The organism is Actinoplanes awajinensis subsp. mycoplanecinus (assembly GCF_001509495.1).
GTDB classification, from domain to species: Bacteria; Actinomycetota; Actinomycetes; order Mycobacteriales; family Micromonosporaceae; genus Actinoplanes; species Actinoplanes palleronii.
The window spans coordinates 1-56,763 of record NZ_LLZH01000167.1; the positions used below are offsets into that span (position 1 = coordinate 1).

Annotated in this window: 55 protein-coding genes and 1 tRNA gene (1 of these 56 only partly in view); 26 read left to right on the forward strand and 30 right to left on the reverse strand. The window is 71.5% G+C overall.

The genetic code is table 11. From position 1 onward, the window contains the following. Nucleotides 1-161: 161 nt before the first annotated feature. Complete coding sequence (locus ADL15_RS18825) at nt 162-1,856, forward strand: S8 family peptidase (RefSeq protein ID WP_232344211.1); 1,695 nt, start codon at nt 162-164, stop codon at nt 1,854-1,856. 38 nt (nt 1,857-1,894) lie between these two features. Here the strand turns inward: ADL15_RS18825 and ADL15_RS18830 are convergent, their stop codons facing one another. Next, nucleotides 1,895-2,377 (reverse strand): NADPH-dependent FMN reductase, encoded by a 483-nt coding sequence (locus ADL15_RS18830; RefSeq protein WP_067692493.1) that lies wholly within the window; start codon nt 2,375-2,377, stop codon nt 1,895-1,897. A gap of 306 nt (nt 2,378-2,683) precedes the next feature. Between ADL15_RS18830 and ADL15_RS18835 the strand changes: the two genes are divergently transcribed. Together ADL15_RS18835 and ADL15_RS18840 are read left to right on the forward strand one after the other, a co-directional pair. Next, nucleotides 2,684-3,205, forward strand: coding sequence for a winged helix-turn-helix domain-containing protein (locus ADL15_RS18835; protein WP_067692495.1), 522 nt, complete (start codon nt 2,684-2,686; stop codon nt 3,203-3,205). 182 nt (nt 3,206-3,387) lie between these two features. After that, a complete protein-coding gene (locus tag ADL15_RS18840; protein WP_067692497.1) occupies nt 3,388-4,428 on the forward strand; it encodes a S1 family peptidase in 1,041 nt (346 codons plus the stop codon). A 301-nt stretch (nt 4,429-4,729) separates the two neighbouring features. Here the strand turns inward: ADL15_RS18840 and ADL15_RS18845 are convergent, their stop codons facing one another. Beyond that, a complete protein-coding gene (locus ADL15_RS18845; RefSeq protein ID WP_198170884.1) occupies nt 4,730-5,623 on the reverse strand; it encodes a hypothetical protein in 894 nt (297 codons plus the stop codon). A 143-nt stretch (nt 5,624-5,766) separates the two neighbouring features. Here ADL15_RS18845 and ADL15_RS18850 point away from each other — a divergent pair, with 143 nt between their 5' ends. Next, nucleotides 5,767-6,672, forward strand: a complete 906-nt coding sequence (locus tag ADL15_RS18850; protein ID WP_338025550.1) for a serine hydrolase — start codon at nt 5,767-5,769, stop codon at nt 6,670-6,672. Here the strand turns inward: ADL15_RS18850 and ADL15_RS18855 are convergent. The 3 genes from ADL15_RS18855 to ADL15_RS18865 are packed head-to-tail and all read right to left on the reverse strand — an operon-like array spanning nt 6,650 to nt 8,498. Continuing rightward, on the reverse strand, nt 6,650-7,228 hold the full coding sequence (locus tag ADL15_RS18855) for a DedA family protein (protein ID WP_067692501.1): 579 nt from the start codon (nt 7,226-7,228) through the stop codon (nt 6,650-6,652). The two genes, ADL15_RS18850 and ADL15_RS18855, sit on opposite strands and share 23 nt — an antisense overlap. Further along, nucleotides 7,225-8,001, reverse strand: coding sequence for an MBL fold metallo-hydrolase (locus ADL15_RS18860; protein WP_067692503.1), 777 nt, complete (start codon nt 7,999-8,001; stop codon nt 7,225-7,227). The genes ADL15_RS18855 and ADL15_RS18860 overlap by 4 nt, the downstream gene beginning before the upstream one ends. Further along, on the reverse strand, nt 7,998-8,498 hold the full coding sequence (locus ADL15_RS18865) for a DUF1990 family protein (protein ID WP_067692505.1): 501 nt from the start codon (nt 8,496-8,498) through the stop codon (nt 7,998-8,000). Before ADL15_RS18865 ends, ADL15_RS18860 begins: the two co-directional genes overlap by 4 nt. 76 nt (nt 8,499-8,574) lie before the next feature. Between ADL15_RS18865 and ADL15_RS18870 the strand changes: the two genes are divergently transcribed. Genes ADL15_RS18870 through ADL15_RS18885 form a run of 4 tightly spaced genes read left to right on the forward strand, consistent with a single transcriptional unit; the run spans nt 8,575 to nt 12,805 of the window. Next, a complete protein-coding gene (locus ADL15_RS18870) occupies nt 8,575-9,522 on the forward strand; it encodes a diacylglycerol/lipid kinase family protein (RefSeq protein ID WP_067692507.1) in 948 nt (315 codons plus the stop codon). Then, nucleotides 9,519-10,523, forward strand: coding sequence for a YihY/virulence factor BrkB family protein (locus ADL15_RS18875; RefSeq protein ID WP_067692510.1), 1,005 nt, complete (start codon nt 9,519-9,521; stop codon nt 10,521-10,523). The genes ADL15_RS18870 and ADL15_RS18875 overlap by 4 nt, the downstream gene beginning before the upstream one ends. 36 nt (nt 10,524-10,559) lie before the next feature. Then, entirely contained in the window at nt 10,560-12,020 is a 1,461-nt protein-coding gene (locus ADL15_RS18880; RefSeq protein ID WP_067692513.1) for a phosphatase PAP2 family protein, read from the forward strand. 5 nt (nt 12,021-12,025) lie between these two features. Further along, on the forward strand, nt 12,026-12,805 hold the full coding sequence (locus ADL15_RS18885) for an endonuclease/exonuclease/phosphatase family protein (RefSeq protein WP_067693037.1): 780 nt from the start codon (nt 12,026-12,028) through the stop codon (nt 12,803-12,805). Nucleotides 12,806-12,895: 90 nt separating this feature from the next. On the opposite strand, the gene ADL15_RS18890 is transcribed toward ADL15_RS18885, so the two are convergent. Beyond that, entirely contained in the window at nt 12,896-14,137 is a 1,242-nt protein-coding gene (locus ADL15_RS18890) for an ammonium transporter (RefSeq protein WP_067692516.1), read from the reverse strand. Between the two features lie 192 nt (nt 14,138-14,329). Here ADL15_RS18890 and ADL15_RS18895 point away from each other — a divergent pair, with 192 nt between their 5' ends. Then, nucleotides 14,330-14,839, forward strand: coding sequence for a mycothiol transferase (locus tag ADL15_RS18895; RefSeq protein WP_067692519.1), 510 nt, complete (start codon nt 14,330-14,332; stop codon nt 14,837-14,839). A gap of 8 nt (nt 14,840-14,847) precedes the next feature. Here ADL15_RS18895 and ADL15_RS18900 read toward each other — a convergent pair whose 3' ends face one another. Together ADL15_RS18900 and ADL15_RS18905 are read right to left on the reverse strand one after the other, a co-directional pair. Further along, nucleotides 14,848-16,428 (reverse strand): GGDEF domain-containing protein, encoded by a 1,581-nt coding sequence (locus tag ADL15_RS18900; protein WP_067692523.1) that lies wholly within the window; start codon nt 16,426-16,428, stop codon nt 14,848-14,850. A gap of 105 nt (nt 16,429-16,533) precedes the next feature. After that, the gene (locus ADL15_RS18905) at nt 16,534-18,087 is read right to left on the reverse strand and encodes an Ephrin type-A receptor 10 (protein ID WP_067692526.1); all 1,554 of its coding nucleotides are present in this window, start codon (nt 18,085-18,087) and stop codon (nt 16,534-16,536) included. Nucleotides 18,088-18,164: 77 nt separating this feature from the next. Between ADL15_RS18905 and ADL15_RS18910 the strand changes: the two genes are divergently transcribed. Continuing rightward, nucleotides 18,165-19,064: a hypothetical protein gene (locus tag ADL15_RS18910; RefSeq protein ID WP_067692529.1), complete on the forward strand. Its 900-nt coding sequence runs from the start codon at nt 18,165-18,167 to the stop codon at nt 19,062-19,064. Here ADL15_RS18910 and ADL15_RS18915 read toward each other — a convergent pair. The 4 genes from ADL15_RS18915 to ADL15_RS18930 all read right to left on the reverse strand — a co-directional run bounded on the left by ADL15_RS18915 (nt 19,061) and on the right by ADL15_RS18930 (nt 21,401). After that, nucleotides 19,061-19,243 (reverse strand): DUF4236 domain-containing protein, encoded by a 183-nt coding sequence (locus ADL15_RS18915; RefSeq protein ID WP_067692532.1) that lies wholly within the window; start codon nt 19,241-19,243, stop codon nt 19,061-19,063. The two genes, ADL15_RS18910 and ADL15_RS18915, sit on opposite strands and share 4 nt — an antisense overlap. 78 nt (nt 19,244-19,321) lie before the next feature. Beyond that, entirely contained in the window at nt 19,322-19,777 is a 456-nt protein-coding gene (locus ADL15_RS18920) for an RrF2 family transcriptional regulator (RefSeq protein ID WP_067692535.1), read from the reverse strand. Nucleotides 19,778-19,843: 66 nt separating this feature from the next. Further along, on the reverse strand, nt 19,844-20,620 hold the full coding sequence (locus ADL15_RS18925; RefSeq protein ID WP_394326940.1) for an AraC family transcriptional regulator: 777 nt from the start codon (nt 20,618-20,620) through the stop codon (nt 19,844-19,846). Between the two features lie 349 nt (nt 20,621-20,969). Continuing rightward, a complete protein-coding gene (locus ADL15_RS18930) occupies nt 20,970-21,401 on the reverse strand; it encodes an SsgA family sporulation/cell division regulator (protein ID WP_014446635.1) in 432 nt (143 codons plus the stop codon). Between the two features lie 276 nt (nt 21,402-21,677). On the opposite strand from ADL15_RS18930, the gene ADL15_RS18935 reads away from it, so the two are divergent. Next, nucleotides 21,678-22,085, forward strand: a complete 408-nt coding sequence (locus tag ADL15_RS18935) for a TIGR02611 family protein (RefSeq protein ID WP_067692541.1) — start codon at nt 21,678-21,680, stop codon at nt 22,083-22,085. 63 nt (nt 22,086-22,148) lie between these two features. Further along, nucleotides 22,149-22,223 (forward strand) — tRNA-Val (locus tag ADL15_RS18940). Nucleotides 22,224-22,355: 132 nt separating this feature from the next. Here ADL15_RS18940 and ADL15_RS18945 read toward each other — a convergent pair. From ADL15_RS18945 to ADL15_RS19005, 13 genes are all read right to left on the reverse strand, one after another. Next, nucleotides 22,356-23,519 carry an ABC transporter permease gene (locus ADL15_RS18945; protein WP_067692544.1) on the reverse strand — a complete coding sequence of 388 codons (1,164 nt, stop codon included), beginning with the start codon at nt 23,517-23,519 and terminating at the stop codon, nt 22,356-22,358. Then, entirely contained in the window at nt 23,516-24,211 is a 696-nt protein-coding gene (locus tag ADL15_RS18950; RefSeq protein WP_067692547.1) for an ABC transporter ATP-binding protein, read from the reverse strand. The genes ADL15_RS18945 and ADL15_RS18950 overlap by 4 nt, the downstream gene beginning before the upstream one ends. Continuing rightward, nucleotides 24,208-25,359: an HlyD family efflux transporter periplasmic adaptor subunit gene (locus tag ADL15_RS18955; RefSeq protein ID WP_198170886.1), complete on the reverse strand. Its 1,152-nt coding sequence runs from the start codon at nt 25,357-25,359 to the stop codon at nt 24,208-24,210. The genes ADL15_RS18950 and ADL15_RS18955 overlap by 4 nt, the downstream gene beginning before the upstream one ends. 136 nt (nt 25,360-25,495) lie before the next feature. After that, nucleotides 25,496-27,262, reverse strand: a complete 1,767-nt coding sequence (locus tag ADL15_RS18960; protein WP_067692550.1) for a sensor histidine kinase — start codon at nt 27,260-27,262, stop codon at nt 25,496-25,498. Continuing rightward, nucleotides 27,259-27,951, reverse strand: a complete 693-nt coding sequence (locus ADL15_RS18965) for a response regulator transcription factor (protein ID WP_083971466.1) — start codon at nt 27,949-27,951, stop codon at nt 27,259-27,261. Before ADL15_RS18965 ends, ADL15_RS18960 begins: the two co-directional genes overlap by 4 nt. Before the next feature lie 81 nt (nt 27,952-28,032). Then, the gene (locus ADL15_RS18970; RefSeq protein ID WP_157441460.1) at nt 28,033-28,599 is read right to left on the reverse strand and encodes a hypothetical protein; all 567 of its coding nucleotides are present in this window, start codon (nt 28,597-28,599) and stop codon (nt 28,033-28,035) included. A gap of 138 nt (nt 28,600-28,737) precedes the next feature. Continuing rightward, nucleotides 28,738-30,783 carry an Ig-like domain-containing protein gene (locus tag ADL15_RS18975; protein ID WP_067692559.1) on the reverse strand — a complete coding sequence of 682 codons (2,046 nt, stop codon included), beginning with the start codon at nt 30,781-30,783 and terminating at the stop codon, nt 28,738-28,740. A gap of 76 nt (nt 30,784-30,859) precedes the next feature. Then, nucleotides 30,860-31,717 carry a GDSL-type esterase/lipase family protein gene (locus ADL15_RS18980; protein ID WP_067692562.1) on the reverse strand — a complete coding sequence of 286 codons (858 nt, stop codon included), beginning with the start codon at nt 31,715-31,717 and terminating at the stop codon, nt 30,860-30,862. Nucleotides 31,718-31,746: 29 nt separating this feature from the next. Beyond that, the gene (locus ADL15_RS18985) at nt 31,747-32,754 is read right to left on the reverse strand and encodes an SGNH/GDSL hydrolase family protein (protein WP_067692565.1); all 1,008 of its coding nucleotides are present in this window, start codon (nt 32,752-32,754) and stop codon (nt 31,747-31,749) included. A 159-nt stretch (nt 32,755-32,913) separates the two neighbouring features. After that, on the reverse strand, nt 32,914-33,096 hold the full coding sequence (locus ADL15_RS18990; RefSeq protein WP_067692568.1) for a hypothetical protein: 183 nt from the start codon (nt 33,094-33,096) through the stop codon (nt 32,914-32,916). Nucleotides 33,097-33,333: 237 nt separating this feature from the next. Further along, nucleotides 33,334-34,026, reverse strand: a complete 693-nt coding sequence (locus tag ADL15_RS56470; RefSeq protein ID WP_067692571.1) for a DivIVA domain-containing protein — start codon at nt 34,024-34,026, stop codon at nt 33,334-33,336. 164 nt (nt 34,027-34,190) lie between these two features. Then, complete coding sequence (locus tag ADL15_RS19000; RefSeq protein ID WP_067692574.1) at nt 34,191-34,826, reverse strand: response regulator transcription factor; 636 nt, start codon at nt 34,824-34,826, stop codon at nt 34,191-34,193. Next, nucleotides 34,799-36,064 carry a sensor histidine kinase gene (locus tag ADL15_RS19005; protein ID WP_067692577.1) on the reverse strand — a complete coding sequence of 422 codons (1,266 nt, stop codon included), beginning with the start codon at nt 36,062-36,064 and terminating at the stop codon, nt 34,799-34,801. Before ADL15_RS19005 ends, ADL15_RS19000 begins: the two co-directional genes overlap by 28 nt. Before the next feature lie 116 nt (nt 36,065-36,180). On the opposite strand from ADL15_RS19005, the gene ADL15_RS19010 reads away from it, so the two are divergent. Further along, on the forward strand, nt 36,181-37,218 hold the full coding sequence (locus ADL15_RS19010) for a fatty acid desaturase family protein (RefSeq protein WP_067692580.1): 1,038 nt from the start codon (nt 36,181-36,183) through the stop codon (nt 37,216-37,218). 108 nt (nt 37,219-37,326) lie between these two features. Beyond that, nucleotides 37,327-38,055 (forward strand): ANTAR domain-containing protein, encoded by a 729-nt coding sequence (locus tag ADL15_RS19015; protein ID WP_067692583.1) that lies wholly within the window; start codon nt 37,327-37,329, stop codon nt 38,053-38,055. On the opposite strand, the gene ADL15_RS19020 is transcribed toward ADL15_RS19015, so the two are convergent. The 3 genes from ADL15_RS19020 to ADL15_RS19030 form a co-directional block, all read right to left on the reverse strand. After that, nucleotides 38,046-38,810 (reverse strand): GAF and ANTAR domain-containing protein, encoded by a 765-nt coding sequence (locus ADL15_RS19020; RefSeq protein ID WP_067692586.1) that lies wholly within the window; start codon nt 38,808-38,810, stop codon nt 38,046-38,048. The two genes, ADL15_RS19015 and ADL15_RS19020, sit on opposite strands and share 10 nt — an antisense overlap. Next, complete coding sequence (locus ADL15_RS53055; protein WP_067692589.1) at nt 38,807-39,511, reverse strand: GAF and ANTAR domain-containing protein; 705 nt, start codon at nt 39,509-39,511, stop codon at nt 38,807-38,809. The genes ADL15_RS19020 and ADL15_RS53055 overlap by 4 nt, the downstream gene beginning before the upstream one ends. A gap of 253 nt (nt 39,512-39,764) precedes the next feature. Next, nucleotides 39,765-40,427, reverse strand: coding sequence for a hypothetical protein (locus ADL15_RS19030; RefSeq protein WP_067692592.1), 663 nt, complete (start codon nt 40,425-40,427; stop codon nt 39,765-39,767). Between the two features lie 160 nt (nt 40,428-40,587). Between ADL15_RS19030 and ADL15_RS19035 the strand changes: the two genes are divergently transcribed. The 7 genes from ADL15_RS19035 (at nt 40,588) to ADL15_RS19065 (ending at nt 48,472) form a co-directional block, all read left to right on the forward strand. Continuing rightward, nucleotides 40,588-41,742 (forward strand): HupE/UreJ family protein, encoded by a 1,155-nt coding sequence (locus ADL15_RS19035; protein WP_067692595.1) that lies wholly within the window; start codon nt 40,588-40,590, stop codon nt 41,740-41,742. Nucleotides 41,743-41,878: 136 nt separating this feature from the next. Further along, nucleotides 41,879-43,831 (forward strand): purple acid phosphatase family protein, encoded by a 1,953-nt coding sequence (locus tag ADL15_RS19040; protein ID WP_067692598.1) that lies wholly within the window; start codon nt 41,879-41,881, stop codon nt 43,829-43,831. A 59-nt stretch (nt 43,832-43,890) separates the two neighbouring features. Then, on the forward strand, nt 43,891-44,877 hold the full coding sequence (locus ADL15_RS19045) for a WxL protein peptidoglycan domain-containing protein (RefSeq protein ID WP_067692600.1): 987 nt from the start codon (nt 43,891-43,893) through the stop codon (nt 44,875-44,877). 177 nt (nt 44,878-45,054) lie between these two features. Continuing rightward, nucleotides 45,055-46,257, forward strand: coding sequence for a pyridoxal phosphate-dependent aminotransferase (locus tag ADL15_RS19050; protein WP_067692603.1), 1,203 nt, complete (start codon nt 45,055-45,057; stop codon nt 46,255-46,257). A gap of 54 nt (nt 46,258-46,311) precedes the next feature. Continuing rightward, a complete protein-coding gene (locus tag ADL15_RS19055) occupies nt 46,312-46,650 on the forward strand; it encodes a hypothetical protein (RefSeq protein ID WP_157441461.1) in 339 nt (112 codons plus the stop codon). Nucleotides 46,651-46,886: 236 nt separating this feature from the next. After that, nucleotides 46,887-47,426: a hypothetical protein gene (locus ADL15_RS19060; RefSeq protein ID WP_067692609.1), complete on the forward strand. Its 540-nt coding sequence runs from the start codon at nt 46,887-46,889 to the stop codon at nt 47,424-47,426. Continuing rightward, a complete protein-coding gene (locus tag ADL15_RS19065; RefSeq protein ID WP_067692612.1) occupies nt 47,423-48,472 on the forward strand; it encodes a hypothetical protein in 1,050 nt (349 codons plus the stop codon). The genes ADL15_RS19060 and ADL15_RS19065 overlap by 4 nt, the downstream gene beginning before the upstream one ends. A gap of 172 nt (nt 48,473-48,644) precedes the next feature. Here ADL15_RS19065 and ADL15_RS19070 read toward each other — a convergent pair whose 3' ends face one another. Further along, nucleotides 48,645-49,310, reverse strand: coding sequence for a TetR/AcrR family transcriptional regulator (locus ADL15_RS19070; RefSeq protein WP_232344212.1), 666 nt, complete (start codon nt 49,308-49,310; stop codon nt 48,645-48,647). Nucleotides 49,311-49,399: 89 nt separating this feature from the next. Between ADL15_RS19070 and ADL15_RS19075 the strand changes: the two genes are divergently transcribed. Further along, complete coding sequence (locus ADL15_RS19075; protein ID WP_083971440.1) at nt 49,400-50,920, forward strand: MFS transporter; 1,521 nt, start codon at nt 49,400-49,402, stop codon at nt 50,918-50,920. A gap of 44 nt (nt 50,921-50,964) precedes the next feature. Further along, nucleotides 50,965-52,206 (forward strand): benzoate/H(+) symporter BenE family transporter, encoded by a 1,242-nt coding sequence (locus tag ADL15_RS19080; protein WP_198170887.1) that lies wholly within the window; start codon nt 50,965-50,967, stop codon nt 52,204-52,206. On the opposite strand, the gene ADL15_RS19085 is transcribed toward ADL15_RS19080, so the two are convergent. Then, complete coding sequence (locus ADL15_RS19085; RefSeq protein WP_067692621.1) at nt 52,119-52,820, reverse strand: nicotinamide mononucleotide transporter family protein; 702 nt, start codon at nt 52,818-52,820, stop codon at nt 52,119-52,121. The genes ADL15_RS19080 and ADL15_RS19085 overlap by 88 nt on opposite strands. Before the next feature lie 58 nt (nt 52,821-52,878). Here ADL15_RS19085 and ADL15_RS19090 point away from each other — a divergent pair, with 58 nt between their 5' ends. The 3 genes in view from ADL15_RS19090 to ADL15_RS19100 are tightly spaced (at most 33 nt apart) and all read left to right on the forward strand, a layout consistent with a single transcriptional unit that may run on beyond the window. Continuing rightward, entirely contained in the window at nt 52,879-53,883 is a 1,005-nt protein-coding gene (locus ADL15_RS19090; RefSeq protein ID WP_232344213.1) for a magnesium transporter CorA family protein, read from the forward strand. Nucleotides 53,884-53,916: 33 nt separating this feature from the next. Continuing rightward, nucleotides 53,917-54,570, forward strand: a complete 654-nt coding sequence (locus ADL15_RS19095) for an ABC transporter ATP-binding protein (protein ID WP_067692624.1) — start codon at nt 53,917-53,919, stop codon at nt 54,568-54,570. A gap of 24 nt (nt 54,571-54,594) precedes the next feature. Further along, nucleotides 54,595-56,763: the 5' portion of a hypothetical protein gene (locus ADL15_RS19100; protein ID WP_067693046.1), read on the forward strand. It continues 870 nt past the right edge of the window; the window shows 2,169 of its 3,039 coding nt (coding positions 1-2,169); its start codon is at nt 54,595-54,597; its stop codon lies off the right edge, out of view.

A 56,763-nucleotide genomic window follows, 5' to 3' on the forward strand; every position in this document is an offset into this window, starting at 1 on the left:
GGGGGGGGAAGGGGAATTCGAAATGACCAACCTGGACTGTTTTAAAATCGCGCTCCCCGCCCAAACCGGCCCCCCTCGCGCCAGGCCCCCCGACCCCCCCCAGGTTGCGGGAGGCGAGTCGTTAGGGGGCAGGTCGGTTCAGAGCTCAGCCGGTCCCCACGGTGACCGATCCGCTGGGCATGCGTAAGTGGACTCTCGGTGCCTTCCTCACCTCGGCGGTAGCCGTTTCGGCTGCCCTGGCTGCTCCCTCCCCGGCCCTCGCCGCCGGCTCGGTGATCGGTGCCGGCGCGCCCGGCGTCGTGGCCGGCCGGTACATCGTCACGTTGAAGAGCGGCGCCAAGGGTCCGCGCATGCACAGCCTCGGCGCCGGGAAGCTGCTGCACGCGTTCCGGACGATCCCCGGGTTCGCGGCCGAGATGACCGCCGCCCAGGCCCGCAAGATGGCCGCTGACCCGGCGGTCCGTTCGGTCGAGCAGGACCGGAAGGTCCGGGTGGCCACTACGCAGAAGAACCCGACCTGGGGCCTGGACCGGATCGACCAGCGCGGGGTCAAGCCGTCCAAGACGTACACCCCGACCGATGACGGGTCGTCGGTGCACGCCTACGTGATCGACACCGGTATCCGGATCACGCACGCCGAGTTCGGTGGCCGGGCGTCGTACGGCTGGGACTTCACCGACGACGACGCCACCGCGGCGGACTGCGACGGGCACGGCACCCACGTGGCCGGCACGATCGGTGGCGCCCACTACGGCGTGGCCAAGAAGGTGCAGCTGGTCGCGGTGCGGGTGCTCGACTGCGAGGGTGAGGGTGACCTGTCCGATGTGATCGACGGCATCGACTGGGTCACCGCGAACGCGGTCAAGCCGGCCGTGGCGAACATGAGCGTCGGCGGCTCGTCCAGCCCGTCGCTGGACTACGCGGTCGAGCAGTCGATCGCGTCCGGTGTCACCTACGTGGTGGCGGCCGGCAACGAGAACGACAACGCGGTCTGGAGCAGCCCGGCCGACGTGCCCGCGGCGGTCACCGTGGCGGCCACCGACAGCCGGGACCGCCGGGCGTCGTTCTCCAACTACGGCAGCGTCGTCGACATCTTCGCCCCCGGCGTGAACATCCGGTCGTCCGTGGCGAACAGCAACTCCGCCACCGCCGTCTACAGCGGTACGTCGATGGCCACCCCGCACGTGACCGGCGCGGTCGCGTTGATCCTGGACGCGAGCCCGGGCCTGACCCCCTCGCAGGTGCGCGCGAAGCTGGTCGCGAACGCCACCACCGGCAAGGTCACCGACCGGAAGGGCTCGCCGAACCGGCTGCTCTTCGTCTCGGCGCCGCCCGCCAAGCCGGTGATCGCCACGTCCCGGACGGGTGCCGGGACGGTCGGCATGTCGTACACCGGGAAGTTGACTTTGAAATCCGCGCGGCCCGGAATCTGGCAGGTAACCGGCGGCAGCATGCCGCCCGGTCTGTCGCTCGCGCACTCCGGAGCGATCACCGGCATCCCGACCCGGCCCGGCACCTACACGGTGACCGTGCGTTTCACCGACTACGTGCCGCAGGGGGTCACCCGCACGATCGTGATCCCGGTGGTGGCCGACGTCCCGGTGATCGACGCCGAGCTGCCCGCGGCGCAGGCCGGTGTGGACTACCAGGGCCGGCTGTCGACCGCGGACCAGCGTGACGGCGCCTGGACCCTGGCCGCGGGCGTGCTGCCGGCCGGGCTCGGTCTGGACGCGTCGGGCCTGATCAGCGGGGTGCCGACGGCTGTCGACGGGGAGACCGCGACGTTCACGGTCCGGTTCACCGACAGCTGGGGCAACACGGCAACCAGGCAGTACACGGTCGAGGTAGCAGCCTGAAAAAGGGTTGTCCCCGGCGAATCGCCGGGGACAACCCTTCACCAATCCAGGGCGGCCGCGTATTTCTGCGCGATCGCCGGCGTCTCCGCCAGGTCGGCCTCGACCACCGGCAGTCCCGGGCGCACCACGATCGCTCCGAGCTCGACCAGCAGCTGCCGTAGCACCCCTTCGGCGGCGGCGGCCTGCGGCGCGATCCCGGCGGTGACCACCGGCACCGCGAGTTTCCCGGCCAGCCCCTGGTTCGGCAGCTGGTCGAGGAGCACCTTGAGCAGGCCGGTGTAGCTCCCCTTGTACGTCGGTGTCGCCACCACCAGCAGGTTCGCCCCGGTCAGCGCGTCCACCGCGGCCGCGGTGGCCTCGTCGCCCTTGGTCAGCAGCCCCGCGCCCAGCTCGCCGACCTCGATCACGGTCGGCGGCGGCGAACCGAGCCGGACGGCCAGGGCCTCACCGACCGCGACGGCCAGGGCCGAGGTCCGTGATCCGGCGCGCGGGTTGCCGGACACCACAACGATTCCCGTCATGCGATTCGCGGCGCCCGGACCGGCACGCCGCGCCTCCTCTCCAAGTTCGGGTGAATTGCCCCGTTTCGGCAAACTGCTAACCCAGGCTGGTGTCCACAAACGAGCCGGTCCACTGGTTGAGAACATGTTCACCATCGGCCCGCTGGGGTCCGGGGTCAACAGCAATCCCAAATCCTAGTAAGAACGTGGGGTTTGTGGGATGTGGCGAGTGTGACTACGATGCGGTATGCCTATCTAACAGATAGGAATTATATCCTTGCTGGGTGCCGCCGGATCCGGTGGTCGTAGCCGTCGAAGGAGTCGCACATGTCAGCGCTCGCCATCGCCCATCCGCGTGCCACGCACACCCGCCCGGATCTGCGCCCGGTGCCCGACCTGCCGGCGGAGGCCCCGGTCACCGTCACGATCAGCATCGCCGGCGGGGTCGGCGGACGCGATCGGGTGCTGGCCGCCCTGCGGGAACTCGTCGACGCGGCCGGTCCAGGCGCCGCGATCGAGCTGGAGCCGCCGGCCGTGCCGAGCAGTGGTGAGGGCGAGATCGTGCTGGACCCGCGGGCGCGCACCGCGCTGCGCGGCGGTCAGCGGCTCGACCTCAGCCGCCTGGAGTACGACCTGCTGCTGTTCCTGGCCCAGCACCCGCGTCAGGTGTTCAGCCGGACCCAGTTGCTCACCCATGTCTGGGGCCACCGGCACACCACCAACCGGACCGTCGACGTGCACGTCAGCCGCCTGCGCACCAAGCTGGACGACCCCGAGTTGATCACCACGGTCTACGGCCTGGGCTACCGGCTCGCCGACGAGGCTCCCATCAATGTGATGGAACGCTGATTCATCCCGAAGGGGTCATACCCCCGCACGATGGGACTAAGGTTTCCGCTGCTCAGCGGTGACTTGATCAACAATGTGTCAGATTGACCGGTCCTTGCGGAAAGCATTGAAACATTTGAATACTTGCGAGCACTGGCGTGCCGGACCGGCGTGCCACCTACCCAATCCCCCTGGGAGGAACCGTGCTCAACCCGAAGCTTCGCCGGCCGATCGTCGGCCTGGCAGTCGGCATCCTTGTCGGCAGCGCCTTCATGGCCACGTCGCCCGCCTCGGCTGCCCCGGCCGTGGGCGACGCGTCGTTCGCGCCGTCCGCACTTGCCAGCAAGCTGGACACCCAGCTCGGCTCCCGTGACGCCGGGTCCTACCTGGACGCCTCCGGCAAGCTGGTGGTCAACGTGACCGACGCGGCCACCGCGGCCGAGGTCACGGCGTCCGGCGCCACCCCGCGCTTCGTGGCCCGCAGCGGCGCCGCCCTCGCGGCCGCCGACGCCAGCCTGAAGGTCAACCTGAAGACCCCGGGCACCGCCTTCGCCGTCGACCCGGTCACCAACCAGGTCGTGGTCAGCGTCGACTCGAGCATCACCGGCGCCAAGCTGGCCGCGGTCAAGGCCACGGTCGCCAAGCTCGGTGACAACGCGCGGATCGAGACCATCGCGGGCACGATCAGCACCCGGATCTCCGGTGGCGACGCCATCTACACCGGCGGCTCGCGCTGCTCGCTCGGCTTCAACGTGCGCACCAGCGCCGGCGTCAACTACTTCCTGACCGCGGGCCACTGCACCAACGCCGGTGCCACCTGGACCAACGGTTCCGCCACGCTCGGCACCCGGGCCGGCACCAGCTTCCCCGGCAACGACTACGGCATCGTCCGCTACACCAACACGACGATCACCAAGACGGGTGGCGTCGGTTCGCAGGACATCACGTCGGCCGGCACCCCGGCCGTCGGCGCCACGGTCTACCGCCGCGGCTCCACCACCGGCATCCACTCCGGCCGGGTCACCGCCCTGAACAGCACGGTCAACTACTCCGAGGGTTCGGTCTCCGGCCTGATCCGGACCACCGTCTGCGCCGAGCCGGGCGACAGCGGCGGCTCGCTCTACTCGGGCACCACCGCGCTCGGCCTGACCTCGGGCGGCAGCGGGAACTGCTCCTCGGGCGGCGTCACGTACTTCCAGCCGGTCGTCGAGCCGCTGAGCGTCTACGGCGTCTCGGTCTTCTGATCCACGACGTCGGAGGCTTTCGCCGCACGGCCCGGTAGGAACGTGACTTTGTCGCAAGGTCGCACTCTCCGACGCAGGACCGGGCGCGGCGCGAGATGAATGCGGTGGGGTCGCGGTCCAGCGATCCCACCGCAAACCTATGGGGTACGCATACGGAGCGCGCGTCCGCAGGCTACGAGCCGAGTCCCGCCCGTGAGGCGAACGCGGGACCGCAGCACGCAAGGCCCGGCCGCGCTCCCGGTTCTGGCTGGCTGTCAGGGGTGTCTCCGCTCTGCGGAGACACCCCTGAGGCACAGCTGGGTCAGGGCTTGATCTGGTGGTTCTCGGTGCGCTCCTCGCCGCGGCGGCGCAGCATCTTCAGCCCCGGCAGGCCGGCGATCGCCAGGTGCAGGTCCTCGGTCACCTCGAGCAGCTTGTGCAGGTCCGGCCCGACCTGGTCGAGCTTGCTCAGCAGCGGCATCACATCGTTCACCAGGTGGTCGCGCAGCACCGGGAGCTGGTCGACCATCCGGATCGCGGCGGTCACCTCGTCGGGGGTCAGCTCGTCGATGAACCGGGCGGCCAGCGGCGCGGCCTTGCGCAGCGTCGGGGCATACTCGTCGAGCATCTCGGTGGCGACGATCGACGCCTGATCGGCCCGCGCGACCACCGTCGACGCCTGTGCCGCGACCGTGGCCGCGTCGGTCACCAGGGTGCGCGCCGCCGCGCTGATCGCGCCGGCCTCGGCCACGATGTCGGCCGCCGAGGTGGTCAGCGACCCGGCGTCGATCACGATGGCGCCGGCCGCGTCGACCGTGGCGGAGGCCCGGCGGACCAGGTCACCGGCGGCCGTGGAGATCGCGCCGGCCTCGGTGACGGTCAGCGCGGCCGCCGTGCTGATCGCCCGGACCTCGGCGACCAGGGTGTCGGCCGTGCCGGTGATGGTGCGCACCTCGACGACGGTGTCCTCGGCGGCCGTGGTCACCGCGGTCACCCGCTGGATCAGCTCCTCGGCCTGGCCGATCGCCAGCCCGGCCCGGTTGACCAGCAGCTCCGCCTGGCCGAGCAGGTTCATGGCGCGCACCGGCACACTGACGACCGCGCCGGCGGTCTCGATCACCTGACCGATCGCGGCGCGGGTGAGATCAGCGGCGACGGCCGGCGCGGCAAGCACGACGCGGGACATCTGGACGGCTCGGGACAGCAGTGACGCCATCCCCCCATTCTGCTCTGCCCGGGCGAGCGGGGCCGGTCACCGACCGTGCCGGTGCGCAGGCTCACCGCGAAATTCGGATATTCGTCGGCGATCCACAGGACACCGGGCACGCATCCGGGCCGCCGGCACGGCACTATGCAGGGGTGCGACGTTCCCCGAACTGGATCGTGATGATGGCTGCCGTGGTGCTCCTGGGCGGTGTCGGCCTGCTGGCCAAGGGCCTGTTCAGCGGCGGCGGGGGCGCCGCCGACACGTATCTCGCCGGCAGCGCGACCACGGCGAGCCCGACGCCGGCCGGGCCGAGCCCCGAGGAGCTGGCGACGATCGAGCAGACCAAGCGGGCCAAGGCCCTGGACGCCGCGCTGAAGAAATACGCGGCCACCGTGCCCGAGTTCTCGGTCGCCGTGCTCGACCGGAAGACCGGCGTGACGTATGCCTACCGCGGCGCCGAGACGTACGAGACCGCCAGCGTGGTGAAGGTGCAGGTGCTGGCGTGCCTGCTGCTCACCGCGCAGGACGCCGGCCGCAAGCTCACCACGTCCGAGGACTCCCGGGCCAAGCTGATGATCCGCAACAGCGACAACGACGCCACCACCTCGCTGTTCACCTCACTGGGCAAGCAGGCCGCGATCCAGAAGTGCGACAAGCGGCTGGGGCTGACCGGCACCACGGTGAACAGCGCCTGGGGCCTGACCCGGACCACCGCCACCGACCAGGTGAAGCTGCTCTCCCAGCTGGTCAGCACGACGAGCCCGATCAAGGCCAGGGGCCGGGCGTACGCGTACAGCCTGATGAGCACGGTCAACGCCGAGCAGGACTGGGGTGTCCCGGCGGCGGCGAAGGCCGGGGAGAAGACCACCGTGAAGAACGGCTGGCTGGCCCGGTCGACCGAGAACGGCCGCTGGATCATCAACACGGTCGGCCGGATCACCGGCGACGACGTGGACGTCTCGATCGCGGTGCTGTCGCACGGGCACCAGAGCATGTCCGGTGGCATGGCCGTGGTGGAGAAGGTCGCCAAGCTGACTAGGACGTACCTGAAGTACTGAGCTTGCCGCGCTTGTTCCACCAGGTCAGCGCCTGGTTCACGATCAGGATCAGGATGACCGCGGCGAGCACGCCCTGCCACGGCTGCGGGAAGATCGAGCCACCGGCCAGGCCGATCGCGGCGTAGACCACCGACCACAGCGCACAGGCCGGCAGGTTGGCGACCACGAACGTCCGCCAGGAGATGCCGGCGAACGCGGCGGTCAGCAGCACCGGCACGCGGCCGCCCGGGATCAGCCGGGACACCAGCAGCACCGGCACCTGGCGCTGCTGGAGCCGGTCCTTGACCGCGGACAGGTGCTCCTCGTCGCGCAGCCAGCGCAGCCGCCGGGCGAGTTTCTCCCCGCCGAATCGGCACATCGCGTACATCGCCAGGTCGCCGACGTACGCGCCGGCCGCACCGGCGGCCACCACCAGGACCATGGTCACCGGGTGGCTCTCGTGGAACGCGAGTGTGGCGGCGCCGCTCACCGCCGCGCCGGTGGGCACGATCGGGATGATCGCCCCGAAGCAGACCACCGCGAACAGCCAGCCGAGCGCGCCCAGCGTGGCGATCACGCGGCCGGCCCGACGGTCAGCGTCTCGCCGTGCGCCAGCACCCGCACCCGGGTGTCCGGCGCTGCCCGGGCGGCCTGCTCGGCGAAGCGCTGCCCGGGCCCGTCGAACATGTGCTGCCGCAGCCGGCCCATCCCGACCGGCCAGAACGTGCCGTAGTGCACCGGCACCGCCAGCGACGCCTTCACCCGGCGCAGCGCCTCGGCCGCGTCCACCGGGTCCAGGTGGCCGTGCGCGCCGAGGGTCGGGCCCCAGCCGCCGACCGGGATCAGCGCCAGGTCGAGCGGGCCGAAGTCGTGCATCTGCTCGAACAGGCCGGTGTCACCGGCGTACCAGGTCCGCGAAGCGCCCTCGACCACGAACCCGATGGCCGCGGCCCGCTCCCGGGACCACGGACCGCGCCCGCCGTCGTGGCGGGCCGGCACGGCACGCACCCGGACCGCGCCGACCTCGACCTCGTCACCGGGCGCCAGCTCGACGCACCGGGCGGCGGCGGCCGGGCCGAGCGCCTTCGCGGTGAAGGCGGCGGCGCCGCGCGGCACGATCAGCAGCGGCTCGCCGGGCACCGCCTTCAGCGAGGACACGTGGAAGTGGTCGGCGTGCAGGTGGGAGAGCAGGATCGCGTCCGGCGCGCCGGGCAGCCGCGGCGGTGGGCCGGCCATCCGCCGCAGGTGGGCCAGCCGGTCGGTGAGCACCGGGTCGGTGAGCAGGGTGACGCCCGAGTCGGCGAGCCAGACCGTGCTGTGTCCCCACCAGGTGACCGTCGTCGTGCTCACCGGTTCACGGTACCCAGCCGCCGGAGGACCTGGCCGCACCGGCGTGCGTAAACCTGCTGCACGAGCACCGCGAACGGCCCGGCCAGCTTCATCAGGGTGCTCGCCGGACGGCTGAACGCGGTGACCGAGAACCACACCCTGCCCCGCTCGTCGCGCTCGACCACGAAGGCCTCCTCGCCACTGGCCGGGTGGCCCGGGAGCGTTCCGTACCCAAATCCGATCTTGTCGTCCTCCTGGGCGACCCAGACCACCTCGCACGGGGCGCTGACCGGGCCGAGACCGATGCTGAGCTGCCCGCCGGGTGTCGCCCGCCCGGCATCGGTGCGGACCCGCGCGCCGGTGGCGCGGTGCATCCGGAAGGTCACCACGGCCTCGCCGGCGGCGGCGAACACCGCCTCGCCGGACCCCAGCCGGGTCCGATAGCGCAGATGCCGATAGCCGTCCGGGAGCGCACCGGTGCGGGTCAGGCCGATTTCGGGGTACGTCAAGCGGGTCACCCGAGAAAGTGTGCCCTTCCTGAGGTCGAATGATTCCTGAGTCGCAGCTGTGACGTGACTCCGGCAAACTGGGCCGGTGACTGGACCCCGCTCCGCCGTCGTGGTGAACCCCGCCAAGGTGGCCGATCTCGATCAGCTCCGGCGCACCCTCCGCACCAGCCTCGCCAAGGCCGGCTGGCCGGAGCCCGCGTGGTTCGAGACCACCCCCGAGGACCCGGGCCGTGGCCAGGCCAAGCGCGCCGTGGCCGAGGGCGCCGAGCTGGTCTTCGCGTGCGGTGGCGACGGCACCGTGATGGCTGTGGTGACCGCCCTGAGCGGCACCGGCGTGGCGCTCGCGGTGCTGCCGGCCGGCACCGGCAACCTGCTCGCGGCGAACCTCGGGCTGGGCACCGACCCGGCCGCCGGGCTGCAGGTCGCGCTCGAGGGTGGCCGCCGCCGGATCGACGTCGGTGTGATCGGCGACCAGTGCTTCGTGGTGATGGCCGGGATGGGCTTCGACGCGATGATGCTGCAGGACACCTCGGAGCGGGCGAAGAAGCACATCGGCTGGCCGGCGTATCTCGGCGGTGCGGCCAAGCACCTGCTGGACCGGCCGATGCGGGTGCGGATCCGGCTGGACGGCGGCCCGCCGATGCCGCGCCGCCCGCGTACCGTGATCGTCGGCAACGTGGGCCGGCTGCAGGGCGGGATGCGCCTGCTGAAACGGGCCGTGCCCGACGACGGCAAGTTCAACGTGGCGATCATCAGCCCGAACAACCTGTTCTCCTGGGCCCGGCTGATCGCGGCGGTGGCCAGCCGGCGCGAGCGGGTGCCGAAGATGGAGACGTTCACCGCGTCCCGGGTGGAGATCTACAGCAACCGTTCGCAGCCGAGGCAGCTGGACGGGGACCTGATCGCTCCGGGCAAGGCCATGAAGATTTCCGTACGGCATAAGGCTCTTGTCCTGTGCGTGCCGCAACCCGACGCAGACCCGGACCTGGCCAACGACGCCGCAGCGGTCGTGAAACGAGCGAAACAGCGATGAGCAGCACCGAACCTGTTCCCGAGACCCGCAGCATGGCCGGGGACGAGCTCTCCGCGGATGACGCGTTCCTGGCGCTGCGCCACTACGGCCGCTGGCCGCTGGTCCGCGACGCCTTCATCCGGTTCCGGTACGGCGACGGCTTCAGCCACTCCCGGGCGTTCGCGCTGCAGCTGTGCCTGGCCATCGTCCCGTTCCTGATCGCCCTGTCCGGCCTCGCCACCGACCTGGGTGTCGAGTCCGGCGGCGAGGTGGTCGCGGACACCGTGATCGGCATGACCCCGGGCGCCAGCGAGCCCCTGGTCCGCGAGCTGCTGATGGACGACGAACGCACCGAGGACGCCGGCGAGCTGGCCCTGGTCCTCGGCATGATCACCGGCCTGTTCGCGCTGACCACCGCGATGGCCCAGGTGGAGCGCGGCGCCAACCGGATCTACGGGGTGGAGCGGGACCGCCCGGCGCTGCACAAGTACTTCCGGGCCGTCGTGCTCGCGTTCACCGCCGGCCTGCCCGCGCTCTTCGGCTTCCTGCTGCTGGTCGCCGGGCGGGCCGCCGGGGAGTCCGCCGAGGACCATTTCGACATACCCGGGTGGGTACGGGTGGGCTGGGACGTGGTGCGCTGGCCACTCAGCCTGGCCCTGATCGTCTTCGCGGTCGGCGCGCTGTTCCGGCACTCGCCGCGCCGCAAGCAGCCGGCGCTGTCCTGGCTGCTCTTCGGCGCCGTGGTGGCCACCGTGCTGTGGTGGATCGCCAGTCTGGGGCTCGCCGGGTACATCCGGGTCAGTGGCAGCTTCGGCGCCACCTACGGCCCGCTCACCGCGATCATGGCGCTGCTGCTCTGGGCCAACCTGACCGGGATCGCGTTCTTCCTGGGTCTGGCGTTCGCCGCCCAGCTGGAGGCGCGCCGGGTCGGTGCCAAGCCGGCGCAGCCCGATCAGTGGGAACCGGCGCCGGACGTTCCCGCTCAGCGCACGACCGGTGTACCGGCCGACCCCACGGGGTAAGAACGCGGCACCCCCCGACCTCTTGGGAGAAGTGCCGTGACCGAAGACAACCGAGTGGTGGAACGCGCCGGCTGGGCGCCGGTCCGGCGCTTCGCCGAACGTAGCGTTCTCGGCCTGATCGCGGTCATCGCGGTCGGGCTGGGGTTCGCCGCACTGCTGCTGCTGGTGCGTTTCCACTGGTCGCCGCTGCAGAGCCTGGACCACGCCGTCGCCGATGGACTCAACCATCAGGTGGCCGGCTCGGAGACCAAGGTGAAGGTGCTCCAGCAGATCTCCACGTTCGGCGGGCGTGGCTTCATGATCCCGCTGGTCGCGCTGGTCGTCACGATCCTGCTGATCCGCCGCCGGCCTCGCCCGGCGCTCTACCTGGTGGTCACCGGGATCGGCGCGATGATCTTGGACCCGTCGCTGAAGGTGCTCGTCGGCCGGGTTCGCCCGGTGGTCGAGTCGCCGGTCGCGACCGCGCCGGGCAACAGCTTCCCGAGCGGGCACGCGCTCGGCTCGATGATCGTGTGGGGCATGCTCGCGCTGGTCCTGCTGCCCGCCGTACGGCAGCGCTGGCGGCCGCTGTTCCTCGGCGTGGTCGGCCTGATCGTGGTGCTGATCGGGTTCAGCCGGATCGCGCTCGGCGTGCACTTCCTCTCCGACGTGGTGGCCGGCTGGCTGCTCGGGATCGCCTGGATCAGCGCGTCGGCGTACGCGTTCCGGGTCTGGCGCCGGGAGTCCGGCCACCCGGACGAGAACCCGATCCACGAGGGTCTCGAACCGGAAGCCGCGGCGGACCTGAAGATCGCCGCGAACGAGGAGGCGGTCCTGCCGCACCCGTGGGCCAAGGGCGCGGAGATCCTGGTCGGCTGGGTGCTCACCTTCGGCCTGCTCTACCTGCTCGGCTACTCGGTCACCCGGTGGTCACCGGGCTTCGACGACGCCGTGCCGCGCTGGCTGCAGACGTTCCGCACCCCGGAGCTCGACAAGATCAGCTGGGTGTGGAGCAAGGCCGGCGACACGCACGCCATCCTGATCATCTCGCTGATCTTCTGCCCGCTCGCGCTGGCCCTCTGGCGGCAGTGGCGCCCGGTGCTGTTCCTGGTGCTGACCATGGTCGGCGAGCTCACCCTGTTCCTGACCACTGCGGCCGCGGTCGGCCGGCCCCGCCCGGAAGCCGAGCAGCTGGACGGCGTGATGCCGACCTCGTCGTTCCCGTCCGGGCACATCGCCGCCACCATCTGCATGTGGACCGCGATCGCGATCGTCGTGATGGCCCGGGTCCGCCAGCCGTGGCGCTGGATCTTCCCGGCGCTCGCGGTGCTGATGCCGGTGGGGGTGGCGCTGTCCCGGATGTACCGCGGGATGCATCACCCGACCGACGTGCTCGGCGCGGTTCTGCTCACCGCGGCGTGGGTGAGCGTGCTCTGGTGGACCGTGCGCCCGAACGCGCACGCCGTCACGGCCACCGAGGCGGCCCAGGCCGACCGGGAACTGGTGGTGGCGAACTAGTGAAGATGATGACCTGGAACATCAAGACCGGGGGAGTGGACCGCGGGCAGCGGATCCGGTTGCCGGCCATCGCCGAGGTGATCGCGGCCGAGGAGCCGGACGTGCTCACCCTGCAGGAGCTGCGCGACTTCCACCGCGACGACGAGCGGCGGATGACCGACCTGGCCGGCGCGCTCGGGATGACCGCGCACCTGGCCCGGTCGGGGTTCGGGATGCCGGTGGCGGTGCTGGTCCGGGAACCGCTGCGGATCACCCACACCGGCAGCGTGACGTGGCGGCTGCACCACGCCGCGGCGGTGGTCGTGGTCGAGACCGGCTCCGGGCCGCTCACCGTGGTCAGCACGCACCTGGACCCGTTCTGGCCGTACCGGCGGATGCGCGAGGCCCGGTGGCTGGCCGCGCGCTACGTCAGGAGCGAGCACGTGGTGCTGGCCGGCGACCTGAACGGGCTGGACCCGGTCGGCGACCACACCGAGGCGCTGGCCAGCCAGCACTCGATGTTCCGCAAACGGCACCTCTTCCCGGACGGGACGGTGGACAGCCGCGCCCTGGCCGCGTTCGGCGCGGCGGGCCTGGTCGACCTGTGGGGCACGGTGGGCAGCGGCGACCCGCGGACGGTGCCGACCACCCAGGGCGGCGGGCGCGAGTTCGGCGGGATGCGGCTCGACTACGTGCTGGCCACCCCGGCGGTGGCCGGGAAGGCCCACGACATGCGGGTGATCCGGGGCGGCGCCGCCGAGCACGCCTCCGACCACTACCCGGTCCGCGTCGACCTCGACCTCTGACCGCAGCCCGGTCCGGGTCCTCGGCTGGTGCTCAGGGGTGCCTCAAGGAACGCGAGGCACCCCTGAGCACCAGCCGGACAACCGCGAGCGTCAGGTGGCGCCGGCCAGGTCGTAGGCGGACTCGCCGTGCACCGCCAGGTCGAGGCCGTCGTGCTCGTGCTCGGGGGTGACCCGGAAGCCGACGGTCCGGTGCAGCACCGTGGCGATCACCCAGGTCGCCCCGAACGCGAAGAGCGCGACCGTGACCGCGGCCAGCGTCTGCCGCCCGACCAGCGAGAACCCGCCGCCGAAGAAGAGCCCGCGCGGCCCGCCGGTGGCCGTGGCGGTGGCCAGCAGACCGATCAGCACGGTGCCGAGGAAGCCGCCGACCCCGTGCACCCCGGCCACGTCGAGCGAGTCGTCCAGGCCGAGCCGGTGCTTGAGGCCCACCGCGTACCCGCAGAGCGCTCCGGCCGCCAGCCCGATCAGCAGCGCGCCGAGCGGGTTCACCGACCCGCACGCCGGGGTGATCGCGACAAGCCCGGCCACCGCCCCGGACGCGGCACCCAGCGTGGTGGCGTGCCCGTCACGACGGCGTTCGATCAGCAGCCAGCCGGCGATCCCGGCCGCGCCGGACACCTGGGTGTTGAAGAACGCCAAGGCGGCCGAGCCGTTCGCGGCGAGGGCCGAGCCGGCGTTGAACCCGAACCAGCCGAACCAGAGCAGGCCGGCGCCGAGCACCACCAGCGGCAGGCTGTGCGGGCGCATCGGCTCGGAGCGGAAGCCGAGCCGCGGTCCGAGCACGATCGCCAGGGCCAGCCCGGACGCCCCGGAGTTAATTTCCACGACGGTGCCGCCGGCCAGGTCGAGGATCCGCAGGTGGTGCGCGATCCAGCCGTCCGGGGTGAACACCCAGTGCGCGATCGGCGCGTAGACCAGCGTCACCCAGGCGGCCACGAAGATCACCCAGGTGCTGAATTTGGCCCGGTCCGCGATCGCGCCGCTGAGCAGGGCGGCCGTGATGATCGCGAACATCATCTGGAACGCCGCGAAGATCAGGGTGGGCGACGAGCCGGTGACCGAGTCCGGCCCGATCCCGGCCATCCCGGCCAGGCTCAGGTCGCCGATCAGGCCGTGCCCGGTGTCCGGGCCGAACGCCAGCGAGTAGCCGTAGAGCACCCAGACCACGCTGACCACGGCCAGCGCCGCGAACGTCATCATCAGCATGTTCAGCGTGCTCTTGATCCGGACCATGCCGCCGTAGAAGAGCGCCAGACCGGGGATCATCAGCAGCACCATCGCCGCGCTGACCAACAGCCAGGCGGTGTCCCCGGAATCCGGTTGAGCGGGCATGCGACCTCCTGGGCCGGGTGACGGATCTCCGATGGCCGCGCTGCCGGGGACCAGAGTCACCATGGTCGGTTTCGGTCTGTGGGCCTGATCGTTTCCGTCGTGTTACAGCCGTCATCACCGAGGCGGTTCCGGATCGGCGGCACGCGGCGGGTGAGCCGTCATGCCGGTCCGGCAGGCCGCATACTCATCGGAATGACGATCGAGTTCCCCTCGCCGACCCGTCCCGCCGCCGGCGCCGCCGACGTCTTCGCGGGCTACCTGGCGTACTTCCGCGAGACGCTGCTCGCCAAGGTCTCCGCGCTGCCCGAGTCCGAGCGCCGGACCAGCCGGCTCCCGTCCGGCTGGACGCCGGTCGAGCTGGTCAAACACCTTCGGTACGTGGAACTGCGCTGGATCGAGTGGGGCTTCGAGGGTGTCCCGATCGACGACCCGTGGGGCGACCGGAACGTCGACCGCTGGTACGTCGCGCCGGAGGAGACCTTCGCCGAGCTGGCCGAGGCGCTGCGGGCGCAGGGCGCGCACACCACCGAGCTGGTCGTCCGGACCGACCTGGCCACGGTCGGGCAGCCCGGCCCACGCTGGGACGGCGCCCAGCCACCCACGCTGGAGCGGATCCTGTTCCACCTGGTCCAGGAGTACGCCCGGCACGTCGGGCACCTGGACGTCGTCGTGGAGCTGGCGGTCGGCGCGGTCGGCGAATGACCGGCTAGCTAGGCGGCGATGTCGCCGACCACCCGGTCGCGGCCGGCCCGCTTGGCCGTGTAGAGGTTGCGGTCGGCCTGGGCGAGCAGGGACGACAGGGTGCCGTGCCCGTCCATCGAGGTGGTGATCCCGATGCTGGTGGTGACCGGCAGGGCGCCGGTGATCGGGCCCCAGGCGTGCGCGCGGATCCGCAGCCGCAGCCGCTCGCAGCGGACCGCCGCCTCCTCCGGGCCGATGCCGGGGTAGACCAGCATGAACTCCTCGCCGCCCATCCGGGCGGCGAGGGCCGGGCCGGGCACCGCGTCGGCGAGCATCTCGGCCACGTGCTGCAGCACGGTGTCGCCGGTGGCGTGCGACAGGGTGTCGTTGACCCGCTTGAAGTGGTCCAGGTCGACGATGGCGATCGAGATCGGCCGGTGCTCGGCGGCCGCCTCGAGCAGCAGGGCCGGCAGCCGCTCGTTGACGTACCGGCGGTTGTGCAGACCGGTCAGCGCGTCCCGGTGGGCCATCTCGCGGAAGTGTTCGCTGGCCCGGCGCGCCTCGTTGGCGTCGAACACCGCCTGCAGGGCCCGGGCGCGGGCGTCGCGCTGCACCGAGAGCAGGGCGGCGGAATCGGCGTGGAAGGCCCGGTGCTCCTCGTACGCCTCGGCGTACCGCCCGGTCGCGGCGTAGAGCGCGGCCTGCTCCTCGCGGATCCGGGCCCGGATCGCGGCCAGCCCGCGCTGCCCGCAGATCCGCAGGTTGGCGTCGAGCGCGGCCTGCGCCGCCGGGTACCGCCCGGCCAGCCGGCGCGCCAGGGCCAGGGTGAGCAGGCACTCGGCGACCGCGTCACCCTCGTTCGCCACGACCAGGTCGGCCATCACCGGGGTGAGCAGGTCCTCGACCGCGTCGTAGTGGGCGCCCATCAGCTCGACCCGGGCCATCGTGTCCAGCTCGTTGGCGCCGAACCGGTGGCCGGTCCGGGCCTGGATCTCGTGCATCTCGGCGACCATCGCCCGGGCGGCCGGCTCGTCGTTGTTCTCGTACGCGCTGTAGACCATGTTGTTCAGCGCGAGCAGGGTGGTCTCGTGGTCACCGGCGGCCATCGCCAGCGCCAGCGCCTCCCGGGCCCGGCGTTCGCCGTCGACCGGTGAGCCGGTCTCCTCCAGCGCCACCGACAGCGCCATCAGCTGCTGGGCCCGGATGCTGACCGGCCAGTCGTCGGTGAGCAGCGCGACACCCTGCACGGCGTGCTTCAGCCCGTCGGCGGCGTCACCCACGTACCGATAGAAGACCGACAGCTGGCGGTGCGCGCGGGCCAGGAGGTACGACGAGTCGTGGCGTTCCGCCCAGGCCTGCACCCGGTGCGCGGACTGCCCGCCCTCACCGACCCGGCCCTCGCGCAGGTCGACCGAGGCGATCAGCAATTCGGCGCGCTGGTAGAGCTCCTCGGCGCCGAGTTCCTCGGCCTCCCGCCGTATCCGGGTGGCCGGCTCGCGCACCGTCCGGAACTGAGAATTCGCCCGGCACTCGAGCTCCGCGACGGCGGCCTCAAGTGCTCCGAGTCGATCGAACTCGGTGGGGACACAGTTCGCCGTCTCGGTCGTCACTGTCCCTACTTCCTGTAGTCGCCGTGACGACCAACAATCTGTCGTGACGGTGGCAGCGTGGTTCCCGGACGGGTGCAAAGCGGTTGCATGCTTACTGAATCCGGCTCATCGGGCGGTGCAGACCGGCGCAGAGGCGGCGAGGCGCCCGCCGGACGACGCGACGGCGACCGTGAAGCAGTAGTCCAGCCGGTCGTTGAGGCTGTAGACCTGGAAGTCGACGGCGCCGGCCGGCAGCCGCTGGAACTCCGCCGGGGTCTGCCCGGCGCGCCCACCGGCGATCACCACAGGCCCCCGCGCCGCTGCGGGGTACGCCCAGGTCAGGCTCACGCTCGCGCCGTTGTCCCGGAGCGTCACCCCGGACGGAGAGCCCGGCGTGCCGGGCCCCGCGGTGGCGACCGTCGGTGTGACCGGCGCGGTGGCGGCCGGTGACCCGGCCTGCGGCGTGGTGGCACCGTCCGCGTCGGGCAGGGTCAGGATCACCACGGCGGCGGCCGTCGCGACCCCCGCGGCCAGCGCCAGGGCCAGCCACACCGGGTGCCCGGAGCGCTCGCCGAACGCGGCGACCGGCACCACCTCCGGACTGTTCGGCGGCGTGGTGACGGTGGACGCGGGCGCGGTGCCGACCGGCTCGGCCCGGCCGTCCGGCCCGTAGTCGGGCGCGCGGCTCCCGCGCCGGGGCGGCGGGGTGTCGGCCCGGGCGTGCCGGCCGGTCAGGTCACCCGGCAGGCTCAGGTCGCTCAGGTAGAACGGCTGCTGATAGACGGTGCCGTTCGGGTCGGTGGTCAGGTTGTCCGGTGGCGGCTGGGTGGAGTCGTCGAACGTGTCGTCCGGCGCCGGCGGGAACCGGCGGGCCGGCTTCGCCCCGGGGTCGGGGACGGTGGGCCGGCGCGGGAACGGCCGGAACCCGCCCGGGCGCAGCTCGGTGTCGTCGTTGCGCCCCGGCCGGGTCATCCGGCCACAGGTGTGCCGGCCGGAGCGCTCACCGGCGACCAGGGCGGCGGCCTGCCGGGCGAGCGGGTGGTCGGCGGGCAGGTGCCGCTCGCTGAGGCGCTGGGCGGCCGCCAGGTGCTCGCGGGCCGCCGCGTCCCGGCCGCACTCGCGTTCCATCGCGCCCAGCCGGGCCAGCATCTTGATCCCGGCCGGTGAGGACTCGCCGTACTTCTGCTGGTGGCGTCGCCACGCGCCGGTCAGCCGGGCGCGGGCCGCGGCGCAGTGGCCGGCCGCGTGCTCCGCGGTGGCCAGGTCGGCCTCGGCGGCCAGCACCCGCGGCGCGTCCTGCTCGTCGATCCGGGACAGCTCGCCGACCAGGTCGTGATAGACCAGGGCGGCCCGGCCGTACTGACCGACGCGGTGCAGGACGGCGGCGTGGGTGGCGGCCGCGGCGATGGTGCGCTCGTCGCGGGGGCCGTGCAGCTGCTCCTCGGCGGCGTGCGCGAACGCGGCCCAGAGCCGGGCCGACGGCGGGTCGCCGAGGGCGATCAGGACCCGGGCGAACAGGGCCGCGGCCACGGCGAGCTCGGCGGTGGCGCGGCGGGGGTCGGCATCCGCGGTGCGCAGGACCTCGGACAACACGGCTCGGGCGCCGCTGAGATCCCCGGACGACGTCAAGGTCTGTGCCTGTGCGGTGAGTACGGCGAGCGGAGGGGCCACGTACCTCATAGTGCTCGGGTGACTACCTTAGGTACAAGTCTTGGGGTGTCACGACCGGTGCGAAGGGGACCGGGTAGAACAACCGCATGTCTGTCACGACGGTCAAACACGAACTGCTGATCCGCCACCTGGAAGCGTGGGCCGCGGGAGCGGTGCATCGCGGCCGCCGGGCCATCTATCTGCACGGATACGCCGACACCGATGACGGTGCGGCCGCCGCCGCGGCCATCCGGGCGCTCGCCGACCTGCCCGATCTGGCCCGGGGCCGGGAGCTGTCCATGGTGGCGGTCGGTGACGACATGACGACAATCACTGATCGACTCGGCGCGGTCCAGCGGGAGGCGGGCGCCGGAGCCGGGCTCTCGGTGCTCGGGATCGGCGGCGGCACCGACGTCCGTGTCGAGGTGGCGCTCAAGGCGGCCGGCGCCACCGGCGTACCCCTGCTGGGTTTTCTGGATGCCGGGACCGCGAGTGAACCGCCTGCCGTGCGCACCGTGGCGGCCCTGGCCGTCGGCCGTCCGGCCGAAGTGCTGCTGGTGCTGGCGCCGGGTACGTCGGTCGAGCCCTATCGGGCGGCCGGATTCCCGCTGTTCACCGCGGCCGAGCTGGCCACCGGGGAGGAGCCGGGGCAGGTGGTGGTCTTCGCCACCGGCTCGGGCAAGAGCCTCGAGGGTTTCAAGGAGGCACTGTGGGCGGTCGACGAATTCGCCGGGGTGCGTCTGCGCGACCTCGGCGATCCGGAACGGAGCCTGATCGACATCTCGTTGCAGCCGCACCCCGGCCCGTTGCGCCGGGAACTTCTGGCGCGCCTGGCCGAGGTGGGTGCGGCAACGGTGAGCGACCTGCGGACCTTCACGCTGACCGAGACGGTCTACCGGGCCGCGGACGCGACCCGGGTGTTACGGCTGATGCTCGAAGCCGGGGTGGTGACCCGCAGCCCCGAGACCGGCCGGCTCGGTGGTGACGTCCAGATCACCGCGTCCTAGCGGGACTTGGACTTGTCCTGCTTCCAGGAGAGCGGGCCGGGCAGGTCGACGCGGTGGGCACGGGCCTTGGAGTTCCAGGACCAGCGACCGATCTTGATGCTCCAGGACGAGAAACCGTTCTCGGTGAAGTTCAGGATCAGCGGGCCGAACTTTTTGCGGCTGCGGAACATGAGGCCCATCGGAACGTCTCCTTCGAGGGGGAACAGTTGTGCGATCGCACCCTGAATTCCCTATCGGACGTTTCGACAAACGTGGTTTTACCGAGGTTGCCAGGCGTCCGGCCGCGTGGTCAGTTTGCGGACGTGCGCCGGCATCCGGCCACTGATCAATTCGGCCAGGCTGACCTCGTCGACCACCTCGCGGACCGCGGCTCGCACCGCGACCCAGAGGTTGGGCAGATTCTCGGCGGCCCCCGCGTACTGGGTCTCCTCCGGGCGGAGGCCGCGCACACCGGCCAGCGGGCCGTCGACGGCCCGCAGGATCTGGCCGATCGTCACGTCCCGCGGTGGGTGGGACAACGTGTACCCACCCTCGGCGCCGCGCTGCGCCCGCACCACCCCGGCGCGGCGCAGATCGGCGAGCACTGCCTCGAGGAACTTGCGAGGCATTTCCTGGTCTTGGGCGATGGCTTGGGCGGACATCAATGACGGGTAGGCCTGCGCCAAGCTGAGCGCTGCCCGGACCGCGTAGTCGCCGCGCGCGGAGATCTGCACTCGGCTATTCTGCCTCGCCCACGCATCCCCGGTGCACATACCCCAGGGCGATATGGGAATTAACTTTCAGTCAGCGGGCAGTCTCTGTCCGGGAATGCCACCCGGACGGTCGGCGAATCGGGCCCGGAACTGGCCCGGGCTCAATGCGGTCTCCCGATGGAAGAACCGGCCGAAGTTCGTCGGTTCCCCGAACCCCAGGATCCGGCCCACCTCGGCCACCGACAGATCGGTGGCGGCCAGCAGCCGGCGGGCCTGCAGGGCCACCCGGTCGTCGACCACCTGTTTGGCGGTCCGGCCGGTCACCGACAGGCTGGCCCGGGTCAGGGTGCGCACCGAGCAGTTCAGCTCGGCCGCGTAGTCCTCGACCCGGCGGCTGGACGGATAACCGTCCTCCAGCCGGCGGCGGAACCGCTCGAACGTGCGGCTCTCCACGTTGCCGGGGTCGTCCCCGCCACTGTCCAGCAGACGGACCCGCAACAGCAGGGCCGCGAGCTGATGGTGCAGCAGGGCGGTGGCTATCCGGCCCGGTGGGCCGGCCGCGTCGGCGGCGAGGTGGTCCATCGCCGCGCGGAAGACCTCCGGGTCCGGGAGGACCAGAGGGGTACGGGCCGGACCGTCCGGATCATCCGGTGTCAGGCCCGGGAGTTCCTCGGATGCGAACAGGCCGGCCCGGAAGACGATCGTCACGGCGTCGTCGCGCCGCTTGTCGTCCCCCGCGGGGCGTTCGCCCGGGATGTCGAAGTGGATGGCCTGGCCCGGGCGTACCCAGAGGAGGGTGCCCGGTCCGGCCAGATGGGAGGTGAAATCGACGTCGACCAGCAACGGCCCCGTGGTCGTCAGCACGAGTGCATGGCACTCGAGCAACCCGGTGGCGGCTCCCGCCGCCACCGGCAGGGCGCAGCCACCGACCCCCGCCCAGGTGGGCGGTTCACAGTCAGGTGCACGCTCGGCGCGGTGAGTGAGTACAGGCATCGTGCCTGACGGTAACCGTCGATGGACGTCGACGCATCCCTTACTGCACCGACCGGGTTATATGTCCGTTTAGTGCCTCGGTATTCGCTATACGTCCGATTCCGATCTCTTTTCGGAGATCCGGACCTTTCCCGGATAAAGGGCGACCCGCACGGACCGGCAGAGGCCGTGCGGGTCGCCCTGTTCACATGCGATCGGTACTTCTAGGTGACGCTGCCCCTCACCGTCCGGCGAGCAGGCGATTGACCGCCGCGTCCACATCCAGGTGGTCTGATTCCCGTCCGCGCGGCACCACCACGTAGGTGCGCCGCAGGAATCGGACGAGGACGCTGCGCGGCACTTCGAACAGCGCGTTGCCGTCGGGTGACGACAGCGCCAGTGCGACGAAATCCCCTCGCGGTGTGGCCCACGGCCACACCCGGACATCGCCGATACCCGCCGGCTCATCGAGCCCGGTAACCAGCAGTTCCCGCGCAAAGGACCAGCTCACGGCTTCCCCACCGGCTGATTCTGCGTGGAACAACACATGTACCGCATACGGGTCCGCCGGGTCGTAGCGCAGACTGGCGCGAACGGGCAGTGCCGTCGCGTCTGGTGCTACGAGCCGCAGCGAGGTTTCGACCTCGACGGTCGTTGGACGAATGGTACTCATGGACGAACTCCCCCCGGCACCGCTGCGAGGCTGGTGAACCCCGCGTTTCCCATACTCAGGTGATCCCTGTCGTTACGCTCCGCCATACGCTGATCTCACCCAGTAGTGGGAAGACGGTTCCGAAAAGCCCGCCGTCCAGGACGCAATTAGATATCTTGTCCTGTTATGCCCATGTACTCGGTTCCGCCCGGCGTCGGGTGGTCCAGCAGTTGACTTACTCCGGTAACGTCCATTCCTCCCGGGTAGTGACGGGGCTCCGGAACACTGGGGGATGAAATGGGTGTAAAACCGGACGACGAGGCTACGGGCGTGCGTCTGCTCGACCGTATCCGTTCGAACCCGAGTGGGCGGCTGGCTCTCAAGATCGGCATCGGGGTGCTGGGCACCCTCGTGGTGGCCGTCGGCATCGTCCTGATCCCGTTCCCCGGGCCGGGCTGGGCCATCGTGATCCTCGGTCTGGCGATCCTGGCGCTCGAGTTCGCCTGGGCGAAGAGTCTGCTCGAGTTCACCAAGCGGCACGTGCTGAGTTGGACCCACTGGATCGGGCGGCAGAGCTGGCCGATGCGTGGCCTGATCGGCGTCCTCGGGATGATCTTCGTGACCGCGGTGGTGTGGGGTGCCCTCCGGCTCAGCCTGGGCATCGACCTGATCCAGGTCGCGCAGGACTGGCTGGCGCAGCGATGACACATGGTGGGAACCCCGATTCGCGCGGCGGGAAAGCCGTCCGGTAGAGTTCTATCTCGTTGAGGGCGATTAGCTCAGCGGGAGAGCGCTCCGTTCACACCGGAGAGGTCACTGGTTCGATCCCAGTATCGCCCACCAGCAGGTTGAGCTGCGAAAAGGTCCACCGCGATGATCCAATGCGGTGGACCTTTTGTCATGGTTATGGGATCAGAATTGTTCTGCTCCCCACCTGACCGCTCCCGGGTGGGGACCCTTCAGCAGGTGCAGCCGTCACGAGGCGAGCGCCTCGGTGGGCGTCAGCCGGGCGGCGTGGACGGACGGGTAGACGCCGGCCACGCCACCGACCACGATCGAGCCGGCCAAGCCGGCGAGCAACGCCGGTAATGGCATGACCAGCGGCCAACCCTGGTGGATGGCATAGGCTGCCGTGAGTAGTAGTCCCAGCGCAACGCCCGCCGCGCCGCCGAGGGTGGACAGGACGACCGCCTCGGTGAGGAACTGGGCCCGTATCTGTCCTCGGCTGCTGCCCAGGGCTCTTCGCAGTCCGATCTCGGAGCGGCGTTCGAGCACGGAGATGACCATGGTGTTGGCTACACCGACCCCGCCGACCAGCAAGGCCACCGCCGCGAGGGCGAGCATGAGCACGGAGAAGGTCGACTCGGCGGCGCGTTTCGCGGCCAGGGCGTCGGAGGGCCGCGTGACGGTGACCGTGTCCGGACGTTCCGGATGCACGGTTTCCGGCAGCACCGCCCGGACCGCCTCCACCGCATCCTCCCTGACCCGTACGAAGATCATGGTGGGCCCGCCCCGGTAGCCGAGCGTCGTTCGCGCGGTCTCCCAGCCGACGAGCACGGATCGGTCGATCTCGGGGGAGAGGGCGATCGTGTCCAGGATTCCGGTCACCGTGAACGGGTGGTTGCCGATGACGACCTGCTGGCCGGGGGTGTCGAAGCCGAGCCGAACGGCCGCCACCGAGCCGAGGACCACGGTGGGATAACGCTGCTCAGCCGCGGTGAACCAGTGCCCGGATCGGACCCGTGCGCGCAGCACGTCGAGCAGGTCGGACCGGGTGGCGCGGACGATCAGGCCCGAGCCGTCGGCCGGGTCGAGGCGGTCCGAGCGGCGCACCAGCGCCGAGGTGCCGGCGACGGCACTAACCGCGGTCACCGGGCCGATCCGCTGCACCATCGCCACCGACTCGGCGGGCAGCGGGATCGGCCGATCCTGCTGGGCGGGAACGATCTGCAGCATGTCGGCGCCCAGCGCGGCCAGTTTGCGCTGCAGGGCGGCGCCGCTCGACGCGGGGATGCCGGTCACCACGACCATGGTGGCGATGCCGATGGCGATGCCCAGCGCGGACAGAGCGGCCCGCGCACGCCGTGTACGGACGCCGAGCAACCCGAGTTCGAGCAGGTCAAGCGGTTTGAGCCTCATCGGTCGGACACCAGACGTCCGTCCCGGATCTCGACACGACGCGGTAGTGCGGCGGCGATGTCGCGGTCGTGGGTGATGACGGCGATGGAGGCCCCCTCGGCGTTCAACCGGCGCAGCAGTTCGAGCACGGCCTGCCCGTTGCGGGTGTCGAGGGCTCCCGTGGGTTCGTCGGCCAGCACCAGGTCGGGGTTGTTGACCACGGCGCGGGCGATGGCCACCCGTTGCCGCTCGCCCCCCGAGAGTTGATGGGGACGGTGGTCGGCACGGTGGGCCAGTCCGACACGGGCGAGTGCCTCCCGCGCCATCGGGCGTCGCTGTCGTCGCGGCACGCCGGCGTAGAGCAGGCCGGTGGCGACATTCTCCGTCGCGGTCAGCCCACTGCTCAGATGGAACTGCTGGAACACGAAGCCCAGCCGCCGGCTGCGCAGCTCCGACAGCTGCCGGTCGGATAGGCCGGCGACGTCGTCCTCGCCGACCAGCACGGTGCCGGCCGTCGGGCGGTCCAGGGTGCCCATGACGTTGAGCAGGGTCGACTTTCCTGACCCGGACGGGCCGACGATGGCCAGCAGGTCGCCTTTCCGGATCGTCAGGGAGACGTCGTCGAGAGCGGTCACGCCGCCGGGATAGACCATGCTGACGTCCCGTACGCCCAGTACCGGCGTCGCCGCGGCGTGGGTGCCGTAGATGGTCATGAGGTGGTCACCACGCGGGTACCCTCGCTCACCCCGGCGCCACTGACCTCGACCAGCCCGCCGGCGAAGATCCCGGTCTGCACCTCGACCAGTCCCCCGCCGGACACCTGTACGGCGTAGCCGCCCTCGGCCAGGGCGACCAGCGCGCCGACGGGCGCGGCCAGGACGTCACGGTGGGTCTCCCCGGGAAAGGTCACCTCGACCGGGGCGGCGTCCAGGTTCGTGACCGCCGACGGGGCGTCCAGCGAGATGGTCAGGGTGAGTTTCGGGGCACCGTCGGGGTCGTCGGTCACCGCGGTCGCGACGGTGTCCACCTCTCCGGGCAGCGTCTTGTCGTCCGGCAGCCGGACCTCGACCTTGTCGCCCTGTCGCATGCTCGCGGCCGCGGTGGGCTCGAGGTCGACGGTGACGACCTTGCTCGTGGAGGTGACGGTCAGGATCGCCGTCTCGGCGCTGTCGCCCACCTGTGCGATGGTGCTCTCCACGCGTACCGCCCGGGGCAGCACCGCGACGTCACCGATCCCCAGGGAGCCCGAGGGGAGGAGTCCGGCATCGTCGCGCCACTTCTTGATCGCCCGGAGCAACGTCGGCGTGAGCACGTCCTCGCCCTTGCGTACCGTGATCCAGGTCGTGACCGAGGCGGGCGGCGTGGCCGGCTGTCCGGTGCCGGGCCCGGCAGAGCCCGCCACGGCGGGGGCGCTCTGCTCCTCCGCGGTCACGGTGGTCGTCTGCCGTACGCGGTCACCGGGCTGGTGACGCCGCCCCACCGCATAGCCGAGGGCTTTGAGGTTCTCGGCCACCACGCGCACGTCACGGCCCACGGTGTTGACCCTGTCCAGCGTACGGAAGAGCGGGGTGTTGCCGTAGAAGAGCGGAACCGGGTCGTCGTCGATCCGGTAGAGCGTCCCGCCGCGTTTCAGTGTCCTGCCCGGCGGCGGTAACCAGGTGAGGATGCCGGGACGGCCGCCCTTCACCTGGCGGGCGGTCCCGTGCCCCAGCCGGCCGGCCAGGGAGATGCTCGTTGACATGTCCTGCCGGACGAGCTCCGCAGTGGCCAGGGCCGACGGCGGTGTCACCGGTTCACCCGTGTCGTCACGGTGGCGTGCCCACCAGTCCGCGACGAACGTCGCACCCACGATCAGAACCACCGCCAGAACGATCGGTGGTCTTCGGCTCCTACTCATGGCCGAGATCATGAGACCTCGACATCAGGATCCTGTTTGGCCTCGGTGAGCCGCCGAGCACCATCGGATCCGCGCGAGAGGTTCCGCGGTGTGCCTGGCCTCAGGTCACGGGGGAAGGCTGTTCGGTCACGACGGCGGTGAACGTCGTACCGGCGCCGAGCGTGCTCGCCACGGTGATGTTCCCGCCGTGCGCCTCGGCGATCTTACGGGCGATCGACAGGCCCAGGCCGCTGCCGCCGGTGGAGCGGGCGCGCGATCTGTCGGCCCGCCAGAAACGGTCGAAAACCTTCGGCAGGTCCGGCTCGGCGATCCCGTCGCCGGTATCGGCCACCGCGATCGTCAACCGGCCCGCGTCGGCGGATGCCCGAACGGTGACGGTACCGCCCCGGCTGCTGTGCCGGATGGCGTTCGACAGCAGGTTGCCGACGAGCTGACGCAGCCGCACCGGGTCGGCGACCACCAGAGGTTCGCCGTCGAAGGACAGGGCCAGCGACACGCCGGCGGTCGCGGCGCTCGGGTGGTGCACCTCGAGTACCTGCTCGATCGCGTCGTCGAGGTGCATCGGTTCGGGATGCATCCGCAGGCTGCCGGCGTCGGCGGCGGCCAGGTCCCGCAGATCGTCGACGATGTGTTGCAGGTGCACGGTCTCGTCGTACAGCAACGTCAGGGTCGGGCCGTCGATCGTGGCCAGGCCGTCCTGAGCCGCCTCCAGCCAGCTACGGATGTTGGCCAGCGGGTTGCGCAGTTCGTGGGCGACATCGTTGACCATGGCCTTGCGCTGATTCTCGGAGTGCTCCCGGTGCTCGGCCATCTCATTGAGCGCGGCCGCCAGCAGGCCGATCTCGTCCTTGCCGGTCACCGGCGCACGCCGATACCCGCCGGGTCGCCGGGCCGCCTCGGTCAGGGTCCGCAACGGCCGGACCATCCGGCCGCCGACCACGACGGTGAGCAGCACGGCGAGGATCAGCACCACGGTGGTGGTGGTGCCGAGACGTACCAGGTTGCGCCGGGAGAACGGGGACACCGGCGGGGCGGCCGGGTCCCCCGGGCCGGTCACGAAGAGTAGTGCGGGCGGCGCGACGTACGACTGGAGCTGGGTGTGCCGAGCGTTGTTGAGGCACTGAGCGGCCCGATCGGTCCGGTCCGGGATCGGCACCCCCTTGGCCGGGTCGAGGACGGTGACGACGAGGTCCGGGGTGATCGTCACTGCCGTGTCGTCCGCGCATGCGGCGACGAGCTTCCGCAGCGCCTCCAGCGGGCCGCGTTCGCTTCTGGTCACGCCGGGAATGAGGGAGCACAGGTACGGTTGCTTGACCACCCGGGTGAGCGACAGCCTCGGACGCCCGTGCGGCCCCGGCGTGATGATCGCCTCGCTGCCGAAACTGCGCACGCACTCCAGTGCCTCATCGAGTTGCCGGTGGATCCGCTTCTGATCCGCGGGTGTCAGCCGATACGGGCCGACAATCCGAGGATCGATGCGTTCGGTACCCCCGGTGAGTGACAGATCCACCGACAGCGGATCAACCAGCGCGGAGGGCCGGGCGAGTTCCAGCGACGGGCCGGCCGCCGAATCGAGGATCACCTCCCGGTTCTCGGTCATCAGGGTGATCCGGCGACCCAGGGCGCGGGCCCGGTCGGCGACCAGCGGCTGGACGCCCGACCAGTCGTGGTGGGTCGCGCCGTAGGTGAGCAGTTCGTCGTAGACGCTCTTGTCGTCGCTCAACGACTGGCCGATCTCCTGCCGGATCGTCTGCGACGTGGACCGGGCGGACAGCCAGGACGTCGCCAGGACGGCGGCGATCGCGATCGCCGCCGAGGTGACCAGCAGGCGAAGGACCAGACTGCGATGCGGGGGTACGCGGGTCACGCCGGACCCGCGGTCAGCTTGTAGCCGATCCCGTACACCGTCACCAGACGGACCGGCCGTTTCGGGTTCGGCTCGATCTTGCGCCGCAGGTTGAGGACATGAACGTCGATGGTCCGTTCCACCGAGTCCCGCTCCACACCGTTGGTGTACTCCAGCAGCTGCGCTCGCGTGAACACCCGCTCCGGCTGTTCGGCCAGCGCTGCCAGGATCGCGAATTCCCCCGGCGTGCACTGCACCGGTTCGCCGTCGGCATGCACCTGATGTCGCCCGATGTCGACGACGAGCTTTCCGACCGTCAACACCGTCTCGTCCGCACGGGCACGGGCGTTGCTGCGCCGTAGCAACGCCCGTGCCCGTGCGGTCAGCTCGCGCGGACTGTAGGGCTTCGTCAGGTAGTCGTCCGCGCCGCCGTCCAGTCCGGCGAGCAGATCGTCCTCGCCGGCCCGGGCCGTCAGCATCAGGATCGGGACCGCCGACTCGGCCCTCAGGATGCGGGCTACGGTCAGGCCGTCCAGCCCGGGCATCATCACGTCCAGGACGAGAAGATCCGGGCTGCGTCGCCGTACGTGATCAAGCGCGGCCAGTCCGTCGTGCACCACGACCGTGTCGTAGCCCTCGGCGGTCAGATAGCGCCGGAGCACCTCCGCCTGACCCTTGTCGTCCTCCGCCACCAGCAGATATCCGCCCACGGCGAGGACCATAACCGGACGCCGGGCGGCCACCCGCAAAGCTAATCGGTTCCTGACATCACCTCTGTCGTGCCGTGCGGCTCAGTTCGCGAACGCCTGGCGGCGGCACTCCTGCATCTTCTCCGAGTTGAAGTCGCCGTTCGGGCCGATCTCGGTGAGGCCGAACTGGCCGGTCTGCGGGTCGGGGGCGGTCAGCTTGTAGCCCGCAGCCTGGGCACACCGGTACATCTCGCGCTGGTTGTCCTTCAACTCGGCCGGGTTGGTACGCAACAGATGCTGCTCGGCAGACTCCGGCTGCCGCGACTCGCAGGCCTTCCAGGCGGCCACATCCGCCTCGGACCCGATGTCCTCCGGATGCTCGCCGGTGACACCCTTCTGCACCACCAGCAACACGGCTACGTCCGGCTTCTTGACGCCCTCCTTCTTCAGGCAGTCGGTCCACGGCTTGACGATCGCTGCGATCTGATCGGCGGTGGCATCGATCGGATACACCGGTCGCTGATCACTGTCGGACGCACCGGACGGCGCCGCCCCGCTCTGCAACGTGGCCACCGGCGGCGCATCCTTCGCACCGCTCCCGCTGGAGCAGCCGGTGAGCAGGACGGCGAGGCTGATGGTCGCCGCCACGTAGCGCATTCGATATGACATGACGGGCACCCTCGCAAAGCGATGTTCAGATCTTGCTAGCAGGCTGCGGGTCCGCCGTTTGTCGCGGTTACTTCTTTGTGGGTACGAGTGTCCGCCGGGATCGGGTGACCGATCCCGGCGGGCGCCTGTCGTGCGGGGTCAGCGGCGGTAGGTTCGCTTGGCCAGGGTCTTGGTGTTGCCGGCCCTGTCGTAGGCGCGGAGCTGGACGGTGAACTTCTTGCCGTACTTCTTCGGGTTCAGCGTGAAGGTGTAGCCGGCCTTCGTGTCGGTGCCGGCCACCTTGCCGTTGACGAGCAGCTGGACCTTGGCGACGCCGTTCCGGTCGCTCGCGGAGGCGGTGAGTGTCGTGGTCCTCGTCAGCTTCGCGTTGTTCTTCGGCGCCTTGGTGAGGCTCAGCGCGGGGGCGACGGTGTCGTTGACGACGACCCGGCGGGCGACGGTGGTGTTGCCCAGGTTGTCGGTGACGACCCACTCGACGATGTGGTTGCCCTGCGCCTTCGGGGTGACCGTCCAGGCCCACGGCGAGCTGGTGGCCGCGCCGCCGGTGACCCGCGCCGAGCGGATGCCGCTCGGGTCGGTGGCCTTCGCGGTGGTGCGCACACTGCCGCGCACCAGCGTCCCGTTGGCCGGGGTCACCGAGCTGACCGCCGGGCCGGCGTTGTCGACGTCGTAGGTGCCCGGGTGGTAGCTGCCGTTGCCGGCCTCGTCGAAGACGCGGACCGCGACGGACTGCGCGCCGTTGAGGCCGCGGGTGTCCCAGGTCAACGTCCACGGTGCCGCGGTGCTGCGGGCGGCGACCCTCCCGGACGCGTCGACCAGCTCGACGCGGGCCGTGTCAGTGGAGACGTTCGTGGCCTGGAGCGTGACGACACCGTGAAGGCGCGCCCCGAACGCCGGTGTGACCGTCGCGTCGGGACTGAGCACGTCCGCCCGTACCGTCGTGGTCTTCTCTCCGGTGTTTCCGGCCGCGTCGAAGGCGCGGATGGTGACCCGGGCGTTCTGCTCGTGCACCGCGGTCGGCAGCACGACGCGGACCTGTGCCGGCAGCGGGCTCTGATAGGTCGCGGTGACCACGCCGTTCACCAGGACCTCCACCGTGGTCACGGCGACGTCGTCGGACCAGGACGGGGTGATGTCGCGGTACCAGCCGAGCAGCTGGCCCTCGGTGAGGCCGGTGGCGGTGACGACCGGCGGGTTGGTGTCGGTGCCGCCCGGAGCGGTCGGCGCCGGGTTGAGGATCAGCGGCGCGGTGTCGTTGGAGGTGTCCAGGTCGTCGGCGAAGCGCTCGCACGTGCACGCCGGGTTCACCTCGACCGTGCCGGTCGCGTCCTGGATGACCTCGTCGATCCGCAGGCTGAACGGCAGGTTCATGGCGTAGAACGTGCCGGTCTTGAAGGAGCCGTCGAGGACGCAGGCGTACTGCACCGCGTCGGTGCGGGTCCGCTGCTCGGCCGTGGCGGGCGCACACCGCGACGGGGCGCTCTGCACGGACGTGCCCGGCGGGAGCGTGACGACCACGAGGCCGTGCGGCACGCCGGTGCCGATCCACTTGAGCGTGGCGGGGCCGTCGTTGCGGACGACGGCTTTGACCTGGACCACGTCGCCGGCCGCGCCCTGGAACTTGCCGCCGGTGGCGACCAGATCCGCGCTGTGCCGGCCGGTGAACGCGAGGTCCAGGTACTGCCAGGGGTAGACGCCCACCTCCTCAGGCGTCACGTCGTCGACCAGTGGCACGCTCACGCCGTCACCGGGTGTGCCGGTCGGGTGGTGGAACGCCTTCTTCTCCCAGGTGAACGACGTCCTCATGGTGCTCGGCGCGTAGGCGTCGGCCGGGGCGCGCAACGGCAGATCCACCCGGTACGACCTGCCCGGCTCCAGCGTCCGGTCGAAGACGCAGGCGTCCAGCTCGCCGAAGATGTCGTAGGTGCAGTTGCGGAACCGGCTCTCGGTGGTGAACCCGTCGATCCCGAAGAACGAGACGGCGACGCCGTCGATCGGGACCGTGCCGGTGTTGGTGACCGACAGCGGCGCCGTGAAGATGCTGCCCGGCGCGGCCGCGGCCTGCACCGTCGCGCCCGCGCCCAGGGGCAGCGCGTCGCTGGCCCGGGCGGGCGCGGACAGGGCGAAGGGCGCGGTGAGTGCGGCCAGGGCGGCGAGCGCACGCCTGGCCTTGGTGTTCTGCATGCAGTTGTCCTCCCGTGTTCCCGGGGATCTTAGTAGTTGAGTACGTCGATCCCTCGGGGTGGCACGGGAGGTCCGGTCAGGCCAGGTAGGCCGCCAGCGGGATGCTCTGCTCGCGGAGGGCGGTGGCGATCAGGCCGGCGATCTGCTTGGCGCCGGCCGCCTCGAAGTGGGTGTGGTCGTTGCAGAAGAACGCGCCGACCGCGCCCTGGGTGTAATCGCCGTTGTTCGGGCAGAGCTTCAGCTGGTTGTAGAGCGCGACGCTGCGGGCGTGCAGGTCGATGACCGGCACCCCGTTGGCGGTGGCGGCGTTCTTCGTCTCGGTGACGAAGCCCCGGTTGCCGACCGCGGTGCTGCCGCTGCAGGTGATCGCCGCGACCGGGGTGACGAAGATCGGCTTGGCGCCGCGGGCCTTGGCGGCCGCCGCCATCACGCCGAGCAGCTGCTGGAAACGGGCCGTGCCGACGTGTCGCGGGCAGGCCGAGTCGCCGTCGTTGATGCCGAACTGGACGATCAGGTAGTCGCCGGACTTCATCCCGGTGGTCGCGTTCAGCATGGCCGACCACCGGGTGCTGTACGCCGTCGAGCTGAGCGTGCACTCGCCGGCCGCGTTCTTCACACTGGTGACGTTGCCCTCGTACAGCCAGGTCTGGATGCTGCGGCCGCCGACCGCGCTGTTCTGCACGGTCGCGTCGGTGGTCAGGTACGACGGGAACTGGCTGCCCCAGCCGATCGGGCAGGTGCTGGCGTTCATCATCGTCGAGTCGCCGGCCATCCACACCTTGATCGCCGGGAGGGCGGCGGCCCGGGTGCTGGTGCCGGCGGCGGTGTCGGCGCAGGGGACGGCCGGGGCGGGGTCGGTGGTGGCGGCTCGGGCGGGGGTGCCGAGGCCGGCGGTGAGCAGGGTGGTGGCCAGTGCCACGAGGAGGGTCTTCACGGGGATGCTCCTGCGCTTTCTGGGGATGGTCAGGACAGGATCGGTACGAGCTTGGTGGCGATCGCCAGGTGGCCCTTGTCGTTCGGGTGGACCGAGTCGCTCAGGCCGTCCGCGGGCAGCCAGCCGGTGGTGTCGACGTAGAACACCGCGGCGTCACCGGCGCTGTTGCGGGCCTGGACCGCCGCCTTGGTCTCGGCCGCGTACCGGCCGATGAAGGTGCGCATCGCGTAGAGCTTGGCGTTCGGGAACTTGGCCCGGATCCTGGTCAGGAACGTGACGTACTTCGTCTGGAAGTCCGTGCCGCCCACGCCGTGGCTCTTGTCGTTGGTGCCCAGGTTGATCACCACGGCGGCGGGGGTGTAGCGGCTGAAGTTCCACAGGTCGGTGCCGGCCTGGCCCCCGCTGGACATCCAGTAGCGGGTCTCGTGCGCCCAGCAGCCGTCCGAGGTCTCCGACAGGCACATGCCGCCGATCGCGATCTGGGTGTGGTCGGCGCCCAGCCGCTCACCGGTCACGAAGCCGTAGTCGGTCACGGCGAGCTGGCTGCTCGTGGTGCCCGCGGTGATCGAGTCGCCGACGAACTCGATCAGCCGGCTCCGGGCCGGCGCCTTGAACGTGGCCGCGCCGGCGTCCAGCACCAGCCCCTGGAAGACCGCGTCACCGGTGTACGACCCGGCCACCTGCCGGTAGCTGACGATCAGCGTGTGGTTCCCGCTCGCCAGCCCGGCCGGTGTCAGGTCGACCGTGCCGGAGACCTTGCCGTACGCGGTGAACGCCCGCCCGTCGACGCTCGCCCACAGGTCGACGGCGTTGCGTTGCCTGAGCTTCACCGTCCGGCCGGTGAAACCGACCCGGAGGTACGCGCCGGCCCAGTACGGCACGTACGCGGAGGTGTTCGTGCTGTTCCAGCGGCCCACGAAGCTGATGTTGGTGTCGCTCGGTGACCCGTCCCCGACGGCGGCCCGGGCCGGTGGGGCGATCAGCCAGCCGCCGAGACTCAGCAGCGCGGTCGTCGCCAGAACGATGCATCGTCGCATGACTCGCCTCCGATTCGGGAGCGCTCCCATTACGTTCGTGTGAACATGGTTACGTTCGAATCGAAACGTGTCAATGCGTGAGCGACCTGCGCCGCCCCTCGGTCAAACAACATGCCCGCCCTCGACGGAGGGCGGGCATGTGGTGGGCGCAGGGTCGGGTCAGACCGGTTCGGGTTCGCCGAACGGCACCGAATCCGGGTCGTCCGGGCCCGGCATCGGTTCGATCGGCGCGGCCGGCAGCGTCTCCGGAGTGTCCGGGGACAGCTCGCCCGGGTCGTCCGGGACCGGCTCGTTCGGGTCGATCGGCGGGTAGAGCTCGGGATCGGGTCCGGGAAGCACCATGAAGATCCCTTGCCCGTTCCAGGCCCCCGATAAGCCTCCGGCCCCCGGCTGGCTTCCAGGGGTGCGTCCGCGCCCTCGAGACACCCCTGAGCACCAGCCGAGGTCTCGGGGCGCGCTGTGGCCCGGAGGGGCAGCGGTCTCGCGGAGGCCTCACGGGCGGGACCCGGCTCGTAGCCTGCGGGCGGGCGCTCCGTGTCCGTACCGGAAAAGGGGTGACCGGAAGCGGACAGCGGATCGTCAGAGGGGTTCGGCGGTGCCGTCCAGCAGGCGGCCCTGGCGAGCCATCTGGTTCTGCAGCGCGGCGTGGTAGTCCGCGGCGAACTTGGTCAGGTCGCTGATCTCGCGCAGCAGGTCGGCGCGGCGGGCGGTGAGCGTGGCCACCGCCTCGCTGTGCTGGCGGTGGGCGTTCTGCTCGATGTCGCCGGCGGCCCGGCGCGCGTCGTCGATCAGCCGGTCGCAGCGCAGCTGGGTGTCGGCGATCAACGCCTGTGACTCCTCGCCGGCGTCCTGCAGGTAGTTGTCGGCGGTGCGCTGCGCCGCGGCCAGGACACGGTCCTGCAGCTGGTTCTCGCTGGTGGTGGAGATGATGGCGGTGGCCGCCGCGGCGGCCGGGCGGGCCTGCTCGAGCTGACGGTGCACCTGGCGGGCATTCTGCTCGGCCTGGTCGCAGGCGCGGCGGGCGCGGTCCAGCTCGGCGGCGGCCGCCGCGATCGCGGCCTCGGCGGCCTCGGTGCTGGGGCCGGACGGCTGCTGCTGCGGCGCGTTGCGGGGCAGCTGGTTCTGCAGGGCGTTGTTCTCCTCCAGCAGCCGGATCATCTCTTGGGTGATCTCGTCCAGGAGCGTGTCGACCTGCTCCTCGTCGTAGCCCCGCTTGCCGAGGGAGGCTTTACCGAACTCGATGTTGTGGATCTCGGCTGGTGTCAGAGGCACGGTGCTCCTCGGGTCGCGTTGATGGTCAGGCGCGGGCCGGCCCGGGGCTCCCCACGGGGCCGGAGTCCGCCGGGGTACGGCCCTGACCGGGGGACTGGAGCAAGGCCACTCTACGCGTCCCGGTCCGGCCGGACACGGCGGTCAAGATCCATGGGAGAGCGGGATCACGCGTCGAGGAACTTGAGCACGGCCAGGACCCGCCGGTTGTCGTCCTCGGACGGCGGCATGCCGAGCTTCGTGAAGATGTTGTTGATGTACTTGCTCACCACTTTCTCGGTGATGAACATCCGGCCGGCGATGGCCGCGTTCGACCGGCCCTCGGCGATGTGGGTGAGCACCTCGAGCTCGCGCGGGCTCAGCCCGGCCAGGGGCTCCCGGCGGGCCAGCAGCTGCGCGACCACCTCCGGATCGAACGCGGTGCCGCCGCCGGCCACCTGCCGGACCGCGTGGACGAACTGCTCGACGTCCGAGACCCGTTCCTTGAGCAGGTAGCCGATCCCGCCGGTGCGGTCGGTGAGCAACTCCCGGGCGTAGAGCGGCTCGACGTGCTGGGACAGCACCAGCACCGGGAGGCCGGGGATCGCGGTGCGGGCCGCTATGGCCGCCTTCAGCCCCTCGTCGGTGTGCGTGGGCGGCAGCCGTACGTCGATGATCGCCACATCCGGCCGGTGCCCGAGCAGGGCCGGCAACAGGGCCGGCCCGTTGTCGACGGCCTCCACCACCTCGAAGTCGAACGCCTCGAGGAGCCGGGTCAGCCCGTCCCGCAGCAGGGTCAGGTCTTCGGCGATGACAACGCGCACGGCAACTCCATGGTCACGAGGGTCGGTCCGCCGGGCGGCGAGAAGATCGCCAGCGTGCCGTCGAAAGCGTTGAGCCGGCGTTCGATGCCGTGCAGGCCGGTGCCGCGGTCCGGGTCGGCGCCGCCCCGGCCGTCGTCCCCGATCGCGACGGTCAGGATGCCCGCGGTGTAGCCGAGGGCGACCCGGGCGGACCGGGCCTTGCTGTGCCGCACCATGTTCGCCAGCGTCTCGGCCACCGCGAAGTAGACCGCCGACTCGACGGGTGTGTCCAGCCGGCCCGGCAGATGCGAGGAGACCTCGGTGTTCACCGGCAGGCTCATGGCCAGGGCCTGCACCGCGCCCTCCAGACCCCGCTCGGCCAGCACCGGCGGGTGGATGCCGCGGACCAGGTGACGCAGCTCGACGAGCGCGGCGGTGCTGGCCATCCGGGCCTCGGCGAGCAGCTTGAGCGCGGCGGCCGGGTCGTGGCGGACCAGGCGTTCGGCGAGCCCGATCGTCATGCCCACCGACACCATCCGGGCCTGCGGGCCGTCGTGCAGGTCACGCTCGATCCGGCGCAGCTCGGCGGCCTGCGCGTCGATGGCGTCGGCCCGGGTGGTGGTCAGGTGGGCGACCCGCAGCCGCAGCTCGGCGGAGTTGGTCGGCGCCAGGAAGAGCCGGGCGAAGAGGACGTCCACCCGCCGCAGCTGCGGGGCCAGGAGCAGGCCGGCCCCGAGGATCGCCAGCCCCTGTGGGAGGGCCAGCCAGGCTTCGCGCAGGTCGGTGGTGGGCCAGAACACGCCGTAGCCGAACCACACGTCACCCAGGTGCAGCCAGAGCGGCAGCAGGCCCACGCCGGCCAGGCCGTAGACCGGGATCGCGACGGTGATCAGGCCGAGCAGCACCCCGACCAGCGCGCCGGGCAGCAGCCAGGCGACGTCCCGCCAGGTGGCCGGGTCCCGGACGATCCAGCGCAGCCACGCCGGGCCGCCGAACTCGGCGCGGTCCGGCGCCGGCGGGTAGGGCCGGCGGATCGGGATGCCGGCCCGTGCGGCCAGGCGGCGTTCGAGGTCGGCACGCCACCGTACGACGGTGGTGGTAACGCTCAGCAGCTCGATGCCGAGAGTCGGTATCGGGCTGAGCAGCAGTCCGATCAGCCAGAGTGCGAGCACCGGCACGTTGAGTAATCCGAGCACGGTGGCGAACAGGCCGTCCACGGTTGCGAGAAGGCCGGCGCGGACCCGGGCTCGGGGCGTCATGCCACCATCATGGCGCTTCCGCGAAATCGTCCGGCGGTCGCAAGGGTGCTGGCACCCCAAAGCGGCTGGGCTCTGATACTCCTGACCGCCCGGCCCGGATTCCGGACACTGGAAGGATGACGACAACCGCAGCCCGGCGGGCCCCGCACTCCGGCAGTGATTTCGCAGAGCTGAATCGGAGGATCAACGCGCTCGGTCTCATGCGGCGACGACCGGCCTACTACGCCGTGCGTCTGACCGTGGTGGGCCTGTTGGTGATCGCGGGCTGGACGGCTTTCGCCGTGATCGGCGAGTCCTGGTGGAACCTGGTCACGGCGGTCTTCCTGGCCGTGGCGTTCGCGCAGCTGGCACTGGTCGCCCACGACCTGGCCCACCGGCAGGTGTTCCGCACCCGGCAGCCGAGTGAGATCGCCGGCCGGGTGGCCGGCAACCTCGGCATCGGGATGAGTTACGGCTGGTGGATGGAGAAGCACTCGCGCCACCACAGCAACCCGAACCACGACGACCTCGACCCGGACGTGGCGCCCGAGGTGCTGATCTGGGCGACCAAGTCGGCGCTCGGCCGCCGTGGGCTGGCCGGGTTCGTCACGCGTCACCAGGCCGGACTGTTCTTCCCGCTGCTGACCCTGCTCGGCCTCGACCTGAAGCTCGCCAGCGTCAAGGCGATCCGGGCCGGCCTGGTCAAGCGCCCGGTCCTGGAGAGCGTGCTGCTCGTCGTGCACTTCGCCGTCTACCTGAGCGCGCTGTTCATCGTGCTGTCCCCGCTGCAGGCGATCGCGTTCGCGGTCGTGCACCAGGCGCTGTTCGGCCTCTACCTGGGGATGACCTTCGCGCCGAACCACAAGGGCATGCCGCACCCGACCGGTGACGAGGACTTCCTGCGCAAGCAGGTGGTGACGTCCCGGAACGTGACCGGCGGCTGGTTCGTCGACGTCGCGCTGGGCGGCCTGAACCACCAGATCGAGCACCACCTCTTCCCGGCCATGCCGAGCCCGAATCTGCGCAAGGCGCAACCGATCGTCCGGCAGTACTGCGCCGAGATCGGCGTGCCGTACGTGCAGACCGGGCTGATCGAGTCGTACCGGCAGGCCCTGCGTTTCCTGCACGAGGTCGGGGCGCCGCTGCGCGACGAACGGGCGGGGAAGAGCGCCTGACGACGGACTCCGGGGTGGCCCTGACGCGGTGAACCCGCTCAGGGCCACCCTGTTCTCGTCGGGAAGCGCCATGATGGCCTCGATGACCGAGGACGCCGGGAGGCGATCATGACTACCGTTTCGGCCGAGCGGCTCGCGGCGATCTTCGTCGAGGTGGCGGACACCCTCGGCGACGAGTTCGACCTGACTGCTTTCCTGCAGATGCTCACCGTCCGGGCGGCCGGTCTGACCGACGCGTCAGCGGTCGGGCTGATGCTGGCCGACCAACAGGGGCGGCCGGAGCTGACGGCCGGCTCGGACGTGAACGTCCACCGGCTGCAGTCGTTCCAGCTGCAGTACCGGGACGGCCCCGGCCTGGACGCGTTCCGGACCGGCGCCACCGTGATCAACATCGACCTCGGCGCGGCCGGTGACCGGTGGCCGCGCTTCGCGGCGCGGGCGGCGAGAGCCGGGTTCGGCTCGGTGCACGCGATCCCGCTGCGGCTGCGGGACCAGGTGATCGGTGCGATGAGCGTCTTCTGGACGGCCACCGGCGCCGGTCTCGCCACCCACGACGTGCTGGTCCTGCGGGCGCTGGCCGACGGGGCGACCATCGCGCTGCTGAAGGAACGCGCGATCAGCCGGAGCGAACGGCTGGCCGGGCAGTTGCAGGGCGCCCTGAACAGCCGGATCGTGATCGAGCAGGCCAAGGGTGCGATCGCCGAGCGGAACGGCGTCCCGATCGACGAGGCGTTCCAGCTCCTGCGGTCCTACGCCCGGCGCAACAACCAGCGGCTGAGCGAGCTGGCGCACACCATCGTCAACGACCAGAAGAACGCGCCCGACCTCTACGCCTGAGCCGGTCCGGTGCCGTCCGGCGGGTCGTCCGCGGCGGCGCCGAGGATCTCCCGGGCCAGGTCGGCCAGCCGCCGGTTGCTGTTGCGGGCCTGCTGGCGCAGCCGGGTGAAGGCCACGTCCATCGGGATGTCGTGCCGCTCCGCCAGCACCCCCTTGGCCTGCTCGATCACCACCCGGGTGGTGAACGCCTGCTGGAGCTGCGCGGCGTACAGCCGCTGGGTGGTCAGCGCCCGATGCTGCAACAGGCTGATCGTGGCCAGGTCGGCCAGCGCCCGCGCGAGCCGCTGACCGGGCGGCTGCAGCGGCCGGGCGGACCGGCTGAACAGGCTCAGCGCCCCGATCACCTGATCGCCGCGACGCATCGGGACGGCGTGTGCCCGGCGGTACCCGGCCGCGCGGGCCGGGTCGGCCAGCGACTGCCAGCGCGCCTCGACCGGATCGAGGCGGGCGTCCGCGACGGGCTCACCGGTCCGGAAGGCGATCACCGACGGCCCGTCGCCACCGGTCAGGCCGGCCTGCTCCAGCCGGCGGACGTCGGCGCCGGAGAGGGCCGCTATCCGCAGCGTGCCGACCGTGTCGGCGAGCAGCACGCCGGCTCCGTCGACGCCGAGCAGGTCCCGGCAGTGCTGGGTGAGCTGCTGCAGGTAGGCGGGGAGGTCGAAGTCGTCGCCGAGGGTGTCGGCGAGGGTGACGAGCACGCGGCCGACCCGGTCCGCGGGCGCGAGGTCACGGCCGGAGCCGTCTGGGGAGGTCACCGATCCAGGCCCCGTTCGAACCGCAGCCGGCCGCTCAACACGTCCTCGACCACCTCGGACAGGGACTGGCGCCGGTCCTCGGCGTGCCCGCGCAGCCGGCGCATGGCCGCGGGGGCGTCCGCGTGGATCTGGGCGATCACCATGCCGACGGCCTGCTGGGTCCGGGCCGCCTCGACCGGCAGCTCCGCACCGCTCTGCGGCTCGGCCCGAAGCAGGTCGTCGAGCAGCAGCAGCGCGGTCGCGGCGGCGTAGCGCGACGCCGTGCCCTGATCATCGTCGGACAACGGGCCAGGCTCGGCCCGGCACAGGTCGAGCACCGCCACCGGGTGATCGGCGCTGAGGACCGGGAAGGCGAACACCGCCGCGACGCCCTGGTCCCGGGCCCGGGGTGCGAAGTCCGGCCAGCGCCCGGCCGCCGACGCCGCGGTCAGGTCGCCGACCAGGACCGGTCGCAGGGTGCGGGCCGCCTCGACGCCGGGACCCTGCGCCAGGCTGATCTGCAGGTCCTCGACCTCGTCGGCGAGTTCACCGGCGTGCGACGCCAGGAACCAGCCCTCGGGACCGGCGAACATGGTCAGGCCCACCCCGGTCGGTGTCCCGATCGAGGCGCGGCAGTGCTGGCAGACCGCCTCGGTGCCGCCGGCCGCGCGCAGGCGCACGACCAGGCGGCCGACCTCATCCGGCGGCGGTGACCCGGTCATCGGGCACCGGCCGGAGGGCGGCGGACAGCGAGATGGGCAGATGCCGGCACGGCAACTCCTGGGGGCCGAATGAGTCGGTTCCCGCCAGGGTCTGGGACGGCGACGGCCTGAGCCGTGGTCGCAGTCTACGCCTTTCGATATCGCCCGTTATCGGACGAAACCCGGCCAAACCCGACTGATCAGCTGACGGGCCGGCAACCGCGGCGTGCCGCCACCGCATCAGCCGAGGGGCCACCGCCAGGGCCTGCCGGGGTCAACTCAGCCAGACGATGACACCGGTGACGTCGTGCAGCACGGCGGCGACTCCGGCCCGGACGGCGTCACCGCAGCGGGCGGCGGTGAACGAGGCCGGGTCGTACGTGGTGGCCGAGCCGAGACCCTCGCCGCGGAAGGACGCGCCGGCCCAGTCGGCCGCGGTGACGTTGCCGGTGGGCTCGGCCAGCTCCGCGCCGACGACCAGGAACTGCTGGTCCAGGTGGTTCGCGGTGACCACGGCGAGCGGGTCGATCAGGGTCTCGCCGGCGCTGACGATCAGGTCGGGGGCCAGCCGGACGGCCTCGGCGATGTCCGGGATCGGGTCGGTGGCGTCGGCGGTGATCGTCCGCAAATCGGCTTTTTCGGTTGTGGCCCATGACGTCACGGCGCTGACCAGGGCGCGGGTCGGCGCGTCGTCGCCGGTGGCGAGCAGCACCACGCGGTACCCCTCGGGCGGGTGAACGCCGGACCAGGAACCGGGCGCCGGGGTGATCGTGCTCTCCGGGGCGGGTGTGGCCGAGGAGGCCAGGAAACCCGGGCCGAGGGTGCCGGCCGGTACCGGTGCGGCGTGCGGCTCGGACCAGTCGTCGCCGGAGCCGCAGCCGGTGAGCAGGGTGGCGGCCGCGGCGAGGGCAGCGACGGCGCGGAGCGGGTGGCGCAAGGGGTTCTGCCTAAGAACGAGCGGACGGAACACCCTTCCTACACCGGATCCGGGGCGTTCCGAGATCACCGGATCACGTTGTCGTCAGCGGTTCGCCCGCCGTCTGGATCTTGTTAACCGGGGGCGTGCACGGTGCTCAGGCCACCTCTAAGGAGCCACCTTGCTACGCCGTTCCCTCACCGTCGCCGCCCTGGGGGTCGCCGCCACGGCGACCGTCCTGCTGAGTGCCGCGCCGGCGCTCGCGCACGGTTTCAGCTCCACCGTCTACGTCGACGTCACCGCCGGGGACGCCGGTCGCGTGCGTACCGCGGTCGAGCTGGAGTACGACCTGTTCATCGTGTCGGCCGCCGACTACGAGTCCGACGATCCGCTGTTCCGGGCCGGCACCGACGCGTTCGAGGCCGAGGACACCGTCGCCATGGGCGCGGCGCTCAACGCCCACCGGGAGTCCGCGGTCCGGTACGTCACCGAGCGGTTCGGGATCAGCTCCGACGGGACCTGCACGGGCGCGCCGTCCGGTGACTTCACCATGGGTGCGCGGGAGGGAGTCCCGTACGCGACAATGCTCCTGGACTGGACCTGCCCGCCGGGCGGTGACGCCCACGAGGTGCGCAGCGCGCTGTTCCCGGACACCGAGACGTACGTCAAGGGCGTCAAGACCATCGTGACGTACGCGCTGGACGGCCGGACCGGCAGCGCCGCGCTGGACGCGAGCGCACCGACGTTCTCCACCGGGCAGTCCTGGCAGCACCGGTTCGGCGAGTTCTTCCTGCTCGGGGCGGAGCACCTGCTCACCGGGATCGACCACATCCTGTTCCTGCTGGCGCTGATCGCCGGGTCACGGCGGCTCCGGGAGATCGTGCTGGCGGCGACCGCGTTCACGGTGGCGCACTCGGTGACGTTCATGCTGGCCGCGCTGGGGCTCGTCGACGTGCCGGCCCGGGTGGTGGAGCCGGTCATCGCGCTGTCGATCGCGGTGGTGGCCGGGTGGAACCTGATCGCCGCGTACTTCGACAAGCCGGACAACAACGGCCGGCTCGGCGTGGTCTTCCTCTTCGGACTCGTGCACGGGCTCGGGTTCGCCGGCGCGCTCGGCATCGACGAGGCGTTCTCCTGGACCCTGCTCTGGTCGTTGCTGGTCTTCAACGTCGGCATCGAGACCGTTCAATTGAGCGTGATCGCCCTGGCCTTCCCCCTGCTGATCGTGCTGCGACGCAGGTCACCCCGGGCCGGACGGTGGGCCACCGGGATCGTTTCGGCGGGTGTGTCCGTGATGGGACTGATCTGGTTCGGGCAGCGCCTGCTCGAGGGCTGAGCTCTTCCGGCGTGCGTCGACAGTGCTCTTGATCTTGTTCACCGGCGGTTCACCGGGCAGGGCCAGCTTGATCTCGCTTCCCCGAACTTTCCCACTGGGAAGCCACTTCTCTCATCAGGAAAAGGAACGGACACCGATGAGAACGAATCACCGGCATCGTCTGGCCGTCAGCGCCACCACGGTGTTCCTCGGCGTGAGCGTCGCCCTCGGCAGCGGTCTCGCCACCCCCGCCTTCGCGGACAGCACCACGGTCTCCGCCGTCATCCTCGGCGTCGGCGCCAACGAGGCACAGCGCATCGTCACCTGGTACTCCACGGTGGACGTGGCGCAGCAGGTCCAGGTCGCGCCGACCGCCACGCTCGGCGCGAACGGCGAGTTCCCGGCGGACGCGGTGACCTTCGCCGCGACCGGCGCGGCGAACATCGCCACCAGCGGCGGGTTCAACCGGCACTCGACGATCACCGGGCTGCGGGAGAACACGTCGTACTCGTACCGGGTGGGCTCGGCCGGTGACTGGTCGACGGTGTACGCGTTCAGCACGCAGGACTTCGAGGGCGACTACGACTTCCTGTTCTACGGCGACCCGCAGATCGGCGCGTCCGGCAACGTGGCCAAGGACCAGGCCGGTTGGACCGACACCCTGGACGTGTCGCTGACCGCCAACCCCAAGGCCGAGCTGCTGGTCTCCGGCGGCGACCAGGTGGAGACCGCCAACACGGAGTCGCAGTGGAACGCCTTCCTGGCCTCCGACAAGCTGCGTCAGTACCCGTGGGCGGCCACCATCGGCAACCACGACGTCGGCGGCAAGGCGTACGAGCAGCACCTCTACACGCCGAACACCGACCGGTCGACCGCGTACTACGCGGACGGCAAGGGCACCGCCACCTCCGGCGGTGACTACTGGTACGTCTACAAGGACACCCTGTTCATCGACCTGAACAGCAACAGCTACGCCACCTCGCAGGGCGGCGGCGGGGACGCGGCACACGTCGCGTACGTCACCGACGTGATCAACAAGCACGGCTCCGAGGCGAAGTGGACCGTGCTGGTCTACCACCACTCGATCTACTCGGCCGCGTCGCACGCCAAGGACGCGGACAACAAGGTGCGCCGGGTCGACTTCCCGGCCACGTTCTCCAAGCTCAGCGTCGACCTGGTGCTGCAGGGCCACGACCACGTCTACACCCGCAGCTACCTGATCAAGAACGGCGCGAAGGCGAACCCCGACGAGCAGCCCGGCCAGTCCGAGGTGTTCGCCGGTCCCGGCGGTGTGCTGTACGTGACGGCGAACTCGGCCTCGGGTTCCAAGTACTACGACATCACCACCCCGGACAGCAGCGGGACCAGCGGCGCGGGCAACGGCGCCGACCCGCTGAAGCCGGAGGACTACTGGTACAACTCCGTGCAGAACCAGGAGCACGTGCGGTCGTACGTCAAGGTCCAGGTGCGCAACGACAAGCTGGTCGTCGAGGACGTCCGGAGCGGCACCTGCGCCGCGCCGAACGCGTCGGTCGAGCTGGGCCTGTCGTGCAGCAACGACGCCGCCACCAAGGGCGTCGGCACGGTCGTCGACAAGGTGACGGTGCACCCGTACCACGGTGACAACCAGGACATCCAGGTGAACGTGCCGGCCCTGGCGCCGGGCGAGTTCGGCTGGACCATCGACGGCCAGAACGGCCTGGTGGACCTGGGCACCGCCGCGCAGCAGAAGGACGCGTTCTTCCTCAGCGCGGACGGCAAGATCAACCCGATCAAGGTGACCGACAGCCGCCGGACGCTCTCACCCTGGGCGCTCTCGGCCAGCGTCGGTGACTTCGCCGACGCCGCGAAGTCCTTCTCCGGCGCGTACCTCGGCTGGTCGCCGTACCTGGTGACCAAGGGCGCCGGCGCGACCGCCGGCAGCGCGGTGGCCTCCGGGTACGACAACGGCGGCAAGGGTCTCTCCGAGTCGGCGGTGCTCGGCTCGGCCGCGCAGGGCCACGCCCGTGGCTCCGCGGTGCTCGGCGCCGACCTGGGCCTGAAGTTCCCGGACAGCGTCGACAAGGGCAACTACCGCACCACCCTGACGATCACTGCGCTGAGCAGCTGACCGTTGTTCTCCTGGGCGGGGCGCTCCGGCGTCCCGCCCACCTTTTTAAGGACTTCGCCATGCGCCGCACCGTCGCGTTCCTGGCCGCCGCCTTCGCGGTCGTCGGCCTCAGCCCCGCACCCGCCCTGGCCGAGGGCGGTGACGTCACCTGGACGGTCCGCACCGCCTCGAACAGTTACGGCTCCGCCCGGTCCAGCTTCAGCTACGCGGTGAACCCGGGCGGCACCACCGAGGACGGCCTGATCGTCGCGAACAAGGGCACGACGCCGCTGACCCTCACGGTCTACGCCGCCGACGGCCTGACCACCTCGGCGGGGCAGCTCGACCTGCTCGCCCGGGACAAGACGTCGAAGGGCGTCGGCGTCTGGGTCAAGGCCGGCAACGGCACCGTGACCGTCCCGGCCGGTAAGGTCGCCGAGGTGCCGTTCGCGGTCACCGTCCCGGCCAACGCCACCCCCGGCGACTACGTCGGCGGCATCGTCACCTCGCTGACCGCGCCCGACTCGACCGCCCAGGTCAACGTGGAACGCCGGCTCGGCATCAAGATCAAGCTGCGGGTCGGCGGTGACCTGGTCCCGGCGCTGGCCATCGAGGACATGTCGGTCAGCCGGACCGCGGTCACCTACAAGATCCACAACACCGGTAACGCGGTGCAGTCCGCCCGGCAGGCCGTGACGATCACCGGTCCGTTCGGCTGGTTCCGCACCGAGGCGCCGGCCATCGCCGCGCCGCCCGAGTTGCTGCCCGGCGAGAGCTGGACGGTCACCGTGCCGGTCGAGGACCTCACCCCGGCGGTGCTGATGACCGCGACCGCGACGCTGACCCCGCTGGTCACCGACGAGTCCGGCTCGACGACGGCGCTGGCCGACGTCTCGGCGACCGCACACCTGTGGGTGCTGCCCTGGACGTGGACGATCCTGCTGCTGGTCGCGATCGCCGCGGTCGTCGCCGGGGTCCTGCTGGCCCGCCGGGCCCGGCGACGGCGCCAGGCCCGCGAGGAAGCCCGGATCAAGGCCGCTGTCGCCGAGGCGTTGTCGGCGGTCTGACCCCTTTTTTCGTACGTACAAAAAAGTCGCCTTGCCGATGCTCAGCATCCGGGACGGGCGGACGGCCGGGACCACCGGATTCGTCCTGGTCACGGGTGTCTTCCGGGGCAACCTGGTGGTGGATCGCGGCCGGGGCTGGCATCGTTCCCGGGGGTAACGCCGAGTGGAGGAGGTCCGATGCGGCAGGCGCAACGGCTGAAGAGCGTCCGGTACGACATCCGGGGCCCGGTGCTGCGCCGGGCACAGGAGCTGGAGGCCGCCGGGCACCGGATCCTCAAGCTCAACCTCGGCAACCCGGCCCCGTGGGGGCTGGCCACGCCCGCGCCGATCGTCGCCGACATGGTGCAGAACCTCGTCGACGCGCAGGGGTACAGCGACGCCCGCGGCATCTACTCGGCCCGGGTCGCGGTCGCCCAGCACTACCAGACCCTCGGTGTGACCAGCGTCCAGCCGGACGACGTGCTGCTCGGCAACGGCGTCTCCGAGCTGATCGTGATGGTGCTGCAGGCACTGCTGGACACCGGCGACGAGGTGCTGGTGCCGAGCCCGGACTATCCGCTGTGGACCGGCGCGGTGAGCCTCTGCGGTGGCCGCGCCGTGCACTACCGCTGCGACGAGAGCGCCGGCTGGGCCCCCGACCTGGAGCACATGGCGGCGCAGATCACCGAGCGCACCCGCGCCCTCGTGGTGATCAACCCGAACAACCCGACCGGCGCGGTCTACTCCGAGGAGGTCCTGCTCGGCATGATCGAGCTGGCCCGCCGGCACGGCTTGGTGATCTTCGCCGACGAGATCTACGACAAGATCGTGTACGACGGCGCGGTGCACCGCACCCTCGCCGCGCTCGCCCCGGACGTTCCGGTGGTCAGCATGGGCGGCCTGTCGAAGACCCACCGGGCCGCCGGTTTCCGCTCCGGCTGGCTCGCCACCAGCGGCTTCTCCAGCACTGACGACTACCTGGACGGCCTGCAGCTGCTCGCCAACATGCGGCTCTGCCCGAACGTGCCCGCCCAGCACGCCATCCAGACCGCGCTCGGCGGCTACCAGAGCATCGAGGAGCTGATCCGCCCCGGCGGCCGTCTCCTGGAGCAGCGCGACCACGCCTGGCGCTCCCTGGTCGCCATCCCCGGTGTGGACTGCGTGAAGCCGGCCGGCGCGCTCTACCTCTTCGCCCGCCTCGACCCCGAGGTCCACAAGATCCACGACGACGAGAAGCTGGTCATCGACCTGCTCGAGCAGCAGCACCTGCTGATCTCGCACGGCACCGGCTTCAACATCGACACACCGGACCACCTGCGACTGGTGTTCCTGGCGCCGACCGACGTGCTCGACGACGCGGTCGGGCGGATCGCGACGTTCCTGTCGACGTACCGGCAGTAGTCACCCGTCCGGGGTCCTGTGCTCAGCGGCGGTCGCGCGGCAACATTGCCTGTCATGACTCGTGGCCGCTGGTGGGCTGTCGGTGGTGTTGTCGTCGTGACCGCGGTCGCCTTCCTCGTCGCGGTGGTGTGGTGGGGTGTGGACAGCCTGGAGCAGGTGAGCTGGGTGGCAGGCATCCTGGGCTTCGCCGCAACCGTCGTCATCGCCCTCCTCGGCCAGCCCTCCGCACCCCCGCCCCCTGGCACAGCCTCGTCATCGGGCGCGGTGCCGGGGCGGCGGTGGGATCGGGCGCCGGTGCGGTCCGGGGTCGGTCCGGTGCTGGGGCTCGGTGCGCTCGGTGTCACGCTGATCGCGGCGATGGTCCTCGGCGCGGCAGCCCTCCTCACGCGCTGATCACGCGATGCTTCCCGCGCTGCTCGCGCGGGGTGGCTGCGGTGAGGCGCCGCGGCGCGCTTGCAGGTGGTGGGCTGGTTCTCAGGGGTGTCTCCGCGACGCGGAGACACCCCTGAGAACCAGCCGGGACCGCGGGTGAACCGGCGGTGTCAGCCGTCAGGGGGAAGCCGTATGGCGGCTCAGCGAACCCGGATGAACGGTGCAAAAGATCTAAATGTGCCCATAGGCTCCCCGGGGTGACAAACCAGTTAGCCACCGTCGCCGACGGGCGGGTCGCGTTCGGCGACGCGGTCGCCCGGGTCGCGGAATCGCTCAGCCCGCTCGGGGCCGCTGCCCGGATCATCGCCGAGTCGACCGCCTGCGCGGTCGCGATGAAGGAACTCGACGTCGCCGGGCGGCGGATCGACGCCGACACCGAGGTGACGCTCACCCGGCTGGCCAACCGGCGCACCGACGCCGCGGCCTCGCTGCGGGAACTGCGCCGCCAGGTGGGCCGCACCGACCTGACCGCCGAGGCGCTGCGCCAGTGCATCCGGAACATGCAGCGCGCCCTCGGCCGCCGCGGCACCACCCCGGACGAGGCGCGGGTCTACGCCGAGTTGATCCACGGCTTCAGCGCCGACCTGCTCAGCCATCACTCCCAGCAGGGGAGCCAGGTGCTCACCGGCATCGACATGGTCCTCAACGGCGATGCCGCACCCCGGCTCGGCGGCGGTGCGGCACCCCGCCGGGCCGGTGGCGGGCGTGGGCGCGTGCGCGGAGGCGGCAGCAGATGAGCGGGGCGAGAAGCGGGTGCCTGCCGATCCTCGCCCTGCTCGCCAGCCCCTGCCTCGCCCCCTACGGTGTCGCCGCCTTCGCCACCCCGGTGCTCGCCCCCTACGTCTACCTGAACCACCCGTCCTCGTTCGCCAAGGACCGCACGGTCTGGCTGGTGCTGCTGGCCGCGGTGCCGGTGCTCGCGTTCGTGCTGGTCCGCTGGGCGAGCCCGGCCGACGGACGGCTGCGCGGCCGCGGTGACCGGCACCCGCCGGCGTCCCGCGCCCGGCGGCCAGGTCTGCGCGCCCGCCGCCCGCACCCGATCCGCGGATACCTCGACCGGATCCTCCTGCTGGTCGGCTCCACCTCGGCCGTCACCCTGTGCCTGGCGTGGAGCGGCCACGACATGTACGGACCGCTGGCCGGGGTGGAGACGATGATCCTGCTCGGCGCGGTCGGCGGCACGCTGATCGTGGTGCTGGTCGGGATCCGCCGCTGGGACCGGCCGTACGTCGCGCCGGTCACCGTCGAGCAGGTCCGCGCGCACAACCAGCGTGCGCGCAAGGAGCTCCGCCGGATCCGCGCCGACAACGAGCGGGTGACCCGGATGGTCGCGAAGCTGGAGGCCAAGCTCACCGACGCGCACACTCGCCGGGACTTCGCCGTGCTGCGCACCATGCACCACGAGTCGTACGGCTGCGCGGACAGCGTCTATGTGCACTATCGGTCGGTGGAGGAGTCGCTGGGGCTGGTCTCGCAGCTGGTCCGCAGCGTGCGGATCACCGGCTGGCAGCCGAGCGGGGTGGTCCGGCGCGCGGTGAACCGTAAGGCGCGGGTGGCGTTCGTCCAGTTGCGCACCGAGACCGGCGGGCTGGCCGGGACCGCGGGCGAGCTGCGCTCCGAATGGACGCGGAACCGCGACCTGGTGCAGACCCTGAACGTGCGCACCGCCGACCTCAAATGCCAGATCCGCGACGAGTGCGGCCCCGCCGGCCTGCGCTGGTTCGAGGCCCTCCAGGACCGCCGCGACGCCGCCCGCCTGGCCGAGGGAAAACCCGTCAGCTGACCACCCGGCTGGTGCTCAGGGTTGTCTCCCGGGCGTTGAGGCACCCCTGAGAGCCAGCCGGGGGCCGGGGGCGCGCTGCGGTCGGGAGTGGCAGCGGTGTCGCGGTGGCCTCACGGGCGGGACGTGGCTCGTAGCCTGCGGACGGGTGCTCCGTATGCGTACCGGAAAAGGGTTAACGGTGACGGGCGGCCATCGTCTCGACCGCGGACATCAGCAGGTCGAGGCCGAAGGCGTAGTAGTGCTCGAGGTCGGGCGGCTGCTGGTAGGTCTTCGCGAACTCGATCATCATGGGGAACTGGTCGGCGGGCAGGCACTCCAGCATGGCCCGCTTCTGCCGGCGCCACTCCGGGGCCTGCTCCCGCGGCACGGTCGCCGGGCAGTCGGGCTGGCCGGCGGCGAGGCCCATGGCGCCGTTGAGCAGGTACATCGCGATCCAGTACGCCTCTTCGACGCCGAAGCCGCCCTCGGTCAGCAGCGCGAGGGTGTCGTTGGTGGCGCGGGCGAAGCTGTCCGAGCGGGTCTTGTCCGTCGAGTGCAGCAGGTCGGGCAGCGCCGGGTGGGCGCGCATGACGTTTATCGCAGTCTGCACGATCGCGCGGAGCTGCACCTGCCACGGATCGCCGGTGCCACGGTCGGCCCGCAGCCCGCTCAGCACGTGGTCGACGACGCCCTGCAGCAGCTCGTCCTTGTTCTTGAAGTGCCAGTACAGCGCCATCGGCGTGACGCCCAGCTCCTTGGCCAGGCGCCGGATGGTGATCGCGTCGAGGCCCTCCTCGTCGGCGAGGCGCAGGGCGCGTTCGGCGACGGTCGCCTTGCTCAGTCGTTCCGCTGGGGTCACTTGACAACCATACAACGTACAGGTCTCATGTACGAGGTACATGTACGTCGTACAAGTACAACGTATATTGCTCGGCATTGGGGGATCGAATGGAGAAGAACCGTCGGTGGTGGGCGCTGGTAGCGGTGGCCCTCGGGACGTTCATGACGTATCTCGACAACAACGTCGTCAATGTGGCGCTGCCGTCGATCCAGCGCGAGCTGAACCTCAGCATCTCCGGGCTGGAGTGGATCACCAGCGCGTACATCCTGGTCTTCGCCGGCCTGCTGCTGGCCGGTGGCCGGATCGGGGACGTCCTGGGGCACCGGACGGCGTTCCTCTCCGGCCTGGCGGTCTTCACCGTCGCCTCGGTCGCGGCGGGCCTGGCCGGCAGCCAGGAACTGCTGATCGGCGCCCGCGCCGTGCAGGGCATCGGTGCGGCGCTGCTCTCCCCGGCGGCGCTCGCGCTGCTCCGGGAGCTGTTCCCGGACCCGAAGGAGCGCGGCACCGCGATCGGCGTGTGGGGCGCGGTCGGCGCGCTCGCCCTGGCCATCGGCCCGTTCACCGGCGGGGTGCTCAGCCAGCACGTCTCCTGGGGCTGGATCTTCCTGATCAACCTGCCGATCGGCGTGGCGACGCTGGCCATCTCGATGATCAGCATGCCGGCCGGCCGCGCCACCGTGGCCCGGGCCGCCGGCGCCTGGCGTCGTCTGGACCCGATCGGGCTGGCGACGTCGTCGCTGTCGCTGTTCGCTCTCACGTACGCCCTGATCGAGGGTGACTCCGAGGGCTGGACGTCCGGCCTGATCCTGGGGTCGTTCGCGGTCGCCGCCGTGGCCGCCGTCGCGTTCGTGGTCCAGCAGAGCCGTACCGCCGACTCGATGGTCAACCTGGACTTCTTCCGGAACCGGATGTTCACCGGTGGCCTGCTGGCGATGGGGCTCTGGGCCTTCGGTGTCTTCGGCATCTACTTCTACATGGCCATCTACCTGCAGAACGTGCTCGGTTTCTCGCCCACCGAGGCGGGCGCCGGCTTCATCCCGATGGCTCTGATCACCGCGGTCGGCGCCATGCTCGCGCCGCGCTTCGAGGCCCGCTTCGGTGTCGCCCGGGTGACCGCTTTCGGTCTCGCGGTGATGGCCGCGGCGATCGGTGGCATCGCACAGTACGGCGAGGGCACCCACTACCTGGCCCTGCTGCCCTGGTTCGCGCTCTACGGCGTCGGCGGCGGCCTGCTCATCCCGCTGAGCAACGTGGTCGTCGACGCGCTGCCGGTCGAGCGCGCCGGTATCGCCTCCAGCATGCTGAACGTCTCCCGCGAGGTGTTCGGGCTGCTCGGGGTGACCGTGCTGGGCGCCATCCTGAACAACCGGGCCGGCGCCACCACCGGCACCGAACTGCACCGCTACCTGGTCGGCTACCAGTACGCCCTGGTCGTCGCGGCGGCCCTGGTCGCCGTCGGTGTGCCGCTCAGCCTCTGGATGCTCCGCGCCAAGCGGACCGGCGACAGCGCCAAGCGGACCGGCGACAGCGCCAAGCGGACCGGCGACAGCGCCAAGCGGACCGGCGACAGCGCCGGGCGGCCCGGCGACGGCACGGTGGAGCCGGTCCCTGTCCTTGAGACGATCTGACGCTCGGTGGTGAGGGAGTCGGACACCCGTGTTCGACTCCTTCAGTGAAAATTCCGGTGAGTGCCCTGGCCGCGGGGCTGGTCGCGGTGCTCGTCTCGTTCTCCGGGCCGTTCGTGGTGGTGCTCACCGCCGCCTCGGCCGCGCACCTGACCGAGGCGCAGACCACCTCCTGGGTGTGGGCGATCGCGGTCGGCAGCGGCCTGACCTGCCTGGTGCTGAGCCTGATCACCAAGATGCCGGTGATCACCGCGTGGTCCACGCCCGGCGCGGCGCTGCTGGTCGGCTCGCTGGGCGCGTACCGGTACTCGGACGCGGTCGGCGCGTTCCTGTTCGCCGCGATCGGGATGACCGTCCTGGGCTTCTCCGGACTGTTCGGCCGGATCCTGGCCAAGGTCCCGCCGGGCATCATCTCGGCGATGCTGGCCGGGATCCTGCTGCCGTTCGCGCTCGACGCGTTCCGGCAGCTGCCCGGGGCGCCGGCGATCGTGCTGGCCGTGCTCGGGGCGTACTTCCTGGGCCGGCGGTTCCTGCCGAACTACGCGGTGCTGCTCGCCCTCGGCGCCGGGGTGGCGGTCGCCGCGGCCGGGCACGACCTGCACCTGGGCGGGGTCCGGCTGGAGATCGCGCTACCGCACCTCACGGTGCCGACGCTGAACCCGTCCGCGCTGGTCAGTATCGGACTGCCGCTGCTGATCGTGACGATGGCCTCGCAGAACGCGCCGGGTCTCGCGGTGCTGCGCGGCAGCGGGTACCAGCCGGACGACCGGCTGCTGCTCACCGGTACCGGACTCACCTCGGTGCTGCTCGCGCCGTTCGGCAGCCACGCGATCAACCTGGCCGCGATCACCGCGGCGATCTGCACCGGCGAGCAGGCCCACCCCAACCCCAGGCTCCGGTACGTGGCCGGAGCGGCCTGTGGCGTCTTCTACCTGATCTGTGGCTTCCTCGGCACCGGGCTGGTCGGGTTCTTCACCGCGCTGCCGAAGCCGCTGGTCGCCGCGGTCTGCGGGGTGGCCCTGCTGGGCGCGCTGCTGGGCAGCCTGGCCGGCGCGCTCGACGACCGGCCGGCCCGGGAGGGCGCGCTGGTCACGCTCGCCGCGACCGCGTCCGGGATGACCGTGGCGCACGTCGGTTCGGCGTTCTGGGGCCTGGTGGCGGGCGTGCTGGTGCACCTGATCCTGACAGCGCGCCGAAACAGTCAGGCGGGGACCGGGACCGGGCCGGCCGGGGAGAGCCGGGAGATCCGCAGCCAGACGACGAAGCCCCAGACCACGAACCCGGCGTAGACCGCGTAGAGCACCGCGGACGGGTAGTAGCCGAAGTGCAGCAGCTCGGGCACCCCGACCAGGTCGACGGCGATCCAGCAGAGCCAGAACTCCACCCAGCCGCGGGCCATCGCGTACGTGGCCAGCATCGACCCCACGAAGATCCACGAGTCGGCCAGGTAATACCACCACGGGACCGGGAAACCCGCCCCGACCTGGCGGAAGACGAAGAAGCAGAGCACCACGGCGACGAGCGCACCCGGGATGAAGATCAGTCGCTGCCGGTGGCCGGCCCAGCGCGGCACCACCGCGTCGCCGTGCCCGACCCGGCGGTTGCGCCGCCAGACCCACCAGCCGTACACGCTGGTGATCAGGAAGAACACCTGGCGGGCGGCCTGGCCGTACAGGGGAGTGCCCTGGTCGTTGCCGAGCGCCTGCCCGAGGAACACGGTGAACAGCAGGATGTTGCCGACGATCCCGATCGGCCAGGCGAGCGCGTTGCGGCGCAGTCCGAACAGCGCCGAGCCGAGCCCGAAGGCGTTGCCGACGATCTCCCGCCAGTAGATCGCCTGATCCGGGGTCACCTGCCACTTCGCGGTGTAGAACACGGTCAGCCAGTGATCGAGCCAAGTCACGGCTCATGGTAGGCCGCGCCGAGTTTCCGCCCGGTTTCCACCCGGGCATAGTGGGCCGGTGACCACCGCGATCTCCTGTGCCGTGCAGACCCGCCTCTACTCCGGAGGCCGGGTGGTCGAGCAGGGTTTCGGGTTCGGCGAGCTGGCCGGTCACCTGAGCGACCACCCGGAGGCGGTCGCCTGGCTCGATCTGCTGGAGCCGTCGGCGGCCGACCTGGCCGTGGTCGCCGCCGAGTTCGGCCTGCACCCGCTCGCCGTCGAGGACGCGCTCGCCGAGCACGAGCGCCCCAAACTCGACAGGTACCCGGACCACCTGTTCGTCAACGTCTACGCGGTCGCCTTCGACCACGTCGGCGACGTCTCGCCGAAGGCGCACAAGGTGGAGATCAGCGCGTTCGTCACCGAGCGGGCGCTGATCACCGTGCACAAGGACGAGGGCGACGTCGACAAGCTGGTCAAGCGGTGGGACTCCGACGCCGATCTGGCCGCCTCCGGCGGCGTCAACTTCCTGCTGTACGGCCTGTTCGACGTCGTCGTGGACAGTCAGTACGCCGCCGCCCGGCAGGTCGACGAGGCGATGGACCCGATCGAGGACCGGATGCTCGGCGAGGGTGGCGCGCCCCGCGCGGTCCGGCTGCACGGGTTCGGGCTGCGCCGGGCGCTGGCCATGCTGCGCCGGGCGGTCGCGCCGATGCAGGACGTGGTGGCCGAGGTGAACCGGGCGGACAGCGACCTGGTCGACGACCAGCTGCGGCCGTACTACCGGGACGTCCAGGACCACGCCGAGCGGGCCCTCGAGTCGATCGAGCACTCGCTCACCCGGATCACCGAGCTGCTCGACGCCGACCTCAACGAGCAGAGCAACATCCTGAACGACACCACCCGCAAACTCGCCGCCTGGGCCGCCATCATCGCGGTGCCGACCGCGCTGACCGGCTATTTCGGGCAGAACCTGCCGTATCCCGGCTACGAGCAGCCCTGGGGCTTCGTGCTGAGCACGGCCCTCATCGTGGTCACCGGCGCCGCGCTCTACTACTACCTCAAGAAGCGTGGCTGGCTGTAGTAGCGTCCCCAGGTGATCGGGGGTAGTGAATACATGCTCACCATGGACCTGACCGCCGCGGACCTGGGATACGGCGCCGGTGATCCGGTGCTGCGCGACGTGACGGTGACCGCTCGCCCGGGCGAGATCCTGGCCGTCACCGGCACCTCCGGAGCGGGCAAGACGACGCTGCTCAGCGCGCTGGCCGGGCTGCTCGCACCCCGTTCCGGCACGATCACCGCGGCCGGCTCGCCGCTGGGTGACCGGGACGCCGCGGTCGGCCGTGGCGTGGTGCTGATCCCGCAGGAGAACGGGCTTGCCGCGATCCTCACCGCCGCCGAGAACGTCTCGGTCGCGGTGATCGCGACCGGCGGCACCCCGGCCGACGCCCGCCGCCGGACGGCCGACGCGCTGGCCGCGGTCGGGCTGGCCGGGCAGGCGAACCAGCTGATCGAGGAGCTCTCCGGCGGGCAGCAGCAGCGCGCCGCGATCGCCCGCGGGCTGGCGCTGCGCGGCCGGGTGGTGCTCGCCGACGAGGTGACCAGCGAGCTCGACGCGGCGAACCGGCAGAAGGTCCTCGAGCTGCTGCGCGCCGAGGCGGCCCGGGGCGCCACCGTGGTGCTGGCCACGCACGACCCGGAGGCCGCCGCGGCCTGCGACCGGGAGCTGCACCTGGCCGACGGAACCGCGTCCTGGGCCCGTTCATGAGCGGCCGGTAGCCGCCACGTGTTCATGCTGGTGATCGGCGCGGTGCGGGCCCGTACCGCGCAGGTGCTGACGATCCTCGTCCTGACCATGGTGGCCGCCGCCGTCGCGGTGGCCGGGCCGTGGTTCGCCTACGCGTCGGCCGGTCGCGCCGCGGTCGTCGACCTGGCCGCGGCGGGCGCCGCCGAGCGGGTGGTCACGGCGGTGCAGGACGTGAACACCCAGGGCGAGCCGGTGGCCGCGCTCCGGGCGTTCGGCGACCGGGTCGGACGGGGGCTGGGCATACCGGTGAGCGAGCCGGTGACCGGGCTGAGTGTGCTGCTCAGCGTACGGGTGGGCGCGACCGCCACGCCGATCCGGATGGCGTACCGGGACGGCTTCTGCGCGCACGTACGGCTGGACGGGCCGTGCCCCGGCCGGCCCGCCGAGGTCGCGATCAGCCAGGAGACCGCGCAGCGCCTCGGGGTGGTGCCGGGCGCGTCGCTGCGGCTGCACAGCTCGCTGACGGCCGCGACGGTGACGGTGACCGTGGTCGCCCGGTACACCCGGCGGGATCCGGACGGGCCGTACTGGAGCAACGAGGTGTTCCGCGGGACGGCCGGCCTGGACCCGGTCTTCGCGCCGGTCGAGGCGTTTCGCGCGGCGCCGCTGTGGAACGTCGCCCAGGCGTACGACGCGGTGCTGCCCGACGCTGTGATCCGCGGCGACCGCACGCTCGCCGCGGACCTGGCCGCTGCCGACGCCCGCCTCGGCGCCGACCAGGTACGGCTCGCCACCGGAGCCGGCCGCCTGCTCACCACGATCGCGAAGGACCGGGCCACCGTGCTGCGCGGCGTGCTCACCGCCGGGGTGCAACTGGTGATCCTCACCTGGTTCGCGATCGGCCTGGCCGGGCGGTACACGTCCGGGGACCGGCGGGCCGACGCCGCCCTGCTCAAACTGCGCGGGGTCAGCCGCTCCGGCACCCTGCGACTGGCCTGGGGCCAGCACCTGGTGCCGCTGCTGCTCGGCGTGCTGGCCGGCGCCCCGATCGGCTACCTGCTGGCCCGGGCGCTGACCGGCGCGCACCCGGCGGCCGATGACCGGGCGGCGGCGCTGGCCTGGTCCGCCGCCGCGGCCGGCGCGGTCCTGCTCGGCGGCCTGGCCGTGCTGGCCGTGGTCGAGGCGGTGCTGCTCGGCCGGCCGGTGGCGGCGCTGCTGCGTCCGGCGTCCGGCAATGGCAACCCGTTGTGGTCCTGGCTGGTCGACGTGCTGCTGCTGGCCGTCGCCGGCGCCGCGCTGTTCCAGGCCGGCTCCGGAGCGGCGGACGGGACAGGCACGGCCGGCGCGGCGGACGGGACAGGCACGACCGGCTCGGCGGCCGGGGTGGGCGTGGCCGCGCCGGCCCTGGTCGCGCTCGCCGTCGGGCTGATCACCGCCCGGCTGCTGGGCCGGGTCGCCGCCCGGACCGGCCGGGTCGCGCTGCGTGCCGGCCGGCTGCGGCTCGGCCTGAGCGCCCTGCGACTCTCCCGCTCGACCGGCGTGGAACGGGTGTTCGCGCTGGTCGTGGTCGGTGTCGCGCTGTTCGGCACGGCGGCCGGTGCGCTGTCGGCGGAGAACCGGGCGCGGGCCGGGCGCAGCACCGCCGACCTGGGCGCGGTCCGGGTCCTCACGGTGCCCGACACGAACCGGACCGCGCTGCTCGACGCGGTACGCCGGGCCGACCCGAGCGGCCGCCAGGCGATGGCCGCGGTCGTCACCCGCGACGGTGAGCTGCGGATCCTCGAGGTGGACAGCACCCGGCTGGCCGCGGTCGCGGCCTGGCGCCCGGAGTACGGCCCGGTCACCACGCTGCCCGAGGCCACTGCCGCGGCGACCGTCCCCGCGCCGCCGGCGATCACCGGCGACCGGCTGACCGTCCGGTACCGGCGGGACGGCCCGGACCCGCTCGGCCTCACCCTGACCCTGCGGCACGAGGGCACCGGCGCACCGGTCACCGTCTCGTTCGGCGCGCTCGGCGCGGGGGAGCGGACCGCGGCCGGTACGGTCAGCGGCTGCGCTGAAGCGCCCGGCTGCCGGATCGTGAACTGGGCGCTGACCACCGCGCCGTCCGCGAGCGGGCGCACCGACCCGGCACCGGCCGGCGCCGCGGTGACCCTGCGTGAGCTGCGCCAGGACGGGGCGGACCCGGTGGTGCTGGACGGGGCCGCGCTCGCC

Bases quoted from the DNA above. Each gene is read 5' to 3' on its own strand.
- ADL15_RS18990 (WP_067692568.1), bottom strand. From the start codon at position 33,096: ATGGTGCTTCCCGGACCCGATCCCGAGCTCTACCCGCCGATCGACCCG.
- ADL15_RS18915 (WP_067692532.1), bottom strand. From the start codon at position 19,243: ATGGGCCTCATGTTCCGCAGCCGCAAAAAGTTCGGCCCGCTGATCCTG.
- ADL15_RS18910 (WP_067692529.1), top strand. From the start codon at position 18,165: ATGTCTGTCACGACGGTCAAACACGAACTGCTGATCCGCCACCTGGAA.
- ADL15_RS18985 (WP_067692565.1), bottom strand. From the start codon at position 32,754: ATGCGACGATGCATCGTTCTGGCGACGACCGCGCTGCTGAGTCTCGGC.
- ADL15_RS18885 (WP_067693037.1), top strand. From the start codon at position 12,026: ATGATGACCTGGAACATCAAGACCGGGGGAGTGGACCGCGGGCAGCGG.
- ADL15_RS18905 (WP_067692526.1), bottom strand. From the start codon at position 18,087: ATGAGGTACGTGGCCCCTCCGCTCGCCGTACTCACCGCACAGGCACAG.
- ADL15_RS18950 (WP_067692547.1), bottom strand. From the start codon at position 24,211: ATGACCATCTACGGCACCCACGCCGCGGCGACGCCGGTACTGGGCGTA.
- ADL15_RS18935 (WP_067692541.1), top strand. From the start codon at position 21,678: ATGGGTGTAAAACCGGACGACGAGGCTACGGGCGTGCGTCTGCTCGAC.
- ADL15_RS18835 (WP_067692495.1), top strand. From the start codon at position 2,684: ATGTCAGCGCTCGCCATCGCCCATCCGCGTGCCACGCACACCCGCCCG.
- ADL15_RS18930 (WP_014446635.1), bottom strand. From the start codon at position 21,401: ATGAGTACCATTCGTCCAACGACCGTCGAGGTCGAAACCTCGCTGCGG.
- ADL15_RS18945 (WP_067692544.1), bottom strand. From the start codon at position 23,519: ATGAGGCTCAAACCGCTTGACCTGCTCGAACTCGGGTTGCTCGGCGTC.
- ADL15_RS19040 (WP_067692598.1), top strand. From the start codon at position 41,879: ATGAGAACGAATCACCGGCATCGTCTGGCCGTCAGCGCCACCACGGTG.
- ADL15_RS19050 (WP_067692603.1), top strand. From the start codon at position 45,055: ATGCGGCAGGCGCAACGGCTGAAGAGCGTCCGGTACGACATCCGGGGC.
- ADL15_RS53055 (WP_067692589.1), bottom strand. From the start codon at position 39,511: ATGACCGGGTCACCGCCGCCGGATGAGGTCGGCCGCCTGGTCGTGCGC.
- ADL15_RS18890 (WP_067692516.1), bottom strand. From the start codon at position 14,137: ATGCCCGCTCAACCGGATTCCGGGGACACCGCCTGGCTGTTGGTCAGC.
- ADL15_RS18970 (WP_157441460.1), bottom strand. From the start codon at position 28,599: ATGTCATATCGAATGCGCTACGTGGCGGCGACCATCAGCCTCGCCGTC.
- ADL15_RS19015 (WP_067692583.1), top strand. From the start codon at position 37,327: ATGACTACCGTTTCGGCCGAGCGGCTCGCGGCGATCTTCGTCGAGGTG.
- ADL15_RS19045 (WP_067692600.1), top strand. From the start codon at position 43,891: ATGCGCCGCACCGTCGCGTTCCTGGCCGCCGCCTTCGCGGTCGTCGGC.
- ADL15_RS18895 (WP_067692519.1), top strand. From the start codon at position 14,330: ATGACGATCGAGTTCCCCTCGCCGACCCGTCCCGCCGCCGGCGCCGCC.
- ADL15_RS18875 (WP_067692510.1), top strand. From the start codon at position 9,519: ATGAGCAGCACCGAACCTGTTCCCGAGACCCGCAGCATGGCCGGGGAC.
- ADL15_RS19095 (WP_067692624.1), top strand. From the start codon at position 53,917: ATGCTCACCATGGACCTGACCGCCGCGGACCTGGGATACGGCGCCGGT.
- ADL15_RS18975 (WP_067692559.1), bottom strand. From the start codon at position 30,783: ATGCAGAACACCAAGGCCAGGCGTGCGCTCGCCGCCCTGGCCGCACTC.
- ADL15_RS19055 (WP_157441461.1), top strand. From the start codon at position 46,312: ATGACTCGTGGCCGCTGGTGGGCTGTCGGTGGTGTTGTCGTCGTGACC.
- ADL15_RS19010 (WP_067692580.1), top strand. From the start codon at position 36,181: ATGACGACAACCGCAGCCCGGCGGGCCCCGCACTCCGGCAGTGATTTC.
- ADL15_RS19075 (WP_083971440.1), top strand. From the start codon at position 49,400: ATGGAGAAGAACCGTCGGTGGTGGGCGCTGGTAGCGGTGGCCCTCGGG.
- ADL15_RS18845 (WP_198170884.1), bottom strand. From the start codon at position 5,623: ATGGCGTCACTGCTGTCCCGAGCCGTCCAGATGTCCCGCGTCGTGCTT.
- ADL15_RS19005 (WP_067692577.1), bottom strand. From the start codon at position 36,064: ATGACGCCCCGAGCCCGGGTCCGCGCCGGCCTTCTCGCAACCGTGGAC.
- ADL15_RS18830 (WP_067692493.1), bottom strand. From the start codon at position 2,377: ATGACGGGAATCGTTGTGGTGTCCGGCAACCCGCGCGCCGGATCACGG.
- ADL15_RS19065 (WP_067692612.1), top strand. From the start codon at position 47,423: ATGAGCGGGGCGAGAAGCGGGTGCCTGCCGATCCTCGCCCTGCTCGCC.